Origin of the sequence: Leuconostoc fallax KCTC 3537 (assembly GCF_000165675.1) — a bacterium.
Taxonomy (GTDB): Bacteria; Bacillota; Bacilli; order Lactobacillales; family Lactobacillaceae; genus Leuconostoc_B; species Leuconostoc_B fallax.
In genome coordinates this window covers 1-57,671 of record NZ_AEIZ01000020.1, presented here as the reverse complement: position 1 = coordinate 57,671, position 57,671 = coordinate 1, and the positions used below count along the sequence as shown (strand labels likewise).

At 39.2% G+C, this 57,671-nt stretch carries 56 protein-coding genes and 10 pseudogenes (1 of these 66 running past the window's edge); 62 read left to right on the top strand and 4 right to left on the bottom strand.

Annotated elements, in window-relative coordinates:
* Window positions 1–75, bottom strand: partial view of a prepilin peptidase gene (locus LEUFL_RS12650; RefSeq protein ID WP_033192945.1) — the beginning only. The gene continues 582 nt to the left of window position 1, outside the view; the window shows 75 of its 657 coding nt (coding positions 1–75); it begins with the start codon at window positions 73–75; its stop codon lies beyond the left edge, outside the window.
* Window positions 76–312: 237 nt separating this feature from the next.
* Between LEUFL_RS12650 and rpsL the strand changes: the two genes are divergently transcribed.
* The 35 genes and pseudogenes from rpsL (at window position 313) to rplQ (ending at window position 21,608) form a co-directional block, all read left to right on the top strand.
* Entirely contained in the window at window positions 313–726 is a 414-nt protein-coding gene (gene rpsL / locus LEUFL_RS0106145; protein ID WP_010008203.1) for a 30S ribosomal protein S12, read from the top strand.
* A gap of 19 nt (window positions 727–745) precedes the next feature.
* Complete coding sequence (gene rpsG / locus LEUFL_RS0106140) at window positions 746–1,216, top strand: 30S ribosomal protein S7 (RefSeq protein WP_010008201.1); 471 nt, start codon at window positions 746–748, stop codon at window positions 1,214–1,216.
* A 121-nt stretch (window positions 1,217–1,337) separates the two neighbouring features.
* Window positions 1,338–3,446, top strand: coding sequence for an elongation factor G (fusA, locus tag LEUFL_RS0106135; RefSeq protein WP_010008199.1), 2,109 nt, complete (start codon window positions 1,338–1,340; stop codon window positions 3,444–3,446).
* Between the two features lie 181 nt (window positions 3,447–3,627).
* A complete protein-coding gene (locus LEUFL_RS0106130) occupies window positions 3,628–4,728 on the top strand; it encodes an ABC transporter ATP-binding protein (RefSeq protein ID WP_010008198.1) in 1,101 nt (366 codons plus the stop codon).
* Window positions 4,718–5,532, top strand: a pseudogene (locus LEUFL_RS11795) (ABC transporter permease). The gene LEUFL_RS0106130 and the pseudogene LEUFL_RS11795 overlap by 11 nt, the downstream one beginning before the upstream one ends.
* Before the next feature lies 1 nt (window position 5,533).
* Window positions 5,534–6,354, top strand: a pseudogene (locus tag LEUFL_RS11790) (ABC transporter permease).
* Window positions 6,355–6,363: 9 nt separating this feature from the next.
* Window positions 6,364–7,433 (top strand): annotated as a pseudogene (locus LEUFL_RS11785) (ABC transporter substrate-binding protein).
* A gap of 243 nt (window positions 7,434–7,676) precedes the next feature.
* Window positions 7,677–7,985 carry a 30S ribosomal protein S10 gene (gene rpsJ, locus LEUFL_RS0106110; protein ID WP_010008196.1) on the top strand — a complete coding sequence of 103 codons (309 nt, stop codon included), beginning with the start codon at window positions 7,677–7,679 and terminating at the stop codon, window positions 7,983–7,985.
* Window positions 7,986–8,033: 48 nt separating this feature from the next.
* Window positions 8,034–8,714, top strand: a complete 681-nt coding sequence (gene rplC, locus LEUFL_RS0106105) for a 50S ribosomal protein L3 (RefSeq protein ID WP_010008195.1) — start codon at window positions 8,034–8,036, stop codon at window positions 8,712–8,714.
* Between the two features lie 28 nt (window positions 8,715–8,742).
* The gene (gene rplD / locus LEUFL_RS0106100) at window positions 8,743–9,366 is read left to right on the top strand and encodes a 50S ribosomal protein L4 (RefSeq protein ID WP_010008193.1); all 624 of its coding nucleotides are present in this window, start codon (window positions 8,743–8,745) and stop codon (window positions 9,364–9,366) included.
* On the top strand, window positions 9,366–9,653 hold the full coding sequence (rplW, locus tag LEUFL_RS0106095; RefSeq protein ID WP_010008192.1) for a 50S ribosomal protein L23: 288 nt from the start codon (window positions 9,366–9,368) through the stop codon (window positions 9,651–9,653). The genes rplD and rplW overlap by 1 nt, the downstream gene beginning before the upstream one ends.
* A gap of 21 nt (window positions 9,654–9,674) precedes the next feature.
* Window positions 9,675–10,508: a 50S ribosomal protein L2 gene (gene rplB, locus LEUFL_RS0106090; RefSeq protein ID WP_010008190.1), complete on the top strand. Its 834-nt coding sequence runs from the start codon at window positions 9,675–9,677 to the stop codon at window positions 10,506–10,508.
* A gap of 15 nt (window positions 10,509–10,523) precedes the next feature.
* Entirely contained in the window at window positions 10,524–10,802 is a 279-nt protein-coding gene (gene rpsS / locus LEUFL_RS0106085) for a 30S ribosomal protein S19 (protein ID WP_010008189.1), read from the top strand.
* 18 nt (window positions 10,803–10,820) lie between these two features.
* Window positions 10,821–11,177 carry a 50S ribosomal protein L22 gene (rplV, locus tag LEUFL_RS0106080; protein ID WP_010008188.1) on the top strand — a complete coding sequence of 119 codons (357 nt, stop codon included), beginning with the start codon at window positions 10,821–10,823 and terminating at the stop codon, window positions 11,175–11,177.
* Entirely contained in the window at window positions 11,177–11,854 is a 678-nt protein-coding gene (gene rpsC / locus LEUFL_RS0106075) for a 30S ribosomal protein S3 (protein ID WP_010008186.1), read from the top strand. Before rplV ends, rpsC begins: the two co-directional genes overlap by 1 nt.
* Before the next feature lie 14 nt (window positions 11,855–11,868).
* The gene (gene rplP / locus LEUFL_RS0106070) at window positions 11,869–12,282 is read left to right on the top strand and encodes a 50S ribosomal protein L16 (protein WP_010008184.1); all 414 of its coding nucleotides are present in this window, start codon (window positions 11,869–11,871) and stop codon (window positions 12,280–12,282) included.
* Window positions 12,282–12,488, top strand: coding sequence for a 50S ribosomal protein L29 (rpmC, locus tag LEUFL_RS0106065; protein ID WP_010008183.1), 207 nt, complete (start codon window positions 12,282–12,284; stop codon window positions 12,486–12,488). The genes rplP and rpmC overlap by 1 nt, the downstream gene beginning before the upstream one ends.
* 23 nt (window positions 12,489–12,511) lie before the next feature.
* Window positions 12,512–12,778, top strand: a complete 267-nt coding sequence (gene rpsQ, locus LEUFL_RS0106060) for a 30S ribosomal protein S17 (protein ID WP_010008181.1) — start codon at window positions 12,512–12,514, stop codon at window positions 12,776–12,778.
* Between the two features lie 49 nt (window positions 12,779–12,827).
* Window positions 12,828–13,196 (top strand): 50S ribosomal protein L14, encoded by a 369-nt coding sequence (gene rplN / locus LEUFL_RS0106055; protein WP_010008180.1) that lies wholly within the window; start codon window positions 12,828–12,830, stop codon window positions 13,194–13,196.
* Between the two features lie 22 nt (window positions 13,197–13,218).
* On the top strand, window positions 13,219–13,527 hold the full coding sequence (gene rplX / locus LEUFL_RS0106050; protein WP_010008179.1) for a 50S ribosomal protein L24: 309 nt from the start codon (window positions 13,219–13,221) through the stop codon (window positions 13,525–13,527).
* 24 nt (window positions 13,528–13,551) lie between these two features.
* Window positions 13,552–14,094, top strand: coding sequence for a 50S ribosomal protein L5 (rplE, locus tag LEUFL_RS0106045; protein WP_010008176.1), 543 nt, complete (start codon window positions 13,552–13,554; stop codon window positions 14,092–14,094).
* 137 nt (window positions 14,095–14,231) lie between these two features.
* Entirely contained in the window at window positions 14,232–14,630 is a 399-nt protein-coding gene (gene rpsH / locus LEUFL_RS0106040) for a 30S ribosomal protein S8 (protein WP_010008175.1), read from the top strand.
* Window positions 14,631–14,654: 24 nt separating this feature from the next.
* Window positions 14,655–15,191, top strand: a complete 537-nt coding sequence (gene rplF / locus LEUFL_RS0106035; RefSeq protein WP_010008174.1) for a 50S ribosomal protein L6 — start codon at window positions 14,655–14,657, stop codon at window positions 15,189–15,191.
* An 89-nt stretch (window positions 15,192–15,280) separates the two neighbouring features.
* Entirely contained in the window at window positions 15,281–15,637 is a 357-nt protein-coding gene (gene rplR, locus LEUFL_RS0106030; RefSeq protein WP_010008172.1) for a 50S ribosomal protein L18, read from the top strand.
* An 18-nt stretch (window positions 15,638–15,655) separates the two neighbouring features.
* Window positions 15,656–16,162 carry a 30S ribosomal protein S5 gene (gene rpsE / locus LEUFL_RS0106025; RefSeq protein WP_010008171.1) on the top strand — a complete coding sequence of 169 codons (507 nt, stop codon included), beginning with the start codon at window positions 15,656–15,658 and terminating at the stop codon, window positions 16,160–16,162.
* 11 nt (window positions 16,163–16,173) lie between these two features.
* Window positions 16,174–16,356, top strand: coding sequence for a 50S ribosomal protein L30 (gene rpmD, locus LEUFL_RS0106020; protein WP_010008170.1), 183 nt, complete (start codon window positions 16,174–16,176; stop codon window positions 16,354–16,356).
* Window positions 16,357–16,397: 41 nt separating this feature from the next.
* Window positions 16,398–16,832, top strand: coding sequence for a 50S ribosomal protein L15 (gene rplO / locus LEUFL_RS0106015; RefSeq protein WP_010008169.1), 435 nt, complete (start codon window positions 16,398–16,400; stop codon window positions 16,830–16,832).
* Window positions 16,832–18,166: a preprotein translocase subunit SecY gene (secY, locus tag LEUFL_RS0106010; protein ID WP_010008168.1), complete on the top strand. Its 1,335-nt coding sequence runs from the start codon at window positions 16,832–16,834 to the stop codon at window positions 18,164–18,166. The genes rplO and secY overlap by 1 nt, the downstream gene beginning before the upstream one ends.
* Complete coding sequence (locus tag LEUFL_RS0106005; protein WP_010008167.1) at window positions 18,159–18,722, top strand: adenylate kinase; 564 nt, start codon at window positions 18,159–18,161, stop codon at window positions 18,720–18,722. Before secY ends, LEUFL_RS0106005 begins: the two co-directional genes overlap by 8 nt.
* 106 nt (window positions 18,723–18,828) lie before the next feature.
* Entirely contained in the window at window positions 18,829–19,044 is a 216-nt protein-coding gene (infA, locus tag LEUFL_RS0106000; protein ID WP_010008166.1) for a translation initiation factor IF-1, read from the top strand.
* 41 nt (window positions 19,045–19,085) lie between these two features.
* Entirely contained in the window at window positions 19,086–19,205 is a 120-nt protein-coding gene (rpmJ, locus tag LEUFL_RS0105995) for a 50S ribosomal protein L36 (protein WP_002816013.1), read from the top strand.
* A 56-nt stretch (window positions 19,206–19,261) separates the two neighbouring features.
* The gene (gene rpsM, locus LEUFL_RS0105990; protein WP_010008163.1) at window positions 19,262–19,633 is read left to right on the top strand and encodes a 30S ribosomal protein S13; all 372 of its coding nucleotides are present in this window, start codon (window positions 19,262–19,264) and stop codon (window positions 19,631–19,633) included.
* A 171-nt stretch (window positions 19,634–19,804) separates the two neighbouring features.
* Window positions 19,805–20,191, top strand: a complete 387-nt coding sequence (gene rpsK / locus LEUFL_RS0105985) for a 30S ribosomal protein S11 (RefSeq protein WP_010008162.1) — start codon at window positions 19,805–19,807, stop codon at window positions 20,189–20,191.
* 48 nt (window positions 20,192–20,239) lie between these two features.
* On the top strand, window positions 20,240–21,184 hold the full coding sequence (locus LEUFL_RS0105980; protein WP_010008161.1) for a DNA-directed RNA polymerase subunit alpha: 945 nt from the start codon (window positions 20,240–20,242) through the stop codon (window positions 21,182–21,184).
* A gap of 40 nt (window positions 21,185–21,224) precedes the next feature.
* Complete coding sequence (rplQ, locus tag LEUFL_RS0105975) at window positions 21,225–21,608, top strand: 50S ribosomal protein L17 (protein WP_010008160.1); 384 nt, start codon at window positions 21,225–21,227, stop codon at window positions 21,606–21,608.
* Between the two features lie 44 nt (window positions 21,609–21,652).
* On the opposite strand, the pseudogene LEUFL_RS0105970 reads toward rplQ, so the two are convergent.
* Both LEUFL_RS0105970 and LEUFL_RS11780 read right to left on the bottom strand, forming a co-directional pair.
* Window positions 21,653–22,655, bottom strand: a pseudogene (locus LEUFL_RS0105970) (polyprenyl synthetase family protein).
* A 65-nt stretch (window positions 22,656–22,720) separates the two neighbouring features.
* A pseudogene (locus LEUFL_RS11780) lies at window positions 22,721–24,431 on the bottom strand (FAD-dependent oxidoreductase).
* A gap of 133 nt (window positions 24,432–24,564) precedes the next feature.
* Between LEUFL_RS11780 and LEUFL_RS0105960 the strand changes: the two are divergent.
* From LEUFL_RS0105960 to LEUFL_RS0105875, 19 genes and pseudogenes are all read left to right on the top strand, one after another.
* Window positions 24,565–25,386, top strand: coding sequence for an energy-coupling factor transporter ATPase (locus LEUFL_RS0105960; RefSeq protein WP_010008157.1), 822 nt, complete (start codon window positions 24,565–24,567; stop codon window positions 25,384–25,386).
* Window positions 25,362–26,222, top strand: coding sequence for an energy-coupling factor transporter ATPase (locus tag LEUFL_RS0105955; protein WP_010008155.1), 861 nt, complete (start codon window positions 25,362–25,364; stop codon window positions 26,220–26,222). Before LEUFL_RS0105960 ends, LEUFL_RS0105955 begins: the two co-directional genes overlap by 25 nt.
* Entirely contained in the window at window positions 26,215–27,015 is an 801-nt protein-coding gene (locus LEUFL_RS0105950) for an energy-coupling factor transporter transmembrane component T family protein (protein ID WP_010008153.1), read from the top strand. Before LEUFL_RS0105955 ends, LEUFL_RS0105950 begins: the two co-directional genes overlap by 8 nt.
* Before the next feature lie 62 nt (window positions 27,016–27,077).
* Window positions 27,078–27,830, top strand: coding sequence for a tRNA pseudouridine(38-40) synthase TruA (gene truA, locus LEUFL_RS0105945; protein ID WP_010008151.1), 753 nt, complete (start codon window positions 27,078–27,080; stop codon window positions 27,828–27,830).
* A 111-nt stretch (window positions 27,831–27,941) separates the two neighbouring features.
* The gene (locus tag LEUFL_RS0105940) at window positions 27,942–29,405 is read left to right on the top strand and encodes an APC family permease (RefSeq protein ID WP_010008149.1); all 1,464 of its coding nucleotides are present in this window, start codon (window positions 27,942–27,944) and stop codon (window positions 29,403–29,405) included.
* Window positions 29,406–29,467: 62 nt separating this feature from the next.
* Window positions 29,468–30,802 carry an aspartate aminotransferase family protein gene (locus LEUFL_RS0105935; RefSeq protein WP_010008148.1) on the top strand — a complete coding sequence of 445 codons (1,335 nt, stop codon included), beginning with the start codon at window positions 29,468–29,470 and terminating at the stop codon, window positions 30,800–30,802.
* 286 nt (window positions 30,803–31,088) lie between these two features.
* Window positions 31,089–32,631, top strand: a pseudogene (gene alaS, locus LEUFL_RS13545) (alanine--tRNA ligase).
* Entirely contained in the window at window positions 32,606–33,763 is a 1,158-nt protein-coding gene (locus tag LEUFL_RS13540; RefSeq protein WP_373419077.1) for a DHHA1 domain-containing protein, read from the top strand. The pseudogene alaS and the gene LEUFL_RS13540 overlap by 26 nt, the downstream one beginning before the upstream one ends.
* Window positions 33,764–33,849: 86 nt before the next feature.
* Window positions 33,850–34,101 carry an IreB family regulatory phosphoprotein gene (locus LEUFL_RS0105925; protein ID WP_010008147.1) on the top strand — a complete coding sequence of 84 codons (252 nt, stop codon included), beginning with the start codon at window positions 33,850–33,852 and terminating at the stop codon, window positions 34,099–34,101.
* On the top strand, window positions 34,101–34,532 hold the full coding sequence (gene ruvX / locus LEUFL_RS0105920; RefSeq protein ID WP_010008146.1) for a Holliday junction resolvase RuvX: 432 nt from the start codon (window positions 34,101–34,103) through the stop codon (window positions 34,530–34,532). The genes LEUFL_RS0105925 and ruvX overlap by 1 nt, the downstream gene beginning before the upstream one ends.
* Window positions 34,533–34,549: 17 nt before the next feature.
* Complete coding sequence (locus LEUFL_RS0105915; RefSeq protein WP_010008145.1) at window positions 34,550–34,849, top strand: DUF1292 domain-containing protein; 300 nt, start codon at window positions 34,550–34,552, stop codon at window positions 34,847–34,849.
* A 99-nt stretch (window positions 34,850–34,948) separates the two neighbouring features.
* A complete protein-coding gene (locus LEUFL_RS0105910) occupies window positions 34,949–36,427 on the top strand; it encodes a cytochrome ubiquinol oxidase subunit I (RefSeq protein WP_029508686.1) in 1,479 nt (492 codons plus the stop codon).
* Window positions 36,427–37,437 carry a cytochrome d ubiquinol oxidase subunit II gene (gene cydB / locus LEUFL_RS0105905; protein WP_010008143.1) on the top strand — a complete coding sequence of 337 codons (1,011 nt, stop codon included), beginning with the start codon at window positions 36,427–36,429 and terminating at the stop codon, window positions 37,435–37,437. Before LEUFL_RS0105910 ends, cydB begins: the two co-directional genes overlap by 1 nt.
* Before the next feature lie 56 nt (window positions 37,438–37,493).
* Window positions 37,494–39,232 (top strand): annotated as a pseudogene (gene cydD / locus LEUFL_RS11770) (thiol reductant ABC exporter subunit CydD).
* On the top strand, window positions 39,225–40,940 hold the full coding sequence (cydC, locus tag LEUFL_RS0105895) for a thiol reductant ABC exporter subunit CydC (protein WP_010008142.1): 1,716 nt from the start codon (window positions 39,225–39,227) through the stop codon (window positions 40,938–40,940). The pseudogene cydD and the gene cydC overlap by 8 nt, the downstream one beginning before the upstream one ends.
* A gap of 225 nt (window positions 40,941–41,165) precedes the next feature.
* Window positions 41,166–41,626 (top strand): annotated as a pseudogene (locus LEUFL_RS10085) (glycoside hydrolase family 73 protein); the annotation flags it as partial.
* 86 nt (window positions 41,627–41,712) lie between these two features.
* Window positions 41,713–43,950, top strand: a complete 2,238-nt coding sequence (gene pcrA / locus LEUFL_RS0105885; RefSeq protein ID WP_010008136.1) for a DNA helicase PcrA — start codon at window positions 41,713–41,715, stop codon at window positions 43,948–43,950.
* A 74-nt stretch (window positions 43,951–44,024) separates the two neighbouring features.
* Complete coding sequence (gene ligA, locus LEUFL_RS0105880) at window positions 44,025–46,070, top strand: NAD-dependent DNA ligase LigA (protein WP_010008134.1); 2,046 nt, start codon at window positions 44,025–44,027, stop codon at window positions 46,068–46,070.
* Window positions 46,067–47,206 (top strand): CamS family sex pheromone protein, encoded by a 1,140-nt coding sequence (locus tag LEUFL_RS0105875; protein ID WP_010008133.1) that lies wholly within the window; start codon window positions 46,067–46,069, stop codon window positions 47,204–47,206. The genes ligA and LEUFL_RS0105875 overlap by 4 nt, the downstream gene beginning before the upstream one ends.
* 67 nt (window positions 47,207–47,273) lie before the next feature.
* Here LEUFL_RS0105875 and LEUFL_RS10080 read toward each other — a convergent pair whose 3' ends face one another.
* Window positions 47,274–49,322, bottom strand: coding sequence for an ATP-dependent Clp protease ATP-binding subunit (locus tag LEUFL_RS10080; RefSeq protein ID WP_010008132.1), 2,049 nt, complete (start codon window positions 49,320–49,322; stop codon window positions 47,274–47,276).
* 125 nt (window positions 49,323–49,447) lie between these two features.
* Here LEUFL_RS10080 and ykzS point away from each other — a divergent pair, with 125 nt between their 5' ends.
* The 8 genes and pseudogenes from ykzS (at window position 49,448) to LEUFL_RS0105830 (ending at window position 57,667) form a co-directional block, all read left to right on the top strand.
* Window positions 49,448–49,621: a protein YkzS gene (gene ykzS, locus LEUFL_RS12940; protein ID WP_010008131.1), complete on the top strand. Its 174-nt coding sequence runs from the start codon at window positions 49,448–49,450 to the stop codon at window positions 49,619–49,621.
* 191 nt (window positions 49,622–49,812) lie between these two features.
* Window positions 49,813–50,082, top strand: a complete 270-nt coding sequence (locus LEUFL_RS0105860) for a phosphocarrier protein HPr (protein ID WP_010008129.1) — start codon at window positions 49,813–49,815, stop codon at window positions 50,080–50,082.
* Window positions 50,083–50,104: 22 nt separating this feature from the next.
* Window positions 50,105–51,799: a phosphoenolpyruvate--protein phosphotransferase gene (gene ptsP / locus LEUFL_RS0105855; protein ID WP_029508685.1), complete on the top strand. Its 1,695-nt coding sequence runs from the start codon at window positions 50,105–50,107 to the stop codon at window positions 51,797–51,799.
* Window positions 51,800–52,000: 201 nt separating this feature from the next.
* On the top strand, window positions 52,001–53,230 hold the full coding sequence (locus LEUFL_RS0105850) for a glycosyltransferase family 4 protein (RefSeq protein ID WP_010008126.1): 1,230 nt from the start codon (window positions 52,001–52,003) through the stop codon (window positions 53,228–53,230).
* Window positions 53,227–54,233, top strand: a pseudogene (locus LEUFL_RS11765) (LTA glycolipid anchor biosynthesis glycosyltransferase, IagA/BgsA family). Before LEUFL_RS0105850 ends, LEUFL_RS11765 begins: the two are co-directional and overlap by 4 nt.
* Before the next feature lie 9 nt (window positions 54,234–54,242).
* A pseudogene (locus tag LEUFL_RS11760) lies at window positions 54,243–55,288 on the top strand (lysylphosphatidylglycerol synthase transmembrane domain-containing protein).
* Window positions 55,272–55,535, top strand: a complete 264-nt coding sequence (locus LEUFL_RS0105835; RefSeq protein WP_010008125.1) for a YkuJ family protein — start codon at window positions 55,272–55,274, stop codon at window positions 55,533–55,535. Before LEUFL_RS11760 ends, LEUFL_RS0105835 begins: the two are co-directional and overlap by 17 nt.
* A gap of 8 nt (window positions 55,536–55,543) precedes the next feature.
* Complete coding sequence (locus LEUFL_RS0105830) at window positions 55,544–57,667, top strand: LTA synthase family protein (RefSeq protein ID WP_010008124.1); 2,124 nt, start codon at window positions 55,544–55,546, stop codon at window positions 57,665–57,667.
* Window positions 57,668–57,671 lie beyond the last annotated feature (4 nt).

Below are 57,671 nucleotides of genomic sequence, written 5' to 3'. Positions count from 1 at the left end.
GTGATTGATGCGGTCGGCAAGACACATAATAGTTGAAACGATTGTAGCGTTGATTATGAAGTAAAAAATTATCATATGCCATATTACGTAAAATTAACATCATTTACTTGCTAAATGTGCCCTTGACTTTTATTGTATTTCTGATATCATATTTGACGTGCTTTTAGGAAATCAGCGCCATGCATAACGCGTGACGTGCTGAACTGCAGTATAAAGGCAAATGTCGGCAGTATTCCAGTGAGCATTTTTGTTTGATAACATTAATGATACACCTGGAACTGTGAATAATAAAAAATTAAGGAGATTTGTAGCATGCCTACAATTAACCAATTGGTTCGTAAGCCACGTAAGTCACAAGCTTCAAAGTCTAAGTCACCAGCTTTGAACTTTGGCTACAATTCAATGAAGAAGAAGTCAACTAACAATGTTGCGCCACAAAAGCGTGGTGTTGCAACACGTGTTGGTACAATGACACCTAAGAAGCCTAACTCAGCTTTGCGTAAGTACGCTCGTGTACGTTTGTCAAACTTATACGAAGTAACAGCTTATATCCCAGGTATTGGTCACAACTTGCAAGAACACTCAGTTGTTTTGATTCGTGGTGGTCGTGTTAAGGATTTGCCTGGTGTGCGTTATCACATCGTTCGTGGAGCTTTGGATACAGCCGGTGTTGATGGCCGTATGACTTCACGTTCTAAGTATGGAACTAAGCGTCCAAAGAAGTAATTAAGGAGAAAACTGACCTATGCCACGTAAAGGATACACAAAGCGTCAGGAAGTTTTACCTGACCCAATTTATAACTCAAAATTAGTATCACGCTTGATTAACAAGTTGATGCTTGATGGAAAGCGCGGAACTGCATCAACAATTTTGTATGATGCCTTTGACCGCATTAAAGAAACAACTGGTAATGAACCATTGGAAGTTTTCGAACAAGCTATGGAAAACATCATGCCAGTATTGGAAGTTAAGGCTCGCCGTGTTGGTGGTTCTAACTATCAAGTGCCAATCGAAGTACGTCCAGAACGTCGTGCTACTTTAGGTCTTCGTTGGTTGGTTAACTATGCACGTTTGCGTAACGAACACACAATGGACGAACGTTTAGCAAAAGAAATTATCGATGCTGCTAATGATACTGGTGCTTCAGTTAAGAAGCGCGAAGATACACATAAGATGGCTGAAGCCAACCGTGCCTTTGCTCATTATCGTTGGTAATCTGTCGTTAGCGATAGATGAGATGTTGTTTTGTGTTTGACCACTTAACAAGATCAAAAAGCGTACATGTAGATGTCGCTTTTTGTTGCCTATAGACTAAAAATCGGGAGAAATATTCAAAATGGCTAAACGTGAATATCCGCTAGAACGGACACGTAATATTGGTATCATGGCCCACATTGATGCGGGTAAGACAACCACTACTGAACGTATTCTGTACTATACAGGTAAAATCCATAAAATTGGTGAAACACATGATGGTGCTTCACAAATGGACTTCATGGATCAAGAAAAAGAACGTGGTATTACTATCCAATCAGCCGCTACAACGGCTGTATGGCACGGTTTCTTTGATCAATTTGCAAAAACACCTTACCGTGTTAACATCATTGATACACCAGGACACGTGGACTTCACTATCGAAGTTGAACGTGCTTTGCGTGTGCTAGATGGTGCTGTTGCCGTTCTTGACGGTGCTGCTGGTGTTGAGCCACAAACTGAAACAGTTTGGCGCCAAGCAACAACATATGACGTACCACGTATTGTCTTTGTTAACAAGATGGACAAGATGGGTGCTAACTTCCAAATGTCAGTTGACTCAATGCACGAACGTTTGCAAGTTAATGCTGAAGCTATCCAATGGCCAATTGGTGCTGAAGATGATTTCGAAGCCGTTATTGATTTGATTACACAAGAAGCTTATTACCCAGTTGATGATTTGGGTGAAAAGTGGGAACCACGCGAAATTCCTGCTGAATTGAAAGATTTAGCTGAAGAAAAGCGTAGTACATTGATTGAAGCAGTTGCTGATGTTGATGATGACTTGATGGAAAAGTATCTTGAAGGTGAAGAGATTTCAGTTGAAGAATTGAAAGCTGCGATCCGTCGTGCTACTTTGGCATTGCAATTCTACCCAGTCCTTGCAGGTTCTGCCTACAAAGATAAGGGTGTGCAAATGATGTTGGATGCGGTTGTTGACTACTTGCCAGGTCCTTTGGATGTTAAGCCATATATTGCGCATAACCCTGACACTGACGAAGAAGTTGATTTGATTGCTGATGATGCTAAGCCTTTCGCTGCTTTGGCCTTCAAAATCATGACAGACCCATTCGTTGGTCGTTTGACATTTATGCGTGTGTATACTGGAACTTTGAAGTCAGGTTCATACGTACAAAACACATCTTCAGATTCACGTGAACGTGTTGGTCGTTTGCTACAAATGCACGCTACTAGCCGTACTGAAATTGAAGAAGTATTCTCAGGTGATATTGCTGCGGCTATCGGTTTGAAGAATACAACAACTGGTGATTCTTTGACAGACGTTAATAACAAGTTGATCTTGGAGTCAATGGAATTCCCTGATCCTGTTATTGAATTGGCTATCGAACCAAAGACAAAGGCTGACCAAGATAAGTTAGCCAACGCTTTGCAAAAGTTAGCTGAAGAAGATCCATCATTCCGTGCAACAACTAACCAAGAAACTGGTGATACTTTGATCGCTGGTATGGGTGAGTTGCAGTTGGATATCATGGTTGATCGTATGAAGCGTGAATTTAACGTTGAAGCGACTGTTGGTGCACCTCAGGTTGCCTACCGTGAAGCCTTCACTAAGACTGTTGAAGCGCGTGGATTCTTCAAGCGTCAGTCTGGTGGTAAAGGACAGTATGGTGATGTTTGGATTCAATTCTCACCAAACGATGAAGGTGCTGGCTTCGAATTCGAAGACGCTATTGTTGGTGGTGTTGTGCCACGTGAATACATTCCTTCAGTTGAAGCTGGTTTGAAGGATGCTTTGAATGCTGGTCCATTGGCTGGATTCCCATTGGTTGACTTGAAGGCCAAGTTGTATGATGGTTCTTATCACGATGTCGATTCTTCTGAAGCTGCCTTTAAGATCGCTGCTTCATTAGCTTTGAAGGAAGCTGCTAAGACAGCTGGTGCCGTTATTTTGGAACCAGTTATGGCTGTTGACATTGTTGTGCCTGAAGAAAACCTTGGTGATGTTATGGGACATGTCTCAGCACGTCGTGGTTTGATTGAAGGACAAGAAGCACGTGGTCCTGTTTTGGCTGTTAAGGCTAAGGTTCCTTTGGCTGAAATGTTTGGTTATGCTACTACTTTGCGTTCAGCAACACAAGGTCGTGGTACTTTCCAAATGGTCTTTGATCACTATCAAGCTGTTCCTAAGAACATTCAAGAAGATATTATTAAAAAGAACGCTGCTGAATAAGCACATTCTAACGAAAGGCCGCCGTTTCGGCGGTTTTTTATTTGGACAAATATGATCACTTGTCCTGTCATATTAGAGCAATAAAAATGTTGTTTGTAGTTAAAATGCATAGCTAGCTATTCAAGCACTAATTTTGTATGATTAAGAAATACATTGGATAAGATGAATGAGGTGAGAGATTTTGACAGAGCAGAAACCAGTGATTGAATTCAAAAAGGTATCGCTATCGTTTGATGATACAGAAGTTTTGAAGAATATTGATTTTGAAATTGAATCTGGGAAATTTTACACATTATTGGGACCGTCCGGATCAGGGAAATCAACGATTTTAAAATTAATTTCTGGACAATTAATGGCGGATAATGGTGATATTATATTTGAAAACCAGCGTATTAATGAGGTGCCTGCTGAACACCGCCGTGTGAATACAGTTTTCCAAAATTATGCGCTATTTCCTAATATGAATGTTTTTGAAAATGTGGCTTTTGGGCCACGGCTTAAAGGCTTAAATAAGGAAGAAATCAAATCCAAGGTGTATGAAATGCTGGATTTGGTTAAGTTGCGTGAATTTGCTAACCGTGAAATAGATGAACTGTCTGGGGGACAGCAACAACGTATTGCGATTGCGCGGGCGTTAGCTAATGAACCTCAAGTATTGTTATTGGATGAACCACTATCTGCACTGGATTATAAGTTGCGTAAAGAAATGCAGTACGAATTAAGAGAGATCCAACAGCGCTTAGGTATTACATTTATCTTCGTGACTCATGATCAAGAAGAAGCGTTAGCGATGTCAGATTGGATTTTTGTTATGAACGATGGTGTTATCCAACAAAATGGGACACCTGAGGATATTTATGACGAACCCATTAATCATTTCGTTGCTGATTTTATTGGTGAAAGTAATATTGTTGAAGGTAGCATGCGCTCAGATTATTTAGTGCATTTCGTGGGTAAGGATTTCGAAAATGTCGATGCTGGTATGCGTGCCAACGAACGTGTGGAGGTTGTGCTGCGACCGGAAGATTTGGATTTAGTTCCCATTGATGAGGGGAAGTTGGTTGTTACAATCGAAACTCAGTCATTTAGAGGTGATTTTTATGAAATCACGGCAATAGATGATGATGGTAATGAATGGCAAGTACAAGCGACAAATTCAGCGACAATTGGTGAACGTGTGGGGCTATTTTTTCATCCAGAAGATATTCATATTATGCGTTTTAATGAATCAGAAGATGACTTTGATGCACGTTTAGAAAGTTATGAGGACGATGATGAATAGTAAGCAACAACGAAGATTATTTTATCTGGTTCCTTATGGCTTTTGGCTTGTGCTTTTTGTGATTGCACCGTTGGTTTTATTATTGATGCAAAGTCTAACTACGGCGGACGGGCACTTTACATTACGACACTATATGACTTATTTTGGGTCAGGTACGTATCTGCGTATGACCTTTAATTCAGTTTTTTATGCTGTTGTGATTACCTTAATCACTTTAGTTATTAGTTATCCCACGGCATACTTGCTAAATCAGTTAAAGCAACGTCAATTTTGGTTGTTGCTGGTCATCTTGCCAACATGGATTAACTTATTATTAAAGACGTATGCGTTTATTGGCTTGTTGAGTCATACTGGGTCAGTTAATGCGTTTTTATCTTTTTTGGTATTGCACCGCAACAGTTATTATTTAGCGACTGGAGTTTTTTGCTAGTGGCAAGTTATATTGAAATTCCTTTTATGATCTTACCTATTTTTAATTCATTAGCTGAATTGGATCCTAAGTTAACGCAAGCGAGTCATGATTTGGGTGCTAATAAGTGGCAAACACTTCGGCGTGTCATTGTGCCGCTGTCGATGCCAGGTGTGAAGTCAGGTATTCAAGCAGTGTTTATTCCCAGCTTGAGTCTTTTCATGATTACACGATTAATTGGCGGTAACCGCGTCATTACTTTAGGTACAGCGATTGAGGAACATTTTTTAGTGACACAAAATTGGCAATTAGGTTCAACGATTGGCGTGATCTTGATTGTTGCGATGGTGATCACTATGATTTTGACACGAGATCGTGCTAGAAAGAGGCGTTAAAATGAAAAAAGTCAGATGGTCAAATCTATATTTATGGATAGTCTTCATATTATTATATCTACCTATTTTTTCCTAGTTATATATTCTTTTAACGCTGGCGATGTGATGCAAGGTTGGGACGGTTTTTCTTTAAAACATTATCAAGAACTCTTTGCCGATACTCGTATTATTGAAATTGTGCTCAATACATTTGTGGTGGCGCTGTTATCCTCTTTGATTGCGAGTGTGATTGGTACTGCAGGTGCATTATATATTTATAATCAGAGCAGTCGGACGATGAAGGATATTGTTTTGTCGTTAAATAATGTTTTGTTAGTCTCTCCAGACGTTATTATTGGTGCGAGCTTTTTGATACTCTTTACGGTTGTTGGTTTTTCATTGGGCTTTATGAGTGTGTTGTTATCACATATTGCGTTTTCGATTCCAATTGTCGTGTTGATGGTTTTACCCAAATTAAAAGAGATGAATACATCTTTAGTAGCTGCTGCAAAAGATTTGGGTGCCAATAATTGGCAGATGTTATCACGCGTTATTTTACCGGTTATTTCACCGGGCATATTAGCAGGCTTTTTTATGGCTTTTACCTATTCATTAGATGACTTTGCGGTCACATTTTTTGTAACGGGGAATGGCTTCTCTACGCTATCAGTCGAAATATACTCGCGTGCTCGTCAAGGAATTAGTCTTGAAATTAATGCCTTAAGTGCTTTGATGTTTGTTGTATCATTGTTACTTGTGTTAACGTATTACTTTGTTTCAACACGATCACAGAATAAAAAGCACACGACGCGCTTAATTACTTCAGCGACGGAGGGCGTCTAATATGAAAAAATATTAGCTTTTATTGTTTGTGTTTTATTGCTGGTTGGATTAGCTTTTGGCGCGCGTTATTATTTATTGGCAAGTACAGGTAATACACGTGAATCGAGTAAAACCTTAAACCTTTATAATTGGGGCGATTATATTGATCCGGCGTTATTGAAACGTTTCACGGCCGAAACAGGCTATCAAGTTAATTACGAAACATTTGATTCTAATGAAGCGATGTATACAAAAATTAAACAAGGTGGTACGCATTATGATTTAGCCATTCCATCAGAGTACATGATTTCTAAGATGAAACGTGAGCATTTATTATTGAAGTTGGATCATCATCGTCTAAAAGGACTTGAAAATTATGATCAGCGCTTTTTAAATCAGAATTTTGATTTAGGAAACCAGTATTCTTTACCATATTTTTGGGGAACGTTGGGCATTATTTATAATGAAGACACCGTGAGTGCAAAAGAAGTGCAACACTGGGATCAATTGTGGTCACCTCAATTTAAACAACGTATTATGCTGATTGATTCAGCAAGAGATGTACTTGGATTTACTTTGATTACGCAAGGTAAGTCAGTTAATACACGGTCGGCTGCTGATTTAGCTGCGGCACAAGGCAAGTTATCTACTTTGATGCCTAACGTTAAGGCGATTATTGCAGACGAGATTAAAATGTATATGGCACAAGGTGAGGCTGATGTTGCGGTCACTTATTCTGGTGAAGCCGCAGAGGCGATGAGTCATAATTCGCATTTGCGTTATACGGTACCTTCAGAAGGATCCAATGTATGGTTTGATAATATAGTGATGCCAAAGACTGCCAAAAATAAAAAGCAGCCTATGCTTTCTTGAATTTTATGAACGAGCCAAAGAATGCAGCACAAAATGCTGAATATATTGGATATGCGACACCGAATAAAAAGGCGTTGGCTTTATTACCAAAGTCGATTCGGAATGATCGACAATTTTATCCAGATGATAAAACAATCGCACATTTGCAAGTTTATGATGATTTAGGACAGAAATGGACTGAAAAGTACAATGATGCCTTCTTAGAGTTTAAGATGGTTAATCGTTGATTAATTATAAAAAATACTAGAAAAGCCTTGCTATTGCAAGGTTTTTCTAGTATTATATACAAGTACGCTTTTGTAAGAGCACGAGTATAAGTGCTCTAAAACACTGGTGTATCAATGTTTAGCAATGATGTTTAAGGTTGCGACACGCGCGGCCGCGTTGCCATGGGCGCGCAAACACAAGCATATGTTGTCGGTTTTTAAACGGAGTTAGCTGGTTTTGAAAATCAACGAGGAGGCACGAAAATGGCACAAAAGAAAATCCGTATCCGCTTGAAGGCATACGAGCACCGTATTTTAGATCAATCAGCAGAAAAGATTGTTGAAACAGCTAAGCGTACGGGCGCTGAAATTGCAGGTCCTATTCCTTTGCCAACAGAACGTACATTGTATACAATTCTACGTTCACCACATAAGCACAAGGATAGCCGTGAACAATTTGAAATGCGCACGCATAAGCGTTTGATTGACATTGTGAACCCAACTGATAAAACAGTTGATTCATTACGTAAGCTTGAATTACCAAGCGGCGTAGCAATCGAAATTAAGTTGTAATTGATATAAATTACGAGAATATATATTAAACTATTGAGGAGTATAGTCATGACTAAAGGTATCTTAGGCCGCAAAGTCGGTATGACTCAGGTTTTCACTGAAACTGGCGAATTAATCGCAGTTACTGCAGTTGAAGCTACACCAAACGTTGTTTTGCAATTAAAAAATGCAGAAACAGACGGATACAGTGCAGTGCAACTTGGTTACCAAGATAAGCGCGAAGTTTTGTCAAACAAACCTGAACAAGGTCACGCTAAAAAAGCAAACACGACCCCTAAGCGCTACATTCGTGAAATCCGTGACGCGGAAGGCGAATTTAACGTTGGGGATGAGATTAAAGTTGATACATTCCAAGCTGGTGATTACGTCGATGTAACTGGTATCACTAAGGGACATGGTTTCCAAGGTGCTATCAAGCGTTTGGGACAATCACGTGGTCCTATGGCTCACGGATCTCGTTACCACCGTCGCCCTGGTTCAATGGGTGCTATCATCAACCGTGTGTTCAAGGGAAAGCTTTTGCCTGGTCGCATGGGTAACAACAAGCGTACAATGCAAAACGTTGCAATCGTACATGTTGATGTTGAAAACAACCTATTGTTGCTAAAGGGTAACGTACCTGGTGCAAACAAGAGTCTATTAACAATTAAGTCTACTGTAAAAGTTAATGCAAAGCATCCTGCAATCAAGATGGCTGGTGTAGAAGCAGCTGCTGCAGACGAAGCTTAATATAAATTATTTAGAAAGGAGAACAATCATGACTAAAGTTGCTGTATTAAAGCAAGATGGTAGCCAAGCTACAGAAATCGAATTGAACGATGCGGTGTTTGGTGTTGAACCAAACAATGCGGTTGTGACAGACGCTGTTTTGATGCAACGTGCTGCACTTCGCCAAGGAACGCACGCTGTTAAAAACCGTTCAGCAGTGAGCGGTGGTGGTAAGAAGCCTTGGAAACAAAAAGGTACTGGACGTGCCCGTCAGGGTTCAACGCGTTCACCACAGTGGCGTGGCGGTGGAGTTGTCTTCGGACCTACACCTCGTTCATACGCTTACCGTATCAACCGTAAATCATATCAATTAGCGTTGAAATCAGCTTTGAGCCAAAAAGTATCAGAAAGCAAGTTACTTGTTGTTGATGCTTTGAGTTTTGAAACACCAAAGACAAAGGCTTTTGGCCAAGTTTTGGCTAACTTGTCAGTTGATTCAAAAGTATTAGTTATCGTTGACGAAGATAATGATAACGCAATCTTGTCAGCTCGTAACTTGAACAATGTACAAGTTATGACAGCTAAGGGTATTAACGTGCTTGACGTGGTAAACGCTGACAAATTAGTGATTGTTCAGTCAGCAATCGAAGAAATCCAAGGAGGTCTTGCCTAATGGATGCACGCGATATTATCCGTCGCCCAATCATCACCGAAGCTTCAATGGCGCAAACAGAAAACAAGCGCTATGTCTTCGAAGTTGATGTGCGCGCTACAAAGCCTCAAATTAAGCAGGCTATCGAATCAATTTTCGATGTACAAATTTCACGTTTGAATACAGCAAACGTACGCGGCAAGAAGAAGCGCCAAGGACGTTATGTTGGTTACACACGTAAGATGAAGAAAGCAACGGTAACGTTGTCACAAGATTCAAAAGATATTCAAATCTTTAACGAAGGTTAATCTTAAAAGGAGGAAAAGACATTGGCTATCAAGAAATACAAGCCAACCTCAAACGGTCGTCGTAATATGACATCTTTGGATTTCGCTGAAATCACAAAGAGTGTACCGGAAAAGAGTTTGTTGGCCAAAAAATCAAAAACTGGCGCACGTAACGCATCTGGTCGTATGACAGTACGTCATCACGCTGGTGGACATAAACAAGCTTATCGTTTGGTTGATTTCAAACGTATTAAGGATGACAAGACTGCTACGGTTAAGGCAATCGAATATGATCCAAATCGTACAGCAAACATCGCTTTGTTAGTATATGAAGATGGTGTTAAGTCATATATCTTGGCGCCTAAGGGACTTAAGGTTGGTGCAAAAATCCAATCTGGTTCTGATGCCGATATTAAGATTGGTAATGCCTTGCCATTAGCTAACATCCCTGAAGGTACTTTAATTCACAATATTGAATTGAAGCCTGGTAAAGGTGGACAGTTGGCACGTTCAGCTGGAACATCTGCTCAAATTTTGGGTAAAGATGGTAAGTATGTGATTGTACGTTTGACTTCAGGTGAAGTTCGTATGGTATTGGCAACAAACCGTGCAACAATTGGTGAAGTTGGTAATGCAGAACATTCATTGGTTAACTGGGGTAAAGCTGGTCGTAACCGTTGGCGTGGTAAGCGTCCACACGTACGTGGATCAGTTATGAACCCTAACGATCACCCACATGGTGGTGGTGAAGGTAAGGCGCCTGTCGGTCGTCCAAGTCCAATGAGCCCATGGGGTAAGAAAACAGCAGGTAAGAAGACTCGTAACGTTAAGAAGCAGTCTTCAAAGCTAATTGTTCGCGGCCGTAAAGGCAAGTAAGGAAGGAGACAAATAATGGCTCGTAGTTTAAAAAAGGGACCATTTGCGGACCCACACTTGCTTAAGAAGATTGACGCACAACAAGACTCTGAAAAGAAGTCTGTGATCAAGACTTGGTCACGTCGTTCAACAATCTTCCCAAGTTTTATCGGCTTTACAATTGCCGTTTATGATGGTCGCAAGCACGTTCCAGTTTATGTACAAGAAGATATGGTTGGTCATAAGTTGGGTGAATTTGTTCCAACTCGTACGTTTAAAGGTCACAAGAACGACGACAAGAAGACCGCTAAATAATAAGGAGGAAATTGAGAAATGGCTGAACAAGTTACTTCAGCTCGCGCGACAGCCAAGATTGTTCGCGTTGCCCCACGTAAGGCACGCTTAGTTCTTGATACACTTCGTCGCAAGAGTGTTAACGAAGCATTTGCAATTTTGCAGTTCCTACCTAACACGTCTTCAGAAGATATTTATAAGGTTTTGAACTCAGCAGTTGCTAATGCTGAAAACAACTTCTCTCTTGATAGAGAAGATCTAATTGTGAAGGAAGCCTTTGCTAACGAAGGACCAACGCTTAAGCGTTTCCGTCCACGTGCCAAGGGTTCAGCTTCACCTATTAACAAGCGTACTAGCCACATCACAATTGTGGTTGCTGAGAAGGAGGCAAAGTAATGGGTCAAAAGATTAACCCTACTGGATTCCGTGTCGGCGTTATTCGCGACTGGGATGCAAAGTGGTTTGCTGACAAGGCTGATTATGCTAACCAACTTCACGAAGATTTGCGTATTCGCAAATTTATCGAAAAGAATTTAGCTGACGCCTCAGTTGATCGCGTTGAAATTGAACGTAGTACAAAGTCACGTGTTGATATTTCTATTCATACTGCAAAGCCAGGAATGGTTATTGGTAAGGGTGGATCTGAAGTTGAAAAGCTTCGTACACAGTTGGCAAAGTTAACAGATGTTGATGAAAAAGGACGTGCCAAGCGCGTGTTTATTAACATTGTTGAAATCAAGAAGCCTGACTTGTCTGCCCACTTGGTTGGACAACAAGTTGCCGGAGACTTGGAACGCCGTGTGGCATTCCGTCGTGCAATGCGTGGCGCTATTCAGCGTGCAACGCGTTCTGGCGCAAAGGGAATCAAGATCATGGTTTCAGGACGTTTGAATGGTGCAGATATTGCTCGTATTGAACAATATACTGAAGGTACAGTACCTTTGCACACATTGCGTGCTGATATTGATTACTCATGGGACGAAGCTGATACAGCTTATGGTCACTTGGGTATCAAGACATGGATTTACCGTGGTGATATCTTGCCTAAAAAGGCAAACAAGACTAATAAGTAAGGAGGGAAGCAAACATGTTAGTACCAAAGCGTGTTAAGTTCCGTCGTGTACACCGTGGCCACATGCGTGGTGAGGCTAAAGGCGGCAAGACTGTAACATTCGGTGAGTATGGTTTGCAAGCTACAACTTCAAGTTGGATTACAAATCGTCAGATTGAAGCTGCTCGTATTGCAATGACACGTTATATGAAGCGTGGTGGTAAGGTTTGGATTAAAATCTTCCCTCACAAGTCATATACATCTAAAGGTGTCGGTGTACGAATGGGTAATGGTAAGGGTGCTCCCGAAGGTTGGGTAGAACCAGTTAAGCGTGGCAAGGTCATGTTTGAAGTTGGTGGCGTTCCAGAAGCAACAGCTCGTGAAGCTTTGCGTTTGGCACAACACAAGTTGCCTGTACGTACGAAAATTGTTACTCGGGAGGCTGAATAATGGCTAAAGCAAGTGAATTAAAGTCATTGTCACTTGCGGATTTGCAAAAGCGCGAAGCCGAATTCAAGGAAGAATTATTCAACCTACGTTTTCAATTGGCTACTGGTCAATTAGAGAATACGGCGCGTATCGCACAAGTTCGTAAGGACATTGCACGGGTAAAAACAGTTATCCGTCAACAAGAATTGGCAACTGCCAAACAATAAGACGAAAGGAAGAAAGCTGAAAGATGAGTGAAGATCGTAATGCTCGTAAGGTTTACCAAGGTCACGTGGTTTCAGATAAGATGGACAAGACAATTACTGTCGCTGTTGATACTTATGTTAACCACCCTACCTATGGTAAGCGCGTTAAGTATACCAAGAAGTTTAAGGCTCATGATGAAAACAACTCAGCCAAGATGGGTGATATTGTTCAAATTATGGAAACGCGTCCATTGTCTGCAACTAAGCACTTCCGTTTGGTAAAGATCGTTGAAGAGGCAGTTATTCTTTAATTCGATTTTTTCAATCGTCGTAATTAATTGCTAATAAGGAGGAAGAACCATGATTCAACAAGAGAGTCGTTTAAAAGTGGCCGATAACTCCGGTGCACGTGAAATCTTGACGATTAAAGTGCTCGGTGGTTCAGGCCGTAAGTTTGCTGGTGTGGGTGACATGATTGTTGCAACTGTTAAGCAAGCTATTCCTGGTGGTAATGTTAAGAAGGGTGACGTCGTAAAGGCAGTCATCGTTCGTACAGTTTCAGATGTTCGTCGTACTGATGGCTCATACATCAATTTTGATGAAAATGCTGCTGTTATTGTGAAGGACGATAAGTCACCAGTTGGTACACGTATCTTTGGTCCTGTTGCACGTGAATTGCGTGACAGTGATTATATGCGTATCGTTTCATTGGCACCAGAAGTGCTCTAATAATGACAAGGAGGAGCCAATCATGTTTGTAAAAACAGGTGATAAGGTTCGCGTCATTGCAGGTAAGGATAAGGGAAAAGAAGGCGTAATTAATAAAATTATTTCTTCTCAAGACCGTGTCGTTGTCGAAGGCGTGAACATCGTTAAGAAGCATCAAAAGCCTTCTAACGAATATCCACAAGGTGGTGTTATCGATATCGAAGCACCTATCCATGTTTCAAACGTGCAATTGCTTGACCCTTCAACTAACGAACCAACTCGTGTTGGTTTTAAAGTAGAAGATGGTAAAAAAGTTCGCGTTGCTAAAAAGTCTGGTAATGTATTAGGCTAATATTCGAAAGGTGAAATCATTTTCATGGCTAACAGTCTTAAAGAAAAATATGTTAATGAAGTTCAACCTGCTTTAATCAAAAAGTTTGATTTCACATCATCAATGCAAGTTCCAAAAATTGATAAAATTGTTTTGAACATGGGTGTTGGTGATGCTGTTTCAAACTCAAAGAACTTAGATGAAGCGGTTGAAGAATTGAAGTTGATTTCTGGTCAAAAGCCAGTTATCACAAAAGCCAAGAAGTCAATCGCTGGTTTCCGTTTGCGTGAAGGTATGTCAATCGGAACCAAGGTAACATTACGTGGTGAGCGTATGTTTGAGTTCTTGGATAAGTTAATTAATGTTTCATTACCACGTGTTCGTGATTTCCGTGGTGTATCATCAAAAGCTTTTGATGGTCGTGGAAATTACACATTAGGTATTCGCGAACAATTGATTTTCCCAGAAATCGATTATGATCAAGTTAATCGTGTTCGTGGTTTGGATATCGTTATTGTTACAACAGCTCAAAACGACGAAGAAGGTCGTGCATTGTTGTCACAATTAGGTATGCCATTTACTAAGTAATAATTAGTTTAAAAACGCAGTGAAGCTCTATAGAGCGATGCGTTTTTAACTATGTTAGAGTAATAATTATTCTCTCATAGTTAAAAGCGGGTCGTAATGTGCGGCTCGCTTAAAAATATGAAGGAGGATATCGATAGATGTCTATGACTGATCCGATTGCAGATTTTTTGACACGTGTTCGTAACGCCAATTTGGCGCATCACGAAGTTGTTGAAGCTCCTGCATCAAAAATTAAGAAGAGCATTGCTGAAATCTTGAAGTCTGAAGGTTTCGTTCGTGATATTGAATATATCGATGACAATAAGCAAGGTGTTATCCGTGTATTCTTGAAGTACGGCGAAGACCGTCAGCGTGTTATCACAGGTATTAAGCGTGTATCAAAGCCTGGCTTACGTAAATATGCCAAGGCTGAAGAACTTCCAAAAGTGTTAAATGGCTTGGGTGTTGCAATTATTTCAACATCAGAAGGTGTTATCACTGATAAGGAAGCTCGTCAAAAGCAAATTGGTGGCGAAGTTATCGCCTACGTTTGGTAATACATCTAAGAAAGGAGACTTACCATGAGCCGTATTGGAAATAAGGCAGTTGCTATCCCTGAAAATGTAGAAATTACACAAAATGGTGCAACTGTTACTGTTAAAGGCCCTAAGGGCGAATTATCACGCGAAATTTCTTCAGCAATTACTTTAAAAGTTGAAGAAACAGAAGCTATCTTTACTCGTTCAAGCGATGACAACCGTACAAAAGCTTTGCACGGTACAACTCGTGCAAACGTTCATAACATGGTTGAAGGTGTTTCAACTGGATTCAAAAAGACTTTGAAGCTAGTTGGTGTTGGATATCGTGCTTCAAAACAAGGCGACAAGCTTGTTTTGAACGTTGGCTATTCACATCCTGTGGAATTCGAAAATCGTGAAGATTTGACTGTTGAAGTGCCAGATTCATTAACTGTTATTGTTTCAGGTATCAGCAAGCAACGTGTTGGTGATCTTGCCGCAGAAATTCGCGCTGTTCGTGCACCTGAACCTTATAAGGGTAAGGGAATTCGTTACGAAAACGAAGTTGTTCGTCGTAAGGAAGGTAAGACAGGTAAGTAATTTATTTTACTTATGTGCCTAACGCATTCATTTATTGATTAAATAATAATCGGCTATATATTAGTCTTTAAGAAAAGGAAAGCACAGCTATGATTTCAAAACCAGATAAGAATAAGCTCCGCGCAAAGCGCCATAAGCGCGTTCGTGGAAAGGTTTCTGGTACTGCTGAGCGCCCCCGTTTGAACGTTTTCCGTTCTAATACAAACATCTACGCGCAATTAATTGATGACGTAGCGGGTGTAACGCTAGCAAGTGCCTCAACACTTGACACAGAAGTTTCAAGTGGTTCAAAAACAGAACAAGCAACAAAAGTTGGTACTTTGATTGCACAACGCGGTCAAGAAAAGGGTATCAGCGATGTTATCTTTGATCGTGGTGGATATTTATATCACGGTCGTGTTCAGGCTTTGGCCGAAGCAGCTCGTGAAAACGGGTTGAAGTTCTAAAGAAAGGAGGAATAAATAATGGTTGAATTCGTTAATCCTAAGTCACTTGGTGAATTAGAAGAAAACGTTGTTGCTATTAACCGTGTTACAAAAGTTGTCAAGGGTGGACGTCGTTTGCGTTTTGCTGCCTTGGTAGTTGTTGGTGACAAGGATGGACACGTTGGATTTGGTACTGGTAAAGCACAAGAAGTACCTGAAGCAATCCGTAAAGCTGTTGAAGATGCTAAGCGTAAGTTGATTACTGTTCCAACAGTTCAGACAACTATTCCTCATGAAGTACTTGGTGAATGGGGCGGCGGTAAGATTTTGGTTAAGCCCGCCGAAGAAGGTTCTGGTGTTGCTGCCGGTGGTGCAGCACGTGCCGTAATGGAACTTGCAGGTATTGCTGATGTGACTGCCAAGTCATTGGGTTCAGCAACTCCTGTTAACGTTGTTCGTGCAACTTTCGATGCTTTGATTAGCTTGAAAGATGCTGAAGAAGTAGCAAAGTTGCGTGGTGTTTCTTTGGAACACTTAGCTGAATAAGGAGCGATAATATGGCTGATTTAAAAATCACTTTGATCAGAAGTGCGGCTCATCGCTTACCTAAGCAACGTGCGATTGTTAAGTCACTTGGCTTAGGTCGCGTTAATAGTTCAGTGGTGAAGCCTAATAACGAAGCTACTCGTGGTGCAATTTTCCATATTGCACACTTAGTTAACGTTGAAGAAGTTAAATAATTTAACTAAAAAGTTACTCACTAAAATAGGAGGTACCGAAAATGAAGTTGAATGAATTACAACCAGCTGAAGGTTCACGTCAAGTACGTAACCGTGTTGGCCGTGGTACATCATCTGGTAACGGTAAAACAGCCGGACGTGGTCAAAAGGGTCAAAAGGCTCGTGGTAAGACACGTTTGGGATTTGAAGGTGGTCAAATGCCTTTGTACCGTCGTATTCCAAAGCGTGGATTTACAAATATTTCACGTAAAGAATACGCAGTTGTTAATTTGGACAAGTTAAACAGCTTTAATGATGGTGATGAAGTAACACCAACACTTTTGATTGAAAACGGTATTGTTAAAAACCAAAAGTCAGGTGTTAAAATTCTTGCTGTTGGTCAACTTGAAAAGAAGTTAACAGTTAAAGCACATAAGTTCTCAGCTGCCGCAGTTGCTGCAATTGAACAAGCCGGTGGTTCTACTGAGGTGATTTAATGCTTAGCACGTTATTTAATGCAGTACGTGAGAAAGATATTCGAAAGAAGTTGGGATGGACATTTTTGATTCTGTTTGTCTACAGAATAGGGACACATATTACAGTTCCTGGTGTTGATCCTGCTGCTTTGACGAATATGGCCAATTCTGGGTTAATGAATATATTAAACATATTCTCTGGTGGCGGCTTGATGAATTACTCGTTGTTTGCAATGGGTGTTTCACCATACGTGACGGCACAAATTGTTGTGCAACTTTTGCAATTAGATATCGTGCCTCGCTTTGTGGAATGGAGTAAGCAAGGTGAAGTTGGAAGACGAAAGTTGAACAACGCCACACGATGGTTGACCCTTGTACTTGCTTTTGTCCAATCTGTAGGTATAACAGCTGGATTTAATTCACTGTCAGCATACGGATTGGTGAGTCAAACTAATAGTTTGAGTTCATTTGTGATTATTGGATCAGTAATGACAATTGGAACAATGTTTGCAGTTTGGCTTGGCGAAATGATTACTGAAAAAGGATTAGGAAACGGTGTTTCCATGGTCATTTTTGCAGGTATTATTTCACAAGTACCATCTGGCTTATATGAGCTCTTTAAGGAGAATATATTAGAAGCCAGTGCAAATGAAAAAGTAAACGGTTGGGTGTTTATGATTGTGTTACTCATTGCGATTGTCTTAGTCATTGCAATTGTGACATGGTTCTATGAAGCCACTCGCCGATTACAGATGCAGTATACGCGATCAGCAGCAGCATATGGGAGTGAAGCCTATTTGCCACTGAAGGTCAATGTATCTGGTGTGATACCGGTTATCTTTGCATCATCATTTATTTCAACACCACAAACCGTCTTATTTGCTTTCCAGGATAAATACAGTTCGGCAGGATGGTATCAAGTGATGCAACAGTTGTTTAGTATGACAACTGTACCAGGTGCTATATTATATACTGTTCTAATTATCGTCTTTACTTATTTTTATGCCTTTGTTCAAGTTAATCCTGAAAAGCTATCTGATAATTTACAGAAGCAGGGTGCTTATATTGTAAGTATTCGCCCCGGAAAAGAAACAAAAGCCTTTGTTTCGCAATTACTACTTAATTTGAGTTTTGTTGGTTCTTTGTTCTTGGGATTCGTAGCATTAGTGCCATTAATCGCTGGAGATATTTGGGGGCTAAACGAACGCATTGGATTAGGTGGTACTAGCTTACTGATTACTATTGGTGTTGCACTAGATTTGATTCGTCAAATCGATGGATTAATGCAAAAGCGTAATTATATTGGATTTATTAAAAAGGAACAATTAGCAGCTCGGGAGGCAACTAATGGCTAAAAATTTGATTTTATTGGGTTTGCCAGGTGCCGGTAAAGGTACTGAAGCAGATCTTATAGTAAAGGACTATCCACTTGTTCATATTAGTACGGGCGATATTTTCCGTGCTAACTTGGCAAATGACACTGATCTTGGCCAAAAAGCAAGAGCTTTTATGGACGCAGGTGATTTAGTTCCAGATGAAATTACTAATGCAATGGTTGCTGATCGATTAGAAAAAGATGATGTCGAAGCCGGCTTTATGCTAGATGGTTATCCTAGAAATGAAGCACAAGCAATTTTCTTAGATCAATATTTAGCTGAAAACGGCAAGAAAATTTCGGCAACTATTTATTTCGAAGTTTCTGATGATATTTTGCGTGAAAGATTACTTGGACGTGGACGTGAAGACGATACACCAGAAGTAATTGACAATCGCTTAGCTGTTAATAAAGCAGCAAACTTGCCTTTGGTAGATTATTATCAAAAGTCAGGTGTGTTACATGCAATTAATGGTGGTCGCGAAGTTAACGACGTGTATCATGATGTGAAAAAAGTTTTAGATAGTTTGGATTAATTCATTTCTAAACACTAAAAATATTGAATATCATTGTTTTTTCTGGTAGAATATGCTAGTTGGACACTGTCATTTGATATAACATGAAGCACAGGAGGTTAAGTGCGTGGCCAATGATGTCATCGAAATTGAAGGTAAAGTAAAAGAAACATTACCTAATGCAATGTTCCAAGTACAACTTGAAAATGGTGCGGTTATTTTGGCGCATGTATCTGGTAAGATTCGTAAGAATTTTATCCGAATATTGCCAGGAGATCGTGTTACTGTTGAAATGTCACCTTACGACTTAACGAAGGGTCGTATTACGTATCGTTTCAAATAGGCGATTGAAATAATCAGTTAACCGAATAGGAGGAATAGATTATGAAAGTACGTCCATCAGTTAAAAAGATGTGTGATGCTTGTCGTGTTATCAAGCGTAATGGTCGCACAATGATTATTTGCTCAGCTAACCCTAAGCATAAGCAACGTGCAGGCAAGTAAAAATAAAATCAATTAAGGTTTAGCCTTAATTACATACTATAAGGAGGTAAATTGTTATGGCTCGTATTGCAGGTATAGATTTGCCACGTGACAAGCGTATTGTCATTGGCTTAACTTACATTTACGGAATCGGTAATACTACAGCACAGAAGGTCTTAACAGAAGCAAAAGTTTCTGAAGATGTTCGTGTACGTGATTTAACTTCTGATCAAGAAGATGCTATCCGTGCAGCTGTGGACCAATTGAACTTACAATTGGAAGGTGATTTGCGTCGTAAGATATCACTTGATATCAAGGGATTGCAAGAAATCGCTGCTTACCGTGGCATTCGTCATCGTAAGGGCTTACCAGTTCGTGGACAAAACACGAAAAATAATGCCCGTACACGTAAAGGCCCAGCTAAAGCAATTGCTGGTAAGAAGAAGTAATTATTTTTTAATAGGATAGGAAACTATTCTTACATAAATATAATGACCTTTTTCTGCAGTCATCCTCACCGATACTGCAAATGATTATCGTAACCATTAGTTACGTATTGTTGATTATATAAAGTATAATCCGAGAAATTATAGATAAAGTATTGAAAAGGAGGCAGATAGATGGCAGGTCGTACAACGCGTAAGCGCCGTGTGAAAAAGAATATTGAAACTGGTGTGGCTCACATCCATTCAACGTTTAATAACACCATCATCATGATTACAGATGTTCAAGGTAACGCAGTTTCTTGGTCATCAGCCGGTGCACTTGGCTTCAAAGGAAGTCGTAAGTCAACACCGTTCGCAGCTCAATTAGCTGCTGAAGCAGCAGCTAAAAGTGCCATGGAACAAAACATGCGCACTGTTGCGGTAACTGTTAAAGGACCTGGTTCAGGTCGTGAATCAGCTATTCGCGCTTTGGCAGCTGCAGGCTTGGAAGTGACATCAATTAAAGATGTTACCCCAGTACCACACAACGGTTCACGTCCACCAAAGCGTCGTCGTGTTTAATCGAATTTCATTGCTCTTGCTGTGAAAGAAGGGGTAAATAATTAACAGATGATTGAATTTGAAAAGCCAAACATTCATAACATCGAAGAGGATGCCCGCTACGGCAAGTTTGTTGTAGAGCCTCTTGAGCGTGGCTATGGTACGACTCTTGGTAATTCCTTGCGTCGCATCTTGTTGTCATCGCTTCCAGGCGCAGCCGTTAATACGGTCCAGATTGATGGCGTTGTCCACGAGTTTTCGACTGTGGATGGCGTTGTTGAGGATGTTACTCAACTAATTTTAAATTTGAAAAAAGTTGTGCTAGCTATTGATTCTGATGAAGAAAAAAGCCTTGAAATTGATGTTCAAGGTCCAGCAGAAGTTACTGCCGCTGATTTACAGGGCAGTGCTGATATTGAAGTTTTGAATCCAGAATTGCACTTAGCTACTGTAGCAGCAGGTAAGTCATTGCATATGACAGTCACGGCAGTAAAGGGTCGTGGTTATTCATCAGCTGATGAAAACAAGCAATTGCGTGATGAAATGCCAATCGGCGTTTTGGCGGTTGATTCAATTTATACACCAATTGAACGTGTTAATTATCAAGTTGAGAATACTCGTGTTGGTCAACGTGATGATTATGACAAGCTCACTTTTGATATTTGGACAAATGGTTCTATCAAGCCAAGTGATGCTTTGAGTTTAGGTGCGAAGATTTTATCTGAACATTTGAATTTGTTCACTGATATTTCTAGTGTTGCTGCAGAGACTGAAGTAATGGTAGATGTTGAACAAACAGTTTCTTCTGTACAGGATTCTGCACCAATTGAAGATTTAGATTTATCAGTTCGTTCTTATAATTGTCTTAAACGGGCCGGCATTAACACCATATCGGAGTTGACTGATCGTTCTGAAGCCGACATGATGAAAGTACGTAATCTCGGTCGGAAATCACTTGATGAAATCCAAGAAAAGCTCATTGAAATGGGTCTTGGATTTCGCAAGGAAGATTAACGCATGACTTTAAACTACTAATACAAAGGAGGATTCACCAATGACATATCGTAAGTTGGGTCGTACAAGCTCACAACGTAAAGCGATGTTGCGTGATTTGACTACTGATTTACTAATTAATGGTCGTATTACAACAACTGAAGCTCGCGCAAAAGAAGTTCGTAAGACTACTGATCAAATGATTACATTAGGTAAGCGCGGTGATTTGTCAGCACGTCGTAAGGCTGCTGCATTCGTTCGCAATGAAGTTGCTGATGTTATCGAAAATGATGATAATGTAAAGGTACAAACAGCTTTACAAAAGTTGTTTGATGATGTTGCACCCCGTTTCGCAGAGCGTAATGGTGGGTATACACGAATTCTCAAGACTGTCCAACGTCGTGGCGATGCCGCTCAATTGGTCATCTTGGAACTCGTTGACTAATCATTATTAAAATAAAAACGTATTGCTAATAAGCAATACGTTTTTTATTGATGTCGATGAAGTAATCTGGTATTTAATAACTGTAATTGTTGTTTGATTTTGGTATCAGGCAATGATTCAATTAAAGCATTTAATTGCTCGTTATTGTGCATCAATAAATCATTTAATTGTTCAATAGCATGCGCGTTAACAACAAGTTCATGTAATTGATTTAATTGCGTTGGCGTGATGGCATCACGTAGTGCAAGAAGTTTTTTAAGTCATTACGTTTTGTCTCATCTTGCAAGGCAAACAATATGGGAGCGGTGTAGATACCATTTTGTATATCTTGACCAGTTGGTTTACCTAATGCGAGGTTATCACCTAATTCAGAAAAATCTAAATAATCATCTAATAATTGAAATGTCATACCCATAGTTTCGCCAATTTTTTGCATTAAATCGCGAAAGTTGTTGATTTCGTCATTTGGACGACTCATTATACCAAATAACGTACTCATTCTAAACAGCGCAGCTGTTTTACCTTTAATTTGAAGAAGATACTCGTCAAAAGTCATATCTAGTCGATAACGATTTTGTTTTTGTGATAATTCACCAAATAGTATTTCTTTTAAGGACTCATTTGCGTACTGATTAACTTCAATATTATTAACCTTGTTAAGCAAAGTAAACATACCAGTCAGTAAATAATCACCCGAATAAACGGCGGTATCCTTACCAAAACGTGTTTGTATGCTTGTCTGACCGCGCCTTAACTTAGATTCATCAATAATATCATCATGAATAAGTGTCGCTAAGTGAAGTAATTCGACACTAGCACCCAATGTAATAGCATTTTCATTGTAAGCTTCATCAGTTAACTCAGAAAATAGTAATGTTAATGCAGGTCTAACAAGTTTACCAGCGTTTAATTGTGATTTGATCGCAGTGTCAATATCTTTGAAGCCAATTGTCCAACTACTAGAAACTTGCTGAAGCACTAATTCTAGTGGTTTTTTAATTCTGGAAATTCATCCCAAATTATTGGCAATGTAGGTGACGTCGCCATAGTTTTCTCTTTTCAACTCTTTATGTACGGAATGTAGCATCACTGCCACACTCTATCATTATAACTTATTTATGAATTTCATCGTAGTATGATTTTGCTTTACCATACCATAATTGACCAAACCATTTTTGGAGTAAAGGTACAACAAAGAAATCTAAACCAATACCACGGCCGGATCCATTCATGATGGCAAGGCTACCTAAGATTAAGAACCAATGGATGACATCAAAACCATTCATTGCCCAAGCACTAATTGCCAAAATGATTGAAACTAAACCAAGGGGCCAAGTGAATAGGCCTAAAAATCAAACCAGAACCAACGATAAGTTCTAAGAAACTGGCAATACCTTGTTGCCAGAAGAGGTCGTTCATACCGGTATTTAGATTGCCAAGTGCTGCTAGGATCCAGAAAACACCGAGTAATAGACGTAGCGGGGTTGCCCACAAAACGTTACCTAAGCGAGAAATTGTACCTCTAAATGGATTACGGCCATTTTCAGTACGGAAGAATTCATCCAAAGTATAGTTGAAAATAGAATACGCAGAACGAATTTGAGAATAGAAATACAAGTTAATGGCGTGTTTAGCCATACCGGCCATAAAGCCAGAAATGTTGATATTCTTTAAAAGACTGGCAACTGTATAATGTGAACCGATCGATACAGCAAATCCGTGATATTTCACAACATCGGTGAATGTCTTACGTGAACCTAATCCTAAGTCAGCTAATATATTAATGACTGCTGTTTTCGCGGCATTCTCTGCACCTTCAACAGTTTGTGGCACCGGACCAGTTGTCTTATCGACATAAGACAAAGTATCACCGGCAACATAAATATGTTCCTCTGCACTGTCGTCATCTGAAGTAGCGCGCATATAATCATCTGCTTCAATACGACCACCACGGCCATATTTGAATCCCCAATCAGAGATGAATGATTTAGCTTTAACACCAGCTGTCCAAATTAATGAACGCGTGGCTAAGCGTGAACCATCTGCAAACGTAATACCGGTTTCATCAACTGATGTAACACGTGAATCGGTGCGAATATCAACACCGTGTTCAGTCATATAACGGTATGCTTTGTCAGCTAATTTACGATCTTTTAGCATATTTAAAATCTGTGGTGAGGCTTCTAACATGACAAGTTTAATTTCATTCTCATCAAGCTTGTAAGTCTTAGCGAGGACCTTACGTTGCTCAATGAACTCACCCATTAATTCAGTTCCTGTGAACCCAGAACCAACAACAGCTATTGTTAGCATCTGTTCACGCTTAACTGGATCTAATTCCGCAGCCCCTTGACCAACGGTGTTTTCAATATGATTACGAATGGTTAGAGATTCTTCCATTGACCATAGTTCAAATCCGTGTTCTTTAACGCCAGGGGTACCAAAGTCATTGGATTGGCCACCGACAGCTAAGATTAACTTTTCGTAGGGGACATCACCTTGGGTTGTACTGACGATTCGTTTAGATTTATCAACACCATTAACTTCGGCAGTTAAAAGCTTAACGTTTTTATGTTGGTAAAAGAGATGTTCTAGATCTTCTTGGACATGTTGTGGTGCCACACGTTGTGAGGCCACTTCATGTAATTCTGTCATATAAGTAAAGTAAGAATGTTTGTCGATAAGGATAATGTCATAATCTTTTTGTGACTTTAACTTATGAGATAGGAGTTTGGCTGCAAAAACACCACCAAACCCCGCACCGACGACAACAATGTTCTTTTTGGCATGATAAAAACTCTTCCTTTGTGAAAAATGTAATATGATAATAGTAAAGCCAATACAATTATAGCGCTATAAAAGCTATTTTAAAAGAATTATCGCTTGAAAAGTTTGTGAAAGTAGCTTTACATTTTATTACGGCCTATACGATAATATTATGATAAAATAATAGCTAATGGAAAATGCGATTAAGATTAACAATTTAACATATCAGTACCAAAATCAGACGACGTTATTTCAGGATTTTAATTTAACGATTGATCCTGGACAGTGGGTGGCTTTGGTCGGCCATAATGGCTCTGGCAAGTCGACTTTAGCAAAATTAATTATGGGGTTGTTAACGCCAACACAAGGTGGAATTACCGTATTCAATCAAGTTTTATCTGAATCAACGGTTAATGACGTTCGTAGCCAAATTGGTATGGTTTTCCAAAATCCAGATAACCAATTTGTTGGTGCTACCGTCGCTGATGATGTGGCATTTGGTTTAGAGAATAATGAAATTGATACAAAACTCATGCCAAAAATGATTGCTAAAACGCTCGAAATTGTCGGGATGTCTGAATATCAGGATCGAGAACCACATACGTTATCTGGTGGTCAAAAGCAACGCGTAGCACTAGCTAGTGTGCTCGCTTTACAACCTAAAATCATTATTTTAGATGAGGCGACGGCAATGCTTGATCCTGAAGGACGGCAGGCAGTAATGGCAACACTGACACAGTTAAAAGAGCAGTTTGGTGATGCATTAACTTTGGTGACGATTACGCATGACATGGATGAGGCAGCACTAGCTGATCGCGTAGTTGTGATTAATGATGGACAATTGATTTTAGATGGTACACCCGCGCAAGTCTTTTCAGAAGCAGACGTTTTGCATCACAACGGGTTGGGCTTACCTTTTTCTGGTGAAGTAGTTGCGCATTTGAATCAAAAACCCCAAAAATACTTAAATGAAAGTGAATTAATTTCTTGGCTATCAACTTCCAACAAGTAAATTTTAGTTATGGTGCAGGGACGTCACTTGAACAGCCGATCCTATTTGACATCACGGCGAACTTTCCAACAGGGCAAGTGACGGCTGTAGTTGGTCAGACTGGATCAGGGAAATCGACACTGATTCAGCATATTAATGGTTTATTGTTGCCCACTGAAGGGCAGGTAACCGTTGCAGATCACCACATCACCGCAAACACTAAAGAAAAAGAATTGATGCGCATTCGTGAAAAGGTTGGCATGGTATTTCAATTTCCAGAAAATCAACTGTTTGCAAATACTGTTCTGGAAGATGTGATGTATGGGCCAATTAATTTTGGATACAGTCGATCTGATGCCAAAAACGCCGCAGAAATTGCCCTAAAGCGTCTAAATGTATCTGAGACGCTATGGGAGAAATCTCCGTTTGAACTATCGGGTGGGCAAATGCGGCGTATTGCCATTGCTGGTGCGTTGGCTAGTAATCCTGATATCGTTGTTTTGGACGAACCTGCAGCCGGGCTAGACCCTAGGGGTCAACAAGAATTATTAAATTTGGTTATTGAATTAAAGACGTTGAATAAAACAGTGATTTTAATTTCACATCAAATGGATCATGTGGCTCAAATTGCAGATCAGGTCATTGTTATGCATGAAGGTAAAGTGGCAGCGCAAGAAGCGCCAGAACAATTGTTTAATCGTGATATACAATGGTTTACTGACATGAAGTTGGATTTACCAAAAGCTGGGCAATTTGCCGAAAAGCTTAGACAGCAAGACTGGCAGTTTGAGCAAAGGCCGTTAACCATTAAAGCATTAACAGATCTCATTAATTCTAGGGGGACAACGCATGGGTAATATTATGATTGGTCGTTTCGTTCCTGGAAAGTCAGTCGTTCATCAGTTAGATCCTCGAACAAAAATTATTGGTACTTTTGTATTCATCTTGCTCATGTTATGGGCAAATACGTGGTCAACTTATCTAGTAGCGGCGATATTTGTCTGGTTCACTATTTTATTAACGCAACAACCGCTTAAAATGTATATTGATGGTTTAAAGCCAATCTTTTGGCTACTAGCCTTCACAATTGTGTTGCAGATATTTTTCACTGGGGGTACACCGGTATTACTACATTTTGGTTTTATTAAAGTTACCCTGCCTGGTGTGATTAATGCTTTGTTTGTCATGTTTCGTTTTGTTTTAATTATTTTAATGTCGACAATTATGACATTGACAACACCACCCACCAGTATTGCAAATGCGCTAGAATCGCTATTAAAACCATTAAAATCGCTTAAAGTACCAGTTGCAGAAATGGCTTTGATGCTTTCAATTGCTTTACGTTTTGTACCATTATTAATGGATGAGACACAAAAAATTATGAATGCTCAAAAATCACGAGGTATGAGTTTTTCAACAGGTGGGCCGGTGAAACGTGCTAAGGCGATTGTACCACTACTGATTCCGCTGTTTGTTGGTGCCTTACAACGCGCACTAGACTTAGCTAATGCCATGGAAGTCCGGGGATTTAAAGATGCCGAGCATCGTACTAAATATCGCATTTTAAAATATAAAAAACAGGATTATCAAGCTTTTGCAAGTTTACTTCTGTTTTCTATTATTTTCTTTTCAGTTTTGTATTTAATTTAATTTGACTTATTTTAAAGGCGGACGCACTAAGCGTCTTTTTTAGAGTACAAAGGAGTATGAGTATGCCGCGTTATAAAGCAATTGTAAGTTATGATGGTTCAGGATTTTTTGGTTTTCAAGTACAAAATGATGTGCGAACAGTTCAAGGAGAGCTCAACAAAGTCGTCAATCAGATGGCCAAAAATCCAGCAACACCAATTCGTGTCATTGGTGCTTCTCGAACAGATACTGGTGTGCATGCACTTGGACAAGTTATTAATTTTGACTTGCCGTTTAATATACCTGCAGCTAGTGTACGCAAAGGGTTGAATACTTTATTGCCACGTGACATTATGATTCGAGAGGTTGAAATTGTTAACGATGACTTTCATGCGAGATTTAATTCGCATCATAAGAGATATTTTTATCGTTTATCAACGCAAGATTTTGTCGATCCATTTAAGCGGAAATATGCTGGTCATTTTCACTGGCCATTAGATATTCAACGCATTGAGAAAGCGTTACCTGACTTATTGGGAGAACATGATTTTGCGAGCTTTGCGGCTTCTGGTAATCAAACTCAAACAACAATCCGTCGGATTACACGTGCCGACATTATTAATAAGCCTGATGAACAGGAAATTGTTTTTATATTTGAAGGCAACGCCTTTTTGTATAATCAAATTCGTATTATGGTTGGTGTTTTATTGGAAATTGGGACAGGGAAGCGACCAGTTCATGATATTCAACGCTTAATTGAAGTCAAAGATCGTTCGCAAGCACGTTTTACGGCAGCTGCGGCCGGCCTATATCTAGATGAAATTAGCTATAGTTAAAAATAATAATAATATAATGATAGTTATAATCAGTGGTTTCAACGGTAACTTGAAAATAAATTAATAATTGTGTATAATAGTCTCATTATATTTTAAAGTTGGAGAAAATTTATGGGCATATGGCAACGCATCATCAAAAAGAATTCGCCAGATAGATATTTAGCATCAGATAAACATTTACATCGCGTGTTAGGCGTTAAAGATTTCTTGGCGCTGGGCGTCGGAACAATTGTATCAACATCCATTTTCACCTTACCAGGTGTCGTAGCAGCGCAGCATGCTGGACCAGCTGTAATATTGTCATTTTTGGCAGCAGCCATTGTCGCAGGCTTCGTTGCCTTGGCGTATGCTGAAATGGCATCAACTATGCCATTTGCGGGATCAGCCTATTCATGGATTAACGTCATTTTTGGCGAAGTATTTGGTTGGATTGCCGGTTGGGCCTTATTGGCTGAATATTTCATTGCTGTCGCATTCGTGGGATCAGGGTTATCGGCTAACTTCCGTGCAGAATTGGCAATGCTAGGTCTTAAAGTACCCGATAACTTGGCGGGCGCACTCGATACACATGGGCTATTTGGTTGGTCCGAATCAATTTCTGGTCCTAGTGGTGGGGTTGTTGACTTAGTTGCCATTGTTGCAATTCTTATTGTCGCAGTTTTGTTATCACTTTCAGTATCTTCTACATCACGTGTTGAAATGATATTAGTAATTGCTAAAGTTATTGCAGTGCTAATCTTCATTGTTGTTGGTTTAACCGCTGTACACCCTGCTAACTATCACCCATTCATTCCAGCACCAAGTACTAATCCTGATGGCACACCATTTGGTGGTTGGGCTGGAATCCAAGCTGGTGTCGCAATGATTTTCTTGGCTTATATCGGATTTGATTCGATTGCAGCCAATTCAGCTGAAGCTAAAAATCCGCAAAAGACAATGCCACGTGGTATTTTGGGATCATTAGTTATTGCCGTTTCATTATTCTCAGCCGTTTCCTTAGTTTTGGTGGGAATGTTTAAATATACGAACTATAAAGACAATGCGGAACCTATTGGTTGGGCATTGCGTGAAGCTGGATTTGGTGGTGTGGCCACAGTTGTACAAGGTATTGCCGTAATCGGAATGTTTACTGCCTTGATTGGTATGATGATGGCAGGTTCACGTTTGCTTTACTCATTCGGTCGAGATGGCTTATTACCTAAATCATTGGGTACGTTGAATAAGAAAGGCTTACCTAATAATGCACTACTTGTATTAACAATTGTTGCAGTGATTATTGGTGGTGTCTTCCCATTCACTTTCTTGGCACAATTGATTTCTGCAGGAACATTAATTGCGTTTATCTTTGTTTCATTTGGTATTTATGCATTACGTAAACGAGAAGGTGTTGACTTACCAGAAGCCGGTTTTAAAATGCCAGGGTACCCTGTTACGCCTGCCATTGCTGGTTTGCTGAGCATGTGGGTTTTCTCAGGATTAAGTAGAGATGCACAACTTTATGCCGGTGTCTGGTTCATAATTGGATTATTAGTTTACTTGTTATATGGTGTACGACACAGTAAGCAAAATGGTTAAATAACGGTCAAACAGTCAGTTTACAAACTGGCTGTTTTTGTTTTCAATTGAGGAGAAATGGTATGTCTAATAATGAACGTATTTTAGCTCAAGAAAATCAAGATCTAGCAAAAACAGCACGCATTAAATACTATGATATTGTGCTTGAAAAAGGTGCCGGCGCCATCATTACTGATGTAGATCATCATCAATATATTGATCTATTAGCCAGCGCAAGTGCAACCAATACAGGTCATTCACACCCTAAAGTTGTTCGAGCAATTCAAGAACAAGCTGCCAAGTTGATACAATATACACCTGCGTATTTTGCTAACACAACGACAGCTACATTAGCACAACGGTTAGTTCAATTGGCACCGGGAGATGGTGATAAAAAGGTAGCATTTGGTAATTCAGGTTCAGACGCTAATGATGCCATTATAAAGTTTGCGCGTGCTTATACTGGTCGTTCTTACATTGTTAGTTTTACTGGTGCTTATCATGGATCAACATTTGGATCAATGTCAGTTTCTGGTGTGAGCTTGAACATGTCCAGAAAAATGGGACCGTTATTACCTGATATTGTTAAGGTACCTTATCCTGACCAAAATCAGCGCTTGGATGGGGAAGATGATGATACCTTTTCAAAACGTTTATTTGAACAATTCAAATTACCCTTTGAAACTTACTTACCAGCTGAAGAAGTGGCATTGGTTCTAATTGAAGCCATTCAAGGAGATGGTGGCATCGTTAAAGCACCCCAGCAATATATGGATTTAGTTTATGAATTTACACGTCAGCATGGTATTGTGTTTGCTGTTGATGAGGTGAATCAGGGATTAGGCCGTACTGGTAAAATGTGGAGTATTGATCATTTCGGCATTGTACCTGATATGATGAGCATTGGTAAATCGATTGCTAGTGGCTTACCGTTGAGTGCGGTTATTGGTCGACGCGATATTATGGATAGTTTAGATGCACCAGCTAATTTATATACAACCGCTGGAAATCCTGTCACATCTGCAGCGGCTTTAGCAACACTAGACGTTATAGAAGAAGAACATTTGATTGAACGTTCAGCACGACTAGGCCAGATTGCTGAGACATTTTTCCATCAAATGGCAGCGCAGTATACTTTTATTGGGGATGTTCGTTTTTATGGTTTAAATGGTGGCGTCGATATTGTCAATCAAGCAGGAGAAGCAGATGTTGAGGCAACAACTAAAATCATTTATCGTGCTTTTGAACTTGGTGTGATTATCATTAGTTTAAGAGGCAATATTTTACGTTTTCAACCGCCATTGGTCATAACGGAAGAAGAGCTCAATCAGGCATTAACCATATTGGCGCAAGTATTTGATGAGTTAAATGCACATCAGCTAGCGCTACCTGAATCTGATAATCATATTGGTTGGTAAGTGTGATAGAATAGACAACAGTAGAATAATTTTCTGTGAGAATTATTTTTAATCGTTGGATATATAGGTAAGTTAGTTGACATTCAGAAATGTACCGGTAGCTGTGAGGTGCACAATAGCTTACTTATGCTCCCAACGAAAAAGTGTGCTCATCCACACCGCGTCTCAGCGTTATGAGTTTTAAGGTAAATGACAAACAACGTCTTTGCAAAGTGCGGTGGTACCACGGTAACACGTCCGCATCTTATGCAGAGGCGTTTTTTAATATTTAAGGAGATTAGCTGATATGAAAGAATTATCATCGGCAGAGATTCGCCAAATGTTTTTGGATTTCTTTGCGTCTAAAGGTCATGAAATCGTACCTTCAAAAAATTTGATTCCGGTTGACGATCCAACATTGTTGTGGATTAATTCAGGAGTTGCAACATTAAAAAATATTTTGATGGTTCAGTCGTACCAAAGAATCCACGCATTACGAATGCGCAAAAAGCGATTCGAACAAATGATATTGAAAATGTTGGTAAAACAGCACGACATCATACATTGTTTGAAATGATGGGCAACTTTTCGGTAGGCGATTACTTTAAAAAGAGGTCATTCCTTGGGCGTGGGAATTGTTAACAAGTCCAGAATGGTATGGATTGGATAAAGAAAAGCTTTATGTCACAGTATACCCACGAGATAAAGAAGCTAAGACGATTTGGGAAAATGATACTGATTTGCCAGCCGGACATGTCTATGAAGTCGAAGATAATTTTTGGGATATTGGTGAGGGACCTTCAGGCCCTGACTCAGAGATTTTCTTTGATAGAGGACCAGCATTCCAAGATTTGCCGGATGATGATCCTGAAATGTATCCAGGTGGTGAGAATGAACGTTATTTGGAAATCTGGAATATTGTGTTCTCGCAATTTAATCATTTACCTGGTCTGACAGATAATACGCAATATCCAGAATTACCACATAAAAACATTGATACAGGGATGGGACTAGAGCGTTTAGTTTCTGTATTCCAAAATGGTCGCACTAATTTTGATACTGATTTGTTTTTGCCAATTATTCGTGCAACTGAAAAATTGACAGATAAAGTTTACGATACAACACAAGATTCAGAAACGAATACAAGCTTTAAAGTGATTGCAGATCATATTCGTGCTGTTACCTTTGCCATTGGTGACGGTGCCCTTCCTTCAAATGAGGGACGTGGATATGTTATTCGTCGCCTCATTCGTCGAGCTGTATTACATGGCCGTAAATTAGATATTCAAGGTGAATTTTTGTCAGGACTAGTGCCGATTGTTGCGGATATTATGGCTAGTTATTATCCTGAAGTAAAAGAAAACACAGATAAAATTCAAAAAATCATTGCCCGTGAAGAAAAGCGTTTTAATCAAACTTTGACTGGTGGTTTGGCTTTATTGCGTGATGTGATTGCTGAAGCAAAAGCTAGTGGTGAAAAGCGTATTAGTGGTGCGGCAGCCTTTAAGTTATCGGATACCTACGGTTTTCCATTGGAATTAACACAAGAGCAGGCAGCGGATGCTAATCTTGATGTAGACGTTGTAGGCTATAATCAAGCTTTGCAAGAGCAAAAAGAGCGTGCGCGTGCTGCACGTTCAAATGATAAGTCAATGGGTGTTCAAAATGCAGTACTAACCGATTTGCATGTACCATCAGAATATGTCGGTTGGACACAAACTGAGGTAAAGCAGGCAACAATTGCAGCTATTGTTGGGCAAGATACACAAGGTATTGATGCCTTGCTGGATACGGCAACGGCTGGAGAGACTGTGCAGGTTATTTTTGATCAGACACCATTTTTATGCTGAGATGGGTGGGCAGATTGCCGATCAAGGAGACGTGCTATTTGAAAATGAAGTCATTGCACAAGTTGTGGACGTACAACGTGCACCTAATGGTCAACATTTACACACGGTAACGGTTACCAAAGATTTTCAAGTTAATGATATTGTTGACTTACAAGTTGATATGGCACGCCATATTGCGGTATCAAAGAATCATACGGCGACACATATGCTGGACCAAAGCTTACGTCTTATAATAGGTGGCGATGTTCATCAAGCTGGTTCACTAGTCGAGCCTGATTATTTACGTTTTGATTTTACTAATGATGGACCAGTTGATGCAACACAGTTACTAGCCATTGAGGATCTCGTGAATGAAAAAATCGCCGAAAATCTACCTATTTCTTGGGTTGAAACAGATATTGAAACGGCACAGAAGATGGGAGCAGTTGCTGTCTTTGGTGAAAAATATGGCGAAACGGTTCGTGTTGTTTCAATTGGTGATTTTAATAAAGAATTTGATGGTGGTACGCATGCCAAGTCGACAGCAGAATTAGGTCTCTTCAAAATTGTGAGTGAGTCTGGTATCGGTGCTGGTATCCGTCGTATTGAAGCGGTTACGGGATTGGTTGCTTTACAACAGTATCGTGAAGAATCAGATACTTTAAAGGCGATTGCAGCTGATTTGAAGGTGCAAAAACCGGTTGAATCACGTGTTAAAGTACAACAATTGCAAGATGATTTACGTGCAGCACAGCGACAAAACGAATCACTTGAAGCACAACTAGCCAATCAAGCAGCATCAGAAGTTTTCAATCATGTTGAACGCGTTAACGACTTGACTTATATTACTGCTCAACTTGATGTTAGCGGTATGGATGGTCTGCGCCAAGTTGCTGATAATTGGAAACAAGATTATCCATCAGATATCTTGGTATTAGCTGCAGAGGTGTCAGGAAAAGCTAATTTGATTGTTGCCGTTTCACCTAAAGGCAATCAGGCGGGTATTAAGGCAGGCGATTTGATTAAAGCGATAGCACCTAAAATTGGTGGCGGTGGCGGTGGCCGTCCTGATATGGCACAGGCAGGTGGTAAGAATCCAGCAGGTATTGCCGATGCTTTTGCTGCTGTAAACGATTTCTTATCTGCTAAGTAAAACGTTATTCTTGTTTCTTACTTCTGTAATGGATTAGACATTTAATCATGCTAAAATGAAGATGATTGAGAAAGGAGCGTGTACCTATGACAGTAAATGATGAAACAACAGTATTTGATTTTAACGATCAAATGCCAAAAGATATTCATGAAACACTGCAGATTGTGTACGGAGCTTTAGAAGAGAAAGGGTATCAACCCATTAATCAAATTGTTGGTTATTTATTATCAGGTGACCCAGCCTATATTCCACGTTTGAATGATGCGCGTAATTTGATTAAGCGTCATGAGCGTGATGAAATTATTGAAGAACTTGTACATGCCTATTTGGAGAAATAATGCGTATATTAGGATTAGATGTTGGTAGTCGCACCGTAGGTGTTGCTGTCTCTGACCCCATGGGATGGACGGCTCAAGGTGTTGAAATTATTCGAATTGATGAGGCGGCTAAAGAATTTGGATTAGAGCGTTTAGGCGAAATCATTCAAGAAACAAAGGCCAAAGGTGTTGTATTAGGCTTGCCAAAAAATATGAATAATACTGAAGGACCTAGAGCCCAAGCAGCCCGAGATTATGCTAAAATGGTTGAAGATAATTTTGGTTTGTCAACAGATTTTCAAGATGAACGACTCACAACAGTCCAAGCAGAAAGAATGTTGATTGAAGAAGCTGACGTTTCACGTAAGAAGCGTAAAAAGGTCATCGACAAGATTGCTGCGGAATTTATTTTACAAAATTATCTTGACCGTAATGGTAAATTAACCAAATAATTTAAAGAGAGCTAAATATGAGCGATAATAACGAAGAAGTCCAAAAGATCACTTTAGTTGATGATGATGGGAATGAAACCCTTCATGAAGTATTGTTTACTTTTCATTCAGATGAATATAACAAAAACTATATTTTGTTAGTTCCTGAGGGTGTTGAAGAAGACGAAGAAGTAGATATTCAAGCCTTTGTATTTGATCCAGATGAAGATGGTGAAGCGACTGAAGGCGAGTTACAACCCATTGAAGATGACAAAGAATGGGACATGGTTGAGGAAGTATTGAATACTTTCTTAGATGACGATAGCAATTTCCAATAAAAGCGCTGAGGCGCTTTTTTTGTATAATACTTTATTACTTGCTTATCAAGTGATAAACTGTTAACGAGACGTATAGTTTAAAAAATGTTGGAGGAATTTATTGTGACATTAGTGGGCATACTTGAGTTAGCACGTTTTCAATTTGCCATGACTACAATTTTCCATTTCTTCTTTGTGCCAATGTCAATTGGCTTAGCGGTTGTGGTTGCAGTAATGGAAACAATGTATGTTATCAAAAAGGATGAAACATACAAAAAAATGGCACAGTTCTGGGGTAAAATATTTTTGCTCAGCTTTGCTGTTGGTGTGGTAACTGGAATTATTCAAGAATTCCAATTCGGAATGAATTGGTCACGCTATTCGCGTTATGTTGGTGATATTTTTGGTGCACCTTTAGCGGTGGAGGCCTTGGTTGCTTTCTTTGCGGAATCAACTTTTATTGGGTTGTGGTCGTTTACCTGGGATCGTATGAAACCTGCCGTACACGTCCTATTTATTTGGATTGTAGCTATAGCTTCATGTGTTTCGGCCTTGTGGATTTTAGCAGCAAATTCATTCATGCAAAATCCAGTGGGATATGCTATTAATAATCATATGGGGCGTGCGGAACTCACAGATTTTGGTGCATTGTTAACCAATAAACAATTATGGGTACAATTTCCACACGTTATTGTTGGGACATTAGTAGCTGGTGGTTTCATTGTTGCTGGTATGGCAGCGTTTAAGTTACTCAAGCTAAAGCCTGGCGATCCACAAATTATTCTATTTAGAAAATCGATTAATATAGCTTTAGTTGTTGGTCTTATTGGTGTTGGTGGTGCTGTAATTACGGGTGATAAGCATGCCTTTGATTTACAAACGATGCAACCAATGAAGTATGCAGCAATGGAAGGTGTTGATGAGACAATTGATTCATCAAAGCGTTCGGATAAAGCGCAGCCATGGTCATTAATTTCTGTGACAAATCCTCAGACCCATAAGGTTATTGCCAAAATTGAAATTCCTTATGTACTTTCGATTCTAGGTAACCATTCTTTAACTGGTGGTAAAACAGTTGGGACAACCGAATTACAAAAAGAATTTGTGGCGAAGTATGGTGAACCCAAAGATGGTGTAGCAAATTACTATGTACCTGAAAACACATTGTTTTATGCCTTTCGCGTGATGGCTATGGGAGCAGGATTATTAGGATTAATCGCTGTTGTCGCACTATGGTTTAATCGTAAAAAGTCGAACTTGATTTTGACACAACGCTGGTTTTTATGGATTTTAGGTGTCATGACTTTCTTCCCATTTGTTGTCAATACAGCAGGATGGCTTGTAACTGAACTTGGTCGTTACCCATGGGTCGTTTATGGCTTGATGACAATTGCCGATGCTGTATCACCGAACGTATCAACGGCATCATTATTAATTTCAAATATTGTTTACTTTTTGACTTTCTCAACATTAGGTGGTTTGATGATCTGGCTATCACGCCGTGTTTTGCATGCTGGTCCAGATGTACAGGAAGAAGAAATACTTTCACCACAAGATCCTTATGAACATCTACAAGCACAAAAGGAGTCTGAGAAATAATGAGTTTATTACAAATTCTATGGTTTATTTTAATTGCAATATTGTGGGCGGGCTTCTTTTTCCTAGAAGGATTCGACTTTGGTGTAGGTATGCAGTTCTTTGGCTTAGCTAAAGATGATCATGATCGTGAAGCCCTTTATCAGTCTATTGGCCCTAACTGGGATGCAAATGAAGTGTGGCTTATTACAGCTGGTGGTGCAATGTTTGCGGCATTTCCATATTGGTATGCATCATTGTTTTCTGGATTTTATTTGATGTTATTGGTCGTACTCTTAGCCTTAATTTATCGTGGTAGTGCTTTTGAATTTAGGGAACACATGCCCACCATACAAGGAACACGTCTTTGGGAACGGTTGATTGTCTTATCATCGTTCATTGCGCCATTTTTCTTGGGGATGATATTTACAGCTATGGCATCTGGTATGCCCATTGATGCACATGGTGATTTGACGGCTGGTTTCTTTGATTACGTAACGCCATTTACATTAGTCGGAGGTATTGCCGTTACATTGATGAGCTATATTCATGGCTTGAATTTTACACGATTGAAAATTGAAGGTAAAATCACCACACGCGCTACGGCACAGTTGAAATTGCTCTATCCTGTATTATTAGCAGGCGAGGTACTGTTTGCTATCTTGTTGTTTTTCTATACTGACTTTATTCAAACGAAACCATTACTCACGGTAATTTTATTGGCAATATTAGTTGTTATGACGCTACTAGGCTGGTATTCAACTTACCATAATGGTAAAACTTTCCCCTTCTTATTATCAGGGTTTGGTTTGGTAGTTGTTGTTGTCCTATTATTCACGGGTCTATTCCCACGTCTAATGGTTGCTCATAATCCAGCGCATTCTTTGCTTATTGCAACATCTTCATCAACACCTTATACGTTACGTGTGATGACATATGTTGTGGCTACAGCCTTACCTTTGACGCTGGGCTATCAAATTTGGAGCTTTTACGTTTTCCGTAAGCGTATTGTGAGTCATAAAGTTATTGAATAAATAAACGTGCTATGATTAAGAGCGTAGTACTATATATGTTGATATGAGGTTTTAACATGATTGATCGGCGACTATTCGCTTTGCCAAACATATTTAAAACACTATTCGGGCTTGTAGTTCTAACTGGACTACAAGCTTTTGCTATATTATTGCAAGCTATTTTCCTATCAAAAGCCATTGTTGGTTTATGGCAAGGACTGGCTTTTAATATGGTGATAAATAGTGTCATTATTTTTGCTATTGCTTATATTGTGCGATATTTAATTGTTGTTTTAAAAAATCGCTATATGGCGCATTTTGCTGACGTTGCAGCAGAGAAATATCGTGTACAACTACTTAAAAAGTATACAGATTTAGGACCGAATGTAATTGCGCAGTCAGGAACAGGAAGCGCTGTGACAATGCTAGGCAGTGGTTTGGATAATGTCAAAAATTATTTTCAATTACTTTTAATTAAGGTTTTTGATTTAAGCATTATTCCATGGGTTGTGCTGTTATATATTTTTATTTAAAATGGGATGAAGGTGTTTTCTTACTTCTCATTTTCCCAGTTGTCATTTTATTCTTTATCATTCTTGGTTTAGCAGCACAAAGTAAAGCAGATACTGAATTTGCCAATTTTAAGAATTTAAATAATCGCTTTGTGGATGCGTTAAGAGGTTTACCTACCTTAAAGCAGTTGGGATTGGCTGATGAGTATAGTGATGAAATCTATAACATATCTGAAGACTACCGTAAGGCAACGATGCGCACGTTACGTATTGCGATTACATCAACTTTTGCACTAGATTTTTTTACAACATTATCAATTGCCATTGTAGCGGTATTCTTAGGCCTTGATTTATTGAATGGGCATATGCAATTTGAACCTGCGCTTATTATTTTAGTTTTGTCACCCGAGTATTTTTTGCCACTACGTAATTTTGCGGATGATTATCATGCGACATTGGATGGTAAAAATGCCTTAACTGATGTATTAGATATTTTAGACACACCGAGTATTGTTCAACAGCAACAACTAACATTAACGCAGTGGTCAGCACAGGACGTGTTGACAATTTCTGATTTGCAATTAACTTATCCCAAACAAGAAACAGCAACGCTCAAGGCAATTACTTTATCGGCCAGCGGTTATCAAAAAATTGCGATTGTAGGTGAAAGTGGTTCAGGAAAATCAACGCTATTGAATGTATTAAGTGGCTTTCTAGAACCTGATAGCGGTAGGATTGAAATCAACCATCAGCCGTTAACGCAACTCGCACAACAAGATTGGCAACGTCAATTCTTCTATATGCCACAGCAACCATACATTTTCCATACAACCCTACGCGAAAATATTGCTTTCTATACCCCAAAGGCAAATCGTGAAGATATTAAAAAGGCTGCACAACGTGCTGGCCTAGCTGATTTAATACAAGCATTACCAGAGGGGTTAGATACGGTGATTGGTGAAAGTGGCCGTCAATTGTCTGGTGGACAAGCCCAACGCGTAGCATTAGCGCGCATGTTACTGGATACATCACGCCGCATTTTATTATTTGACGAACCCACAGCGCATTTAGATATTGAAACAGAAATCGACTTAAAAAAGACAATGAAAATGGTGCTAGATAATCATTTGGTATTCTTTGCGACGCATCGTTTACACTGGCTCAATCAGATGGATTATGTACTCGTCATGAAGCAGGGGAAAATTGTGGAAAGCGGTGAGCCTCAAGTATTATTGGCACAAGATAATAGTCAGCTTAATCAATTACGCCATCAATTACGTGATGGAGGTCTGACACATGCATAATTTAAAACAGTTACTTAAACATGATAAGTGGGTGATGCCACTATTAAGACAACGCAAAATGTCTTTATTCTGGTCGATCTTCTTGAACTTTATGATGATTTTTTCGGCAGGGGCTTTAATGTTTGTTTCTGGTTTTTTAATTTCACGTTCAGCGCAGCGGCCTTCAAACATTTTAATTATTTACGTTCCCATTGTCTTGACACGGTTATTCGGTATTTCGCGACCCGTATTTCGTTATACACAGCGTCTTGTATCACATAATTGGGTACTCAATGTTGTCTCTAAAACACGACGGGCGCTTTATGAGAGTGTTGCAAGTCATGCAGATTATATTCGCGGTAGCATTCAAAAAGGTAAAGTATTAGGCCTGTTAGCTGATGACTTGGACCGCTTGCAAAATTTGTACTTAAGAACACTATTCCCATTGGGAACAGGCATTATCCTTTATCTTTTTATCATTATTGCTTTGGGAACCATGAGCCTGTGGTTAATGTTATTTTGGTTGCTGATGTTAGCCATTATTTTACTGGCTGTACCGATCTTTAGCTTATTAATGAACCGACAACGTATTCAAAAGCAAAAGCAGTTACAATCCCAACTTTATACTGATGCCACCGATGCAGTGTTAGGCTTACAAGATTGGTTATTAGCAGGTAGACAAGCTGATTTAGTCGCGTCGCAACAAACGACGATGCGGTCGTTAGCTAAAATTAAAGGTAAGAGTATGCACTTTGGATGGTGGCGTGATTTTGCCATTCAAATGCTTGTGTTAATTTTAGTTGTCGTGACACTTTATTGGAGTAATCACTATTTTGCTGGGCAATCTCAATTGATTAATTATATTGCTGCCTTTACGTTAGCTATTTTTACTCTGGCAGATAGTTTTTTGGGTGTTAATCAGGGGATGAGTGAGGCAACATTTTATGAAGATAGTATTCGACGACTAAATGATTTACCAGAACCACGTCAACAGCAGAAAATAGCACAACCACTACAACAACACGCAGCGATTCAGTTCGACCAAGTGAGTTTTAGTTACGGTGATCGACAGATTTTAAAACACTTAGATTTAAACATTGCGGCTGGTGAGAAGATTGCAATACTTGGCCGATCAGGTGCAGGTAAAACAACATTACTTAAGTTATTATCTGGTGATTTGCAACCAGATACCGGTCATATTTATCTAAATAAGAAAAAGTATCATGATTTGCATCCGCAAATTGCTATTTTAGATCAACAAACTTATTTATTTGATACGACTATTCGTAATAATATTCGAATGGGTAATCTTTCTGCAACACAAGAACAGATTGAACAGGCGGTTGAACAGGCTGGTTTATCTGATTTACTCAAAAGCTTAGCGCAAGGATATGATACACCTATGCATGAAGCGGGTACTCGTTTTTCCGGTGGCGAACGGCAACGTTTTGCTCTAGCCAGAATTTTGCTTCAAGACGCACCTATTGTTATACTAGATGAACCGACTGTTGCTTTAGACCCGAAAACAGAGCAAGAAGTGCTTGATCGGATATTTAAAGCATTATCTGGGCGTACGATTATTTGGGTCACCCATCATTTAACAGGTATTCAAAATGTTGATCATGTTTATTTCTTAGAGGATGGTCAATTCATTTTGTCAGGTACACCGCAAAAGTTAGCGCAAGAATCACCGCGATTCCAACAATTATTAAAACTTGATCAATATTAAAATGGCTACAAAAAGAAAACCGTCTCCTCAAATTAGAAAAAATATGTTAAAAAACGACGACCTACTGGGCGGCGACCCAAGAAAAATCAAAAAGTGATGAAACAGTGGTTAGTGCTGGGTGCGTTGTCTATTTTTGTGATACTCATTATTGCAGGAATGTTTAAATCAGAAGAAAAGGTGGTTGAGAAACCAACGAATATGACCAATCAAACCTATGATGCACGGGTTGCTTGGATTAACGAATTAGCCCCTTATGCACGTGAATTGCAAAAAAATATGGCGTGTTAGCGTCAATCAGTATTGGGCAAGCTATTTTAGAGTCTAATTGGAATAGTAGTGATTTGGCGAGCCAGTATCATAATTTATACGGTGTCAAAGCTGATGCTAATCAACGCAGTGTGCTACTCCCAACTAAGGAGTATGAAAACGGTGAGTGGGTAACCATTAACGGTCGATTTGCTGTATATAATAGTTGGCAGGATAGCATGCACGCACATGCAAAGTTATTAGCGCATGGAACAAGCTGGAATCCACAGCAATATGCACATGTTTTAAGTGCGAAAGATTATGCAACAGCGGCTAAAGCTTTAACACAAGATGGTTATGCAACGGATCCAACTTATGCACAAAAGCTCATTGAAATTATTAACACGTGGCATCTGAATCGATTTGATCGTAAAACTTAAGTATAAATTTTTCCAAAAGCGAACTAGTGTTCGTTTTTTATTTGATATAATAGATTAGATAAATTTTAGTGATAAAAGAGGCAAATATGACAGTTGAAACACTGATTGCGGGTATGAATGATAAGCAAGCCGAGGCTGTGCAAACAACACAAGGGCCATTATTAATTATGGCTGGTGCGGGCTCTGGTAAAACGAGAGTGTTGACACATCGTATTGCACACTTAATTGAAGATTTGAATATTTTTCCTTGGCGTATCTTAGCTATTACATTTACTAATAAAGCAGCCAAAGAAATGAAAGAACGTATTGCGCGTTTAGTTGATGAAGATGTTGCGCGTGATATATGGGTTTCAACATTCCATGCGTTAGCTGTGCGTATTTTACGTCGAGATGGTGAGAAAATTGGTTTATCACGTAATTTTACAATTGTGGACACTAGTGCACAACGAACATTGATGAAGCGTGTGATCAACGATTTAAACTTAGACACAAATCAGTATGATCCACGAGCAATCTTGGGGGCTATATCAAACGCTAAAAATGATATGCTATCACCTCAAGATTTCGCCAAACAAGCTGGTAATATTTATCAGGAAACAGTGGCTGAAGCATATGCTGCTTATCAAGCCGAACTAAAGCGCGCACAAAGTGTTGATTTTGACGACTTAATTATGTTGACGATTGAATTATTTCGACAATCACCGGATGTTTTAGAACGTTATCAAAATCAATTTGAATATTTACATGTAGACGAATATCAGGATACCAATGATGCCCAATATACGATTGTGAATATGCTAGCTGCACGTTCTAAAAATTTGGCCGTTGTTGGGGATGCCGACCAATCGATTTATGGTTGGCGTGGTGCTAACATGAATAATATTTTGAACTTTGAACAGGACTATCCAGATGCTCATGTTGTCTTATTGGAGCAAAACTATCGGTCAACACAAAATATCTTGGATGCAGCAAATGACGTCATTGCGAATAATAATGAGCGTCGGCCTAAACAGCTTTGGACACAAAACGGGGAAGGTGAAAAAATCACTTATTACCGTGCGCAAACTGAACGTGACGAGGCTAATTTTGTACTAGCCAAAATTCAAAAATTACGTGAAGAACAAAAACATGCATATAGTGATTTTGCCATTTTGTACCGAACAAATGCACAATCACGTAATATGGAAGAAGCTTTGGTAAAAGCCAATATGCCATATACCATGGTTGGTGGACATAAGTTCTATGAGCGAAAAGAAATTCTGGATATTATCTCTTATTTAAATTTAATTGCTAACCCTAACGATAATGCTGCTTTTGAACGGGTTGTTAACGAACCAAAGCGTGGTATTGGACCAACAAGTATTAATCACTTACGTGAGTTTGCTAATCGTATGGAGTGGTCATACATGACAGCAATTGACAGTATTGAATTAGCACCAGAACTGACAGCCCGTGCGGTCACTAAATTATTGGCATTTGCTGACTTAATGCATACATTGCAGCAGCAAGCTGAATTTTTGACGGTAACAGAATTAGCTGAAATGGTAATGACACGTAGTGGTTATCGTAAGATGTTGCAAGATAAAAATGATCCAGATAGCCAAGCACGTTTAGAAAACTTGGAAGAATTCTTATCCGTTACCAAAGAATTTGATGATAAGTATAATGCGGATGATATCGATGCTGTGAATCCATTGATTGATTTTCTAGGTAGTACTGCACTGATGAGTGATCTGGATGACTTTGAAGAAGGTGATGGTGCAGTGACTCTGATGACATTGCATGCGGCCAAAGGTTTGGAGTTCCCAGTTGTCTTTATGGTTGGGTTAGAAGAAGGTATTTTCCCATTAGCCAGAGCGACGCAAGATGATGATCAGTTAGAAGAAGAACGCCGATTAGCTTATGTAGGTATTACACGAGCGATGAAAAAGCTATTTTTGACTAATGCTTTCTCACGTTTGTTGTATGGTCGTACCCAGAGTAATCAACCATCTCGCTTCATTGATGAGATTGATCCAAAACGATTATTTAATGAATATAGTGGGGTTAGTGCCTCTCAATCATTACCATTTGATCGCAAAACACAACGTGCTGTTGCAACAACTTATCAAGCAACGCCTGTTAAGAAGACAACAGCTGGAGAATCTGGTGCGGACAAGGTGAATTGGCAAGTTGGTGATAAAGTATCACATAAGAAATGGGGTATTGGTACGGTTGTAGCAGTTTCTGGTAATCAACAAGATCAAGAACTGAAAGTTGCTTTTCCTGCCGACGGCATTAAACAATTGCTTGCAGCATTTGCGCCAATTACACGAGTGGAATAGAATATAGGAGATTGTTGAATGTCGATCATATACGATCCACTAAATAAAAATTTTATTGAATGATGAGGTGATCAATGTTACCTGAATTTAAAGCAGTGAGTGAGCTAACGACAGCTCAAGCACAACAGGAAATTGCAAAACTGCAAGATGATTTAACCCGTTATGGCGTTGAATATTATGAGGATGATAATCCGAGTGTTGAAGATCATGTTTATGATGCCTTTTATGCACGTTTAGTTGATTTAGAAGCAGCATTTCCACAATTTATGACACCAGAATCACCGACACAACGGGTCGGTGGTACTAATGTTAAGTCAGAGTTAACCAAAATTACCCATCCGGTACCAATGTTGTCTTTAGGGGATGTTTTTAGTTTAGAAGAACTACAAGATTGGGATGCTAGAACAACTAAAGCTTTAGGTTTTCAAAGTGATTATAATTTAGAATTGAAAATTGATGGTTTGGCAGTTGCTTTAGATTATGAAAATGGTGAATTGGTTCAGGCATCTACACGTGGTAATGGAACAATTGGCGAAGATGTGACGGCTAATGTTAAGACTATTCAAGCTATTCCTCAAAGGTTGAGTGAACCATTAACAATTGAGGTGCGTGGCGAAATTTATATGCCTAAAAAGAGTTTTGCCAAGCTGAATCAGCAACGTGAGTTGGAGGGATTGGCACCATTTGCTAATCCGCGTAATGCCGCAGCGGGGTCTTTGAGACAATTAGATGCTAAAGTTACCAAAAAGCGTGAGTTATCTGCTTTCGTGTACTATACGGCTGACTTTGAAACACTTGGTGCTGAGACACAAAGCGGTGCTTTACAACGTTTTGCAGCATTAGGATTACCAACTAATACGACGAATCAAGTTATTTCAGTAATGTCATATATTTCTTCATATATTACACACTATACGCAACAAAGAGATACCTTAGATTATGGTATTGACGGGGTTGTGGTTAAGGTTAATGCTTTAGATTTACAGTTGGACCTTGGTAATACCGTTAAAATTCCGCGTTGGGCGATTGCCTATAAATTTCCGCCCGAAGAAGCACTGACAACTGTTAGAGATATCGAGTGGACGGTGGGACGTACAGGTGCCGTAACCCCCACAGCAGTGATGGATCCAGTACAACTCGCTGGTACTGTGGTTAAAAGAGCGAGCTTGCATAATCCAGATTACCTCAATGCTAAAGGTATCCGAATTGGAGATACTGTTACCTTACATAAGGCTGGCGATATTATTCCAGAAGTGGGGCAAGTGATTGAAGAAAAGCGGTCAATAGACAGTGTGCCTTATGTCATCCCCGTTATGTGTCCGGCTTGTCAATCAGAATTAGTGCATATTGAAGGTGAGGTTGCACTGCGCTGTATTAATCCATTTTGTTCAGCACAAATTCAGGAACGTTTAACGCATTTTGCTTCCCGAAATGCGATGAACATTGATGGTATGGGGCCAAGGGTGATTGCGCAACTCTTAAAAAATAACTTGATTCAAGATGTTGCGTCAATCTATGCACTGAAGGAAGAACAGTTATTATCACTAGATAAATTTAAAGAGAAATCAGCGAATAATCTATTTAATGCCATTCAACAATCGAAGCAAAATTCGTTAGAAAGATTGTTATTCGGTCTGGGTATTCGCATGGTTGGTGCCAAGGCTGCTAAATTAATTGCTAAAAAGTTTAAAGACTTAACACAACTGATGCATACCACTTCAGCTGATATTGCAAGTATTGATGGTATCGGTAGCACGATTGCTGATTCTATGGTGCAGTTTTTTAGTACGCCACAAGCACAACAGTTAGTGCAGGATTTAATGGCTGCTGGTGTTAACGGTAAGTATCTATCTGATGTAGAAATTGATGAAAATTCATTTTTCTTCGGCAAAAAGATCGTTTTAACTGGTAAACTAGAACAAATGAGTCGTCCAGTGATTGCTAAGTGGCTCGAAAACCATGGTGCAAGTGTTGTCGGTTCTGTTTCTGCCAAAACAGATTTGGTTATTGCTGGACATTCGGCAGGTAGCAAGCTAGATAAAGCAACAGGTCTAGGCATACCAGTGTGGCAGGAACAGCAATTTATTGATACTAAGCAAGAAGAGGATAATCAATCATGAAGCGCATAGGTTTTCGTGGCTATGTCATTATAGCGATATCAATTTTGATTATAGCGTTATTATCGTTGTATATTTTTAATATGAATCGGATTACACCAACTTCTAGAAAAACAAGTAGTGTACAAGTGACTTCTAGTTCAGGGGATGGTGATTATCAGACAGTAATCAAGAACGGACGTTATTTGACAAGTAAAGCACGAGGTATTACGGCGGGTTCGGAAGCCAACAGTTTAGACACAAAACATTTTGAATCCGGCTTATTATCTTTAGCTAAAAATCATTTCAAGACTAATCAATATGTTTTTCAAGAAGGACAGTATTTAAGCTCAGATACGGTTACTTCATGGTTAAGCCGAAGTTCGGATGATAAAGTTGGATTAAATCCAGCAGACAATGGTAAAAAAGATAGTGATCGTGAGCCAATTTATGTACAAAGTCTGACTGAACAAGACTTTATGGTTAAAAGTGGTGATAGCCTAAAATTGTCGGGTATGGTTATCGGTGTTGCGATGAATACACAAGATCAGTACCAACGTGAAAAATATGGTGCAACTTATACTCAAGACATTTCAACAGCGGATATGAAAGCTTATGGTAAGAAAATTGCGCCTAAAATTATTTCTCGTATACGCCAACTAAAGGGGATTAGTGATAGCGTTCCTATTGTGCTTGCAATGTATGCTAATGCACCTGCTGATTCATTAACGCCTGGTAACTTTTATGCTGAAGCGAAAAGTACCAAGGGAACGGATCTGAGTGAGTGGCAATCGATTGATCAAAAATCAATTGTTTTACCTAAGTTATCCACAGACACATCAAGTCTTGGTAGTGATGAAAATAATGGTTTTTCTAACTTTAAAACGGAAATTCAAGATTTCTTCCCTAATATAGCTGGGGCAACAGCTGTCGCTTCGTTTAAGAATGGACAGTTAACGAATATGAATGTGACCATTACAACGCAATTCTATAGTCAAACAGAGATTAGTAGTTTTGCAAACTTTGTTGCACAAGAAGGGTTGCGTTATTTACCAAGTAATGTACCCATTCGTATGGTAATCAAGACGTCTAATGAGACGCAGGCAATATTGCAGCGCAATAAAGACGATAAAACATTTAAAATTACAGTATTAGATTAAATTAAAAAATGCTACTCATCTTTAAGACGGGTAGCATTTTTAATGCAATCATATGAAATTAGGTTAATTAAGATTTGACATCAGCGTTAGCTGTTGCTGATGCAGCTTTAATTGCGATTGTACTGTCATTTAATACTGCTTGTAAATCGTGAACAGTTGGGTTTTCCAAATAGAAATCAGCAATTTGATCAGCAATGTGTTCTTGTAAAACACGCTTCAAAGGCCGTGCACCCATAGCAGGATTGTATCCCAAATCAACTAATTTGGCTTTAGCATCCGCGTCAACATTGATATGCAAATTATTATCAGCTAAGTTGTCGTTCATATCAGCTAGTAGTAAGTCTACAATCTTGAGTAAACTATCGCGGTCTAATGATTGGAATTCAATAATATCATCAAATCGATTCAAGAATTCTGGACGGAAATAGTTTTCCAATCGTGCAACTAAACGATTCTGCGCACTGGTTGAACCAAAACCAACTGGTGCATTACCTGTATCTGTTGAACCCGCATTAGAAGTCATAATGATGATGGTATCTTTGAAACTCACCGTATGACCTTGTGCATCTGTTAGACGACCGTCGTCTAGAACTTGTAAGAACATATTCATCACATCTGGATGCGCTTTTTCGATTTCATCTAATAAAATTAATGAGTAGGGATGACGTCGAACTTGTTCTGTTAGTTGACCAGCTTCTTCATAGCCAATATACCCGGCAGGTGCGCCAATCATCTTTGATACAGAGTGCTTTTCCATATATTCACTCATGTCAAAACGAATCAAAGCATCTTTACTACCAAACATTTCCTTAGCCAACTGCTTAGCTGTTTCTGTCTTACCGACACCAGTTGGTCCAACAAACAGGAAGGAACCAATTGGCCGACCAGATTTTGTTAAACCAATACGGTTACGACGGACCGCCTTGGCAATTTTTTCAACAGCATTGGCCTGACCAATGACATGATCTGACAAATTTTTATCCAAATCTTTCAGCTGATTAGCTTCGTTTTCTTTTAACTCACCAACCGGTATATCTGTTTTGTCTTCAATAATTTTAAGAATATCCTTTTCAGTCACTTGTTGTGGTTGACTCATTTCAGGATGTGCTTCAACTTGGGCTTTTTGTGATGTCAGTTGGTTGACTTGATCACGCCAATAACTTGCTTTTTCAAAGTCTTCTTTATCAATTGCTTCTTGCTTGAGTTTCTCGGCAGAATCAATTTTATTTTGAATTGTTTTTGGATCAGCTACGGTCATGGTCAAATTTTTACGTGATCCAGCTTCATCAATTAAGTCGATAGCTTTATCTGGTAAAAATCTTTCGGGAATATAGCGATCAGATAAGTCAACAGCTGATACTAATGCATCATCAGTATAGGTAACGTGATGATAGTCTTGATATTTCTCACGAATACCTTGCAAGATTGTGAGGGTCTCTTCTTGGGTTGGTTCCTCGACTTGAACCTGTTGGAAACGTCGAGAAATAGCACCATCTTTTTCAATTTTACGATACTCATTAAGCGTCGTTGCGCCGATAAGCTGGAATTCACCACGAGCTAAAGCGGGTTTCAAAATATTACCAGCATCCATACCACCCTCGGCATTACCGGCACCCATGATTTCGTGGATTTCATCAATGAATAAAATAATATCTTCATTATCAGTGACTTCTTCCATTAACTGTCGCATACGTGCCTCGAATTGACCGCGCATGCTCGTACCTTGGACCATGCTGACCATGTCTAAGCGAATGATCTCTTTTCGTTGTAGCTTATCTGGTACTTTACCACTAACAATTGCTTGAGCTAAACCTTCTACCACAGCAGTTTTACCAACGCCGGGTTCTCCGATTAGAACAGGATTGTTTTTAGTACGGCGGTTTAATATTTCAATGACACGTGATACTTCGTTATCACGACCAATGACAGGATCTAGCTTACCTTCGCGTGCAAGTTGCGTTAGGTTAATACCAAATTCCTCTAATAATGTCTTTTGCTTTTTTGATGCGCCTTTTTTATTATTCTGTTGTTGTCCTTGTGTTCGTTGCATTTCGTCATTCATTGCACGAAACATATCATCTAAATTGTTAAAACCAAATGGATCTTGTGCTGCCATAAAAAGTGTACTCCTTTCTGGATAAGTTTATTGTAACACTTTTAGCACTCTTTGTAAAAGAGTGCTAAATTATTCATATAACCATTTAAAGTAGCGTGATATAATTAAGTAGGAGGTGATGAAGTATGGCAGATTATCTAAGTTTACTTAACCAAGTGCGTTCTGGTGAATTAACATCCTTTGAAGTGACACCTGAAGTATTTTCAGATTTTCAAAAAGCATGGGCTTCATTTGATTATCAAAGTGCGATTCGAGGTGTGGCGCATCAAAATGGGCACATTACGTATGAAAAAGCCTAATTTGCTATTCGCAGAAGGTTAAATATCATTTTATTGTAACCGGTTTCAAAACAATAGTGGTTATATCGGCATTTTGAAGCCATCACCCCGCTGTATCAATGATTTGCGCATAAATTCACTTGCTATTTTGTAAGCGCTTTGATACACTGTTTTCAGAAGTTGTTTTACAACAAAAAAGGAGAATTAAAATCATGGCACAATCAAAAGACTTTCACATTATCGCAGAAACAGGTATCCACGCACGTCCAGCTACATTGCTAGTACAAGCTGCATCAAAGTTCGTTTCTGACGTTACATTGTCATACCAAGGTAAGGACGTTAACTTGAAGTCAATTATGGGTGTGATGTCACTTGGTGTTGGTCAAGGTTCTGACGTTACAATCAAAACAGAAGGCGAAGACGAAGAAGCTGCAATGACTGCTATCGTTGAAGCAATGAGCTCAGAAGGACTCGCAAAGTAATTATGACAAAAAGTTTAGTGGTATTGCAGCAAGTAACGGTATTGCAATTGCCAAGGCTTATTTACTGGTAGATCCAGATTTATCTTTTGACAATGTCGCAATTAATGATGTTACAGCGGAACAAGCACGTTTTGATCAAGCTATTGCTGCTTCTAGTGAAGATGTAACTGCAATTAAAGAGAAGGCTGCTAAAAGTTTGGGCGATGCTGAAGCTCAAGTCTTTGAAGCACATTTGATGGTCCTGGCTGATCCGGAAATGTCTGGCGCCATTAAGCAAAAAATTGCTGATGACAAGATTAATGCTGAACAAGCATTGAAGGAAGTCACGGACAATTATATTTCAATGTTTGAGGCAATGACAGATAATGCTTATATGCAAGAACGTGCAGCTGATGTGCGTGATGTAACTAAGCGTATTTTGTCTCATTTATTAAATGTAAACTTACCTAATCCTGCATTAATTAATCAACCAGTTGTGTTGATTGCTAAGGATTTAACACCGTCTGATACTGCACAATTAGATCGTCAGTTTGTACAAGGTATTTTGACTGATTTAGGTGGGCGAACAGCGCACGCTTCAATTATGGCTAGGACGCTTGAGATTCCAGCCATTGTTGGTTCTGATGTTGCTACATCAGAAGTTTGTGAAGGTGATATGGTGATTGTTAACGGTTTGACTGGAGACGTTATTGTGAATCCTGATGACCAGACATTGGCTGATTACCAACAAAAGGCAGCGGATTATGAAGCACAGCGTGCAGAGTGGTCTAAGTTAAAAGATGAACCATCTGTTTCGGCTGATGGACAACATTTCGTTGTTGGTGCTAACATTGGTGCCCCTAAAGACATGGATGCCGTATTAGAAAACGGTGCCGAAGGTATCGGTTTATATCGAACTGAATTCTTGTACATGGAATCAGATCACTTACCAACTGAAGATGAACAATTCGAAGCTTACAAAACAGTAGTCGAGAAAATGGCTGGTAAGCCAGTTACTGTGCGTACTATGGATATTGGTGGCGATAAACATCTTGATTATTGGACATTGCCGCAAGAGGAAAATCCATTCTTAGGCTATCGTGCAATTCGTATTTCTTTGGATCAAGATGAAATATTTAGAACACAATTGCGTGCTTTGATTCGTGCTTCAGTTTATGGTGAATTGTGGATTATGTTCCCAATGATTGCAACTTTAGCTGAATTTAGGGCTGCTCGCCAAATCTATTTGGAAGAACGCCAAAAGCTTGAATCACAAGGTACTCAAGTTGGTGATATCAAATTAGGTATCATGGTAGAAATTCCTGCTGCGGCAATGTTAGCTGATAAGTTTGCTAAGGAAGTGGATTTCTTCTCAATTGGTACGAATGACTTGATTGGTTATACAATGGCGGCTGATCGTGGTAATGATCGTGTATCATACCTTTACCAGCCTTATAATCCTTCAATTCTACGTTTGATTAACCAAGTTATCCAAGCTGCTCACCAAGAAGGCAAGTTTGTAGCTATGTGTGGTGAGATGGCGGGCGATCCAATTGCTGTACCGTTACTATTGGGTATGGGATTAGATGAATTCTCAATGAGTGCACCATCTATACTGCAAACGCGCTCACTCATGAAGACGCTAGACACTAAGGCGATGGCAACACTTGCTCAAAAGGCTTTGGATCTTGAAACAAACGATGAAGTTGTGGCTTTAGTTAAGAACGCAGTGCATTAATTTAAATTTTTGGAAAACACCGGTGAGGTGTTTTTTATTATCTATAAATACTTGATGGCTTGTTAAGTTTAGTGAAACGAGAGTTGTTTGCATTAAATTTAAAATGTTATACTAGGAGTATTGTATTTAAATTTCAGTGGGGATTTAACGCGCAAATGGGGATTAAAAAACTAAATTTAGTATAGGTAGCTGGAGGAAACGATGAATATCGGTTTATTTACAGATACGTATTTTCCACAAGTTAGTGGGGTAGCAACCTCAATTAAAACGTTGAAGGAATCATTGGAAGCGCAAGGACATCAGGTGTATATTTTCACTTCAACTGATCCTAAAGTTTCTAAAAACAAATTCGAACCGCATATTTATCGTTTTTCAAGCGTGCCATATGTCGGATTTAAAGATAGAAGATTGGCTTTTCGTGGCTTGATACAGGCTGTGGAAATTGCAAAATCTGTGAAGTTAGATATTGTCCATACACAGACAGAATTTTCTCTTGGTTTACTGGGTAAATTTGTTGCACGACAATTAAAAATACCGGCGGTTCACACGTATCATACAATGTATGAAGATTATACGCATTATGTTGCTAAAGGTTTGCTTATTGGGGCAAATGGTGTCGGCGTTTTAATGAAAGCTTACATGAAAAGTATTGATAGTGTGATTGCACCGTCCGATTTAGTAAGAGATACGTTATTAAAATATGGTGTTACAGCACCAATCACCGTTATTCCAACAGGCGTCGCTTTGCCAAAACGGCAAGAGGATAACCAGAATTTACGTGAAACTTATGGTTTTACTGACGATAACTTAGTCATCTTGTCGTTGGGACGTTTGGCTTATGAGAAAAATATTGCTATGACAATTACGTCATTTGATAAAATTATTGCACAATATCCACAAGCACGATTGGTGATTGTTGGGGATGGCCCAGCACGAAAAGATTTGCAAGAGCAGGTTGAACATTTAGATTTGACACAATATGTCACTTTTACCGGAATGGTTGAACATGACTGTATTGCCGATTATTATGCTATGAGTGATGTTTTTGTGAGTTCTTCCAACACGGAGACACAAGGGTTAACTTTTGTTGAGGCAATGTTTGCTAATCGTCCCTTTGTTGCAATTCATTCACCATATTTAGATAATTTGGTAGATGATGTGGCAATTGGCCAGCTGGTTGACAATATTGATGATTTCACGACTGCTGTAATTTTTTATCTCAATCGACCATTTAATGAGCGAGATCAAGCACAACGTATTAAAAAAATGGCCGATGTTGATGCAGTGACATTTGGTAAGCGCGTACTTGCGTGCTATAATGCTGCTATTCATCATCATCAGCCAACGGATGGTAATGACCAATTTCCTAATGAGGAAGAAGTGGGCTATGCTAAAAAGTTATTACGTAATCCATTCAGGAGAGGGTCATGAAAGTTTTACTTTACTTTGAGAATCAGAAAATGATTGCAAAATCAGGTATTGGACGCGCGCTGTCCTTACAGAAAAAATCACTATCTTATACTGATGTTGTGGTAACAACGGATGATAAATCGACAGACTATGATGTATTACATATTAATACTTATGGTATCAAAAGCCATCGCATGGTCAAAAAAGCACACCAATTGGGTAAAAAAGTCGTCTATCACGGGCATTCAACCTATGAAGATTTCCGCAATTCATTTACCGGTTCTAATTTATTAGCGCCGTGGTATAGACGTTATTTGATTTCACTATATGGTAAGGCTGATGGACTCATTACGCCAACACCCTATTCTAAAACATTATTACAAAACTACGGTTTGACACAACCAATTACCGCCATTTCTAATGGTGTTGAATTAGCAAAATATCAATATGATACGCATAAAGTGCGCGCGTTTCGTGAGTATTTTCAACTTGGTGATAAACAAAAGGTCATTATGAGTGTCGGCCTTTTTTTGAACGAAAAGGCATTTTTGATTTTGCTGAATTAGCAAAGCGACATCCAGAATATACATTTATCTGGTTTGGCTACACTGATTTACGATTGGTACCAAAAGATATTCGTCACCTCGTAAAAAATAACACCTATAAAAATCTGATTTTCCCAGGATATATTACAGGAGATGTACTTTTGGGTGCATTCCAAGGTGCTGATCTTTTCTTATATCCTTCGTTTGAGGAAACAGAAGGGATTGTCGTATTAGAAGCACTCGCTTCTCGGCAACATGTTCTTGTTCGTAACATTCCTGTTTACCAAAATTGGCTAGAAGAAGGTGTTAACGTATATAAGGCGGATAATGTAGATGAGTTTGATGAAAAAATGCAAAGTATTCTTAATGCGCAAGTATCTGATGTTAGAGATGCCGGTCACGCATTAGCTGTTGCACGTGATTTACCTAAAATTGGGGCACAACTCCAAAAAGTTTATGAAAAAACGCTAAAAGCATAGGAGTTAGTCATGCTTAAACGAGATAGATTATCAATTATTGTTGTGGGTTTGTTAACAGCAATTGTGGTTTACTTTTTGTGGCACGAATTAGACGGTCGTGGTCGGCAGTTGGAAGCAGCATTACGTCACTTAGATTGGCGATGGTTGGCAGCTGGAATGGTTGCGATGATCATTACCATTTTCTTAGAAGCAGGGGTTGCTTGGTCTTTACTCAATCGATCAGATCGAAAGAAAACCTCGTTAGCAGCCTTGCTACGAGTACCCTTGCTTAATCTATTGGGGACAGGATTGACACCATTTGCTACCGGAGGGCAGCCAGCCCAGCTATATGGACTGTCACGTGCTGGTGTAGAGGGTGGACGGGCAACGTCGGTTGTTTTAATGAAATTTTTAGTTTACCAAATTGTCGTTGTTCTTTTCTTTATTATTGGCTATTTCAGTGCAGATAGTTTTATATATTCACAAGTTGATCCAACATTTGCAACCTTTATTCCATTTGCAATTGCGATTCATGCAGTTGTGATTATTGGCATTGCTTTAGTCATGTTTTGGCCTGCATTAACTTTACGATTAGTGGATGTTATCAGTCCTATTTTCAAAAAATGATGACGCGTAGGCGATACCAGCGAGTCATTGCCGCAATTAAAGTGAAAGTGAACAATTTTCATGAAGAGTCAAGGCGTGTGGTGGGGAGTTGGCAATCATTGATTAGTGCGACGGCCTTCACAATGGCACAATTAATTATCTTCTATACTATTCCTTATTTTGTCATTCGGGCTTTCGGATATGAAGATGTTAATCCTTGGTTAATTATCGCCATGCATATTATGATAGTCATGGTCATTTCTTTATTTCCAATTCCAGGTGGCGTTGGGGGCGCTGAATTAAGTTTCCAGCTCCTATTTACGCCATTTGTCAAAAATCCAGCAACATTGATATTGGTCATTTTAATTTGGCGTATCATTACTTATTACTTTGGCCTATTTGCTGGTTTAGTGGCTTATGTATGGCCAAGCCATAAAGTAGTAAAGGATACTTATGAACAAAAACGTTGAAAAAATAAGTGAACTCAATCAAATCATCAATAGGTTACGTGCCATGGTTGATGCTAAAGATGGGCATAATCAAACACGTCGGTTTGAAGCATTTGGTATTGAAGCCCTACAAGTTGAGTACAATCAAGACGCAAAAGTGTGGACGATTCATGAGCATCGTGAATCTAGGCAGTTTCAATTCGATGATATTGATTTGGTTGCGATTGAAATTTATGATGTGCTGCACGATTTTAAGTTAATATTTTAGGTGAAGACATGAAACATCTTGTGAAGTACTTTCCAACCCCAAAACAAATATGGATTAAAATAAAACAAACAATGGATACCAGTGCACCATTAGTATGGTTTTTCGTACTTAATGTGGCGTTAGTTTGGTTGAAAACATATGTGAATTACCATATGAATTTTCGATTAGGCGTAAGTGGCTCGGTTCAAAACTTTTTGCTTGTCCTTAATCCGTTGCCAACAGCTATCATTTTCTTGAGTATTGCGCTGTATTTTAAAGGTGCACTCAGCTATTGGTTAGCTGTGCTACTTAACTTTATTCAGTCGTTATGGCTGTTTGCCAATATTCTCTATTATCGTGAATTTTCTGATTTCTTATCAATGGGTATCTTAGGCTCATCAAGTTCAACGGGTAATAACTTAGGCAAATCAATCACGGCTATTATGCATTGGTCTGATTGGCTGGTCTTTGTGGATATCTTAGTTTTAGTTGTTTTGTTGCTCTTTCGACAACTGACAATTGACCGGCGTGGTGTGCAAAAGAAGTTTGCCGTTTTGACAACCCTGTTAGGGATTGTGCTGATGTTTGTTGGTTATGGTATTGCTTCTGCGGATCGTAGTGGTTTACTAACGCGATCATTTGATAATAACTATATCGTGAAATACCTGGGCTTAAATGAATATGCCGCATTTAATGCTGTGCAAACGTATAATCAAACGCAAAGTCGCAGTCATGCTAAGCCAGCGGATTTTAAAGAAATTCAGAGCTTTATTAAATCACAAAAATTACCTAATAATGTTTCTTATTTTGGTACTCAAAAGGGTAAAAATGTCTTTGTCTTTCATTTAGAATCTTTCCAACAATTCTTGATTGACTATAAAGTGAATGGCAAAGAAGTAACACCTAATCTCAATAAGTTTTATCATGACCAAAATACGTTGAGCTTTGATAATTTTTATCATCAAGTAAGCCAAGGTAAAACCTCTGACGCTGAAATTATGCAAGAAAATTCTTTGTATGGCTTGCCAACTGGTTCAGCAATGGTTAAATATGGTACAGATAACACTTTTGAAGCTTTGCCAGCCATTATGGGACAAAGAGGCTATACTACTGCGGCCTTTCATGGGGATGTTGCCAGCTTTTGGAATCGTGATAATACCTATAAGTCATGGGGATATAACTATTACTTCTCAAAAGGGTATTATTCTAATGCAGATAAGCCAAGCTACAACGTTGGTTATGGATTGAAAGATAAAATATTCCTGAGAGACTCTGCTAAATATATTGAACAGTTACCACAACCTTTTTATGCTAAGTTAGTAACAGTGACAAACCATTATCCTTATCAGTTGGATAAAGAAAACATCAATTTCCCAGCTACGAAAACGGGTGATAGTACTGTTGATGGATATGTTCAAACTGCGCATTATTTAGATGAAGCCTTTGCTGAGTTTGTGAGTTATTTGAAGAAAGCAGGGCTGTACGATAATTCAGTTTTGATGCTATACGGTGATCATTACGGTATATCTGAGAATCATCAACCAGCTATTGCGAAGCTTTTAGGTAAGGATAAACTCACCAATTATGATTTAGCACAATTCCAAAAGGTACCGTTTATGATTCATGGTAAAGACCTTAAGGGTGGTATTAATCATACATATGGTGGAGAAATCGATATGATGCCAACCTTACTGGATATTATGGGCGTACCCGATAACAATTTGACAATGTTTGGTCAAGACATGTTATCTGAAAACTATAAGGGAATTGTGCCCTTGCGAGATGGTGATTGGATTACACCAAACATGATGAAGTTCAATGGTGACTACTATAATACTAAGACTGGTCAGGCCATCACTGAGAGCGATTTTACGGATAAACAGAAGCAATATGTTAAACAAACACAAAGTTACGTGGATAAGGTCCTAAAGTACTCTGATAAGGTTGTCACGGGTGACCTTCTACGATTTGATAAACGAACGGACTTTGCTAAAGTAGATAAATCAAAAATTACTTATAAAGTGGATACTGGATTATCAAATCTAAAACGAAATCAGACAACTAATCCGTCGAGCGTATTTGCCAAGAATGGTAATAAAAGTAAGGTAAACGACTATAAAACGGATGCGCCAGAATTAACAGATGACAAGTAAGTTT

Bases quoted from the DNA above. Each gene is read 5' to 3' on its own strand.
- rplP (WP_010008184.1), top strand. From the start codon at position 11,869: ATGTTAGTACCAAAGCGTGTTAAGTTCCGTCGTGTACACCGTGGCCAC.
- LEUFL_RS0105950 (WP_010008153.1), top strand. From the start codon at position 26,215: ATGGGTAATATTATGATTGGTCGTTTCGTTCCTGGAAAGTCAGTCGTT.
- LEUFL_RS0106005 (WP_010008167.1), top strand. From the start codon at position 18,159: ATGGCTAAAAATTTGATTTTATTGGGTTTGCCAGGTGCCGGTAAAGGT.
- LEUFL_RS0105915 (WP_010008145.1), top strand. From the start codon at position 34,550: ATGAGCGATAATAACGAAGAAGTCCAAAAGATCACTTTAGTTGATGAT.
- LEUFL_RS0105935 (WP_010008148.1), top strand. From the start codon at position 29,468: ATGTCTAATAATGAACGTATTTTAGCTCAAGAAAATCAAGATCTAGCA.
- rplN (WP_010008180.1), top strand. From the start codon at position 12,828: ATGATTCAACAAGAGAGTCGTTTAAAAGTGGCCGATAACTCCGGTGCA.
- rplW (WP_010008192.1), top strand. From the start codon at position 9,366: ATGGATGCACGCGATATTATCCGTCGCCCAATCATCACCGAAGCTTCA.
- rplV (WP_010008188.1), top strand. From the start codon at position 10,821: ATGGCTGAACAAGTTACTTCAGCTCGCGCGACAGCCAAGATTGTTCGC.
- rpsS (WP_010008189.1), top strand. From the start codon at position 10,524: ATGGCTCGTAGTTTAAAAAAGGGACCATTTGCGGACCCACACTTGCTT.
- rpsK (WP_010008162.1), top strand. From the start codon at position 19,805: ATGGCAGGTCGTACAACGCGTAAGCGCCGTGTGAAAAAGAATATTGAA.
- rpmC (WP_010008183.1), top strand. From the start codon at position 12,282: ATGGCTAAAGCAAGTGAATTAAAGTCATTGTCACTTGCGGATTTGCAA.
- LEUFL_RS0105860 (WP_010008129.1), top strand. From the start codon at position 49,813: ATGGCACAATCAAAAGACTTTCACATTATCGCAGAAACAGGTATCCAC.
- rplD (WP_010008193.1), top strand. From the start codon at position 8,743: ATGACTAAAGTTGCTGTATTAAAGCAAGATGGTAGCCAAGCTACAGAA.
- secY (WP_010008168.1), top strand. From the start codon at position 16,832: ATGCTTAGCACGTTATTTAATGCAGTACGTGAGAAAGATATTCGAAAG.
- rpsG (WP_010008201.1), top strand. From the start codon at position 746: ATGCCACGTAAAGGATACACAAAGCGTCAGGAAGTTTTACCTGACCCA.
- rpsM (WP_010008163.1), top strand. From the start codon at position 19,262: ATGGCTCGTATTGCAGGTATAGATTTGCCACGTGACAAGCGTATTGTC.
- rpsE (WP_010008171.1), top strand. From the start codon at position 15,656: ATGGTTGAATTCGTTAATCCTAAGTCACTTGGTGAATTAGAAGAAAAC.
- LEUFL_RS0105850 (WP_010008126.1), top strand. From the start codon at position 52,001: ATGAATATCGGTTTATTTACAGATACGTATTTTCCACAAGTTAGTGGG.
- fusA (WP_010008199.1), top strand. From the start codon at position 1,338: ATGGCTAAACGTGAATATCCGCTAGAACGGACACGTAATATTGGTATC.
- rpmD (WP_010008170.1), top strand. From the start codon at position 16,174: ATGGCTGATTTAAAAATCACTTTGATCAGAAGTGCGGCTCATCGCTTA.
- cydB (WP_010008143.1), top strand. From the start codon at position 36,427: ATGAGTTTATTACAAATTCTATGGTTTATTTTAATTGCAATATTGTGG.
- ruvX (WP_010008146.1), top strand. From the start codon at position 34,101: ATGCGTATATTAGGATTAGATGTTGGTAGTCGCACCGTAGGTGTTGCT.
- rplC (WP_010008195.1), top strand. From the start codon at position 8,034: ATGACTAAAGGTATCTTAGGCCGCAAAGTCGGTATGACTCAGGTTTTC.
- LEUFL_RS10080 (WP_010008132.1), bottom strand. From the start codon at position 49,322: ATGGCAGCACAAGATCCATTTGGTTTTAACAATTTAGATGATATGTTT.
- ligA (WP_010008134.1), top strand. From the start codon at position 44,025: ATGTTACCTGAATTTAAAGCAGTGAGTGAGCTAACGACAGCTCAAGCA.
- rplQ (WP_010008160.1), top strand. From the start codon at position 21,225: ATGACATATCGTAAGTTGGGTCGTACAAGCTCACAACGTAAAGCGATG.
- rpsH (WP_010008175.1), top strand. From the start codon at position 14,232: ATGTCTATGACTGATCCGATTGCAGATTTTTTGACACGTGTTCGTAAC.
- rplO (WP_010008169.1), top strand. From the start codon at position 16,398: ATGAAGTTGAATGAATTACAACCAGCTGAAGGTTCACGTCAAGTACGT.
- LEUFL_RS0105925 (WP_010008147.1), top strand. From the start codon at position 33,850: ATGACAGTAAATGATGAAACAACAGTATTTGATTTTAACGATCAAATG.
- rpsC (WP_010008186.1), top strand. From the start codon at position 11,177: ATGGGTCAAAAGATTAACCCTACTGGATTCCGTGTCGGCGTTATTCGC.
- pcrA (WP_010008136.1), top strand. From the start codon at position 41,713: ATGACAGTTGAAACACTGATTGCGGGTATGAATGATAAGCAAGCCGAG.
- LEUFL_RS0105980 (WP_010008161.1), top strand. From the start codon at position 20,240: ATGATTGAATTTGAAAAGCCAAACATTCATAACATCGAAGAGGATGCC.
- rpsJ (WP_010008196.1), top strand. From the start codon at position 7,677: ATGGCACAAAAGAAAATCCGTATCCGCTTGAAGGCATACGAGCACCGT.
- LEUFL_RS0105830 (WP_010008124.1), top strand. From the start codon at position 55,544: ATGAAACATCTTGTGAAGTACTTTCCAACCCCAAAACAAATATGGATT.
- LEUFL_RS0105960 (WP_010008157.1), top strand. From the start codon at position 24,565: ATGGAAAATGCGATTAAGATTAACAATTTAACATATCAGTACCAAAAT.
- rpmJ (WP_002816013.1), top strand. From the start codon at position 19,086: ATGAAAGTACGTCCATCAGTTAAAAAGATGTGTGATGCTTGTCGTGTT.
- rpsQ (WP_010008181.1), top strand. From the start codon at position 12,512: ATGAGTGAAGATCGTAATGCTCGTAAGGTTTACCAAGGTCACGTGGTT.
- rplE (WP_010008176.1), top strand. From the start codon at position 13,552: ATGGCTAACAGTCTTAAAGAAAAATATGTTAATGAAGTTCAACCTGCT.
- LEUFL_RS0105835 (WP_010008125.1), top strand. From the start codon at position 55,272: ATGAACAAAAACGTTGAAAAAATAAGTGAACTCAATCAAATCATCAAT.
- ykzS (WP_010008131.1), top strand. From the start codon at position 49,448: ATGGCAGATTATCTAAGTTTACTTAACCAAGTGCGTTCTGGTGAATTA.
- LEUFL_RS0105940 (WP_010008149.1), top strand. From the start codon at position 27,942: ATGGGCATATGGCAACGCATCATCAAAAAGAATTCGCCAGATAGATAT.
- rpsL (WP_010008203.1), top strand. From the start codon at position 313: ATGCCTACAATTAACCAATTGGTTCGTAAGCCACGTAAGTCACAAGCT.
- rplR (WP_010008172.1), top strand. From the start codon at position 15,281: ATGATTTCAAAACCAGATAAGAATAAGCTCCGCGCAAAGCGCCATAAG.
- cydC (WP_010008142.1), top strand. From the start codon at position 39,225: ATGCATAATTTAAAACAGTTACTTAAACATGATAAGTGGGTGATGCCA.
- LEUFL_RS0105875 (WP_010008133.1), top strand. From the start codon at position 46,067: ATGAAGCGCATAGGTTTTCGTGGCTATGTCATTATAGCGATATCAATT.
- truA (WP_010008151.1), top strand. From the start codon at position 27,078: ATGCCGCGTTATAAAGCAATTGTAAGTTATGATGGTTCAGGATTTTTT.
- rplX (WP_010008179.1), top strand. From the start codon at position 13,219: ATGTTTGTAAAAACAGGTGATAAGGTTCGCGTCATTGCAGGTAAGGAT.
- rplF (WP_010008174.1), top strand. From the start codon at position 14,655: ATGAGCCGTATTGGAAATAAGGCAGTTGCTATCCCTGAAAATGTAGAA.